The organism is Acrocarpospora phusangensis (assembly GCF_016862995.1).
Classification (GTDB): Bacteria; Actinomycetota; Actinomycetes; order Streptosporangiales; family Streptosporangiaceae; genus Acrocarpospora; species Acrocarpospora phusangensis.
Genome location: NZ_BOOA01000006.1, coordinates 1 through 57235, shown reverse-complemented (window position 1 = coordinate 57235; position 57235 = coordinate 1). Strand labels below are relative to the sequence as shown.

Annotated in this window: 51 protein-coding genes and 1 pseudogene (1 of these 52 cut by a window edge); 28 read left to right on the top strand and 24 right to left on the bottom strand. The window is 70.5% G+C overall.

The genetic code is table 11. The features are described 5' to 3' along the window. The 3 genes in view from Aph01nite_RS05265 to Aph01nite_RS05255 are tightly spaced (each overlapping or abutting the next) and all read right to left on the bottom strand, a layout consistent with a single transcriptional unit that may run on beyond the window. Positions 1-184: the 5' portion of a DUF4387 domain-containing protein gene (locus Aph01nite_RS05265; RefSeq protein WP_204039595.1), read on the bottom strand. 140 nt of this gene lie to the left of the window's left edge; 184 of the gene's 324 nt are visible here — the first part of the coding sequence; its start codon is at positions 182-184; its stop codon lies beyond the left edge, outside the window. Next, the gene (locus tag Aph01nite_RS05260) at positions 177-2570 is read right to left on the bottom strand and encodes an NAD(P)-dependent oxidoreductase (RefSeq protein WP_204039594.1); all 2394 of its coding nucleotides are present in this window, start codon (positions 2568-2570) and stop codon (positions 177-179) included. Before Aph01nite_RS05260 ends, Aph01nite_RS05265 begins: the two co-directional genes overlap by 8 nt. Further along, positions 2567-3859, bottom strand: a complete 1293-nt coding sequence (locus Aph01nite_RS05255; RefSeq protein WP_204039593.1) for an MFS transporter — start codon at positions 3857-3859, stop codon at positions 2567-2569. The genes Aph01nite_RS05260 and Aph01nite_RS05255 overlap by 4 nt, the downstream gene beginning before the upstream one ends. Positions 3860-3957: 98 nt before the next feature. Here Aph01nite_RS05255 and Aph01nite_RS05250 point away from each other — a divergent pair, with 98 nt between their 5' ends. The 3 genes from Aph01nite_RS05250 to Aph01nite_RS05240 all read left to right on the top strand — a co-directional run bounded on the left by Aph01nite_RS05250 (position 3958) and on the right by Aph01nite_RS05240 (position 7497). Beyond that, a complete protein-coding gene (locus Aph01nite_RS05250) occupies positions 3958-4656 on the top strand; it encodes a GntR family transcriptional regulator (protein WP_204039592.1) in 699 nt (232 codons plus the stop codon). Beyond that, the gene (locus Aph01nite_RS05245) at positions 4653-5750 is read left to right on the top strand and encodes a tartrate dehydrogenase (protein WP_204039591.1); all 1098 of its coding nucleotides are present in this window, start codon (positions 4653-4655) and stop codon (positions 5748-5750) included. Before Aph01nite_RS05250 ends, Aph01nite_RS05245 begins: the two co-directional genes overlap by 4 nt. Before the next feature lie 73 nt (positions 5751-5823). Beyond that, positions 5824-7497: an FAD-binding dehydrogenase gene (locus Aph01nite_RS05240; protein WP_204039590.1), complete on the top strand. Its 1674-nt coding sequence runs from the start codon at positions 5824-5826 to the stop codon at positions 7495-7497. A 45-nt stretch (positions 7498-7542) separates the two neighbouring features. Here Aph01nite_RS05240 and Aph01nite_RS05235 read toward each other — a convergent pair whose 3' ends face one another. Beyond that, a complete protein-coding gene (locus Aph01nite_RS05235; RefSeq protein ID WP_204039589.1) occupies positions 7543-8490 on the bottom strand; it encodes a hypothetical protein in 948 nt (315 codons plus the stop codon). Continuing rightward, on the bottom strand, positions 8480-8830 hold the full coding sequence (locus tag Aph01nite_RS05230; protein WP_204039588.1) for a PadR family transcriptional regulator: 351 nt from the start codon (positions 8828-8830) through the stop codon (positions 8480-8482). Before Aph01nite_RS05230 ends, Aph01nite_RS05235 begins: the two co-directional genes overlap by 11 nt. A 93-nt stretch (positions 8831-8923) precedes the next feature. On the opposite strand from Aph01nite_RS05230, the gene Aph01nite_RS05225 reads away from it, so the two are divergent. Beyond that, positions 8924-10096 carry a serine hydrolase domain-containing protein gene (locus tag Aph01nite_RS05225; RefSeq protein ID WP_204039691.1) on the top strand — a complete coding sequence of 391 codons (1173 nt, stop codon included), beginning with the start codon at positions 8924-8926 and terminating at the stop codon, positions 10094-10096. A 63-nt stretch (positions 10097-10159) separates the two neighbouring features. Here the strand turns inward: Aph01nite_RS05225 and Aph01nite_RS05220 are convergent, their stop codons facing one another. Beyond that, positions 10160-10579: an SPW repeat protein gene (locus Aph01nite_RS05220; protein WP_204039587.1), complete on the bottom strand. Its 420-nt coding sequence runs from the start codon at positions 10577-10579 to the stop codon at positions 10160-10162. Between the two features lie 105 nt (positions 10580-10684). Between Aph01nite_RS05220 and Aph01nite_RS05215 the strand changes: the two genes are divergently transcribed. From Aph01nite_RS05215 to Aph01nite_RS05195, 5 genes are all read left to right on the top strand, one after another. Next, entirely contained in the window at positions 10685-11128 is a 444-nt protein-coding gene (locus Aph01nite_RS05215) for a MarR family winged helix-turn-helix transcriptional regulator (RefSeq protein WP_204039586.1), read from the top strand. 15 nt (positions 11129-11143) lie between these two features. Then, a complete protein-coding gene (locus Aph01nite_RS05210; RefSeq protein WP_204039585.1) occupies positions 11144-11512 on the top strand; it encodes a hypothetical protein in 369 nt (122 codons plus the stop codon). A 20-nt stretch (positions 11513-11532) separates the two neighbouring features. Further along, entirely contained in the window at positions 11533-12552 is a 1020-nt protein-coding gene (locus Aph01nite_RS05205; protein ID WP_204039584.1) for an SDR family oxidoreductase, read from the top strand. A 385-nt stretch (positions 12553-12937) separates the two neighbouring features. Beyond that, on the top strand, positions 12938-13930 hold the full coding sequence (locus Aph01nite_RS05200; RefSeq protein ID WP_204039583.1) for an alpha/beta hydrolase: 993 nt from the start codon (positions 12938-12940) through the stop codon (positions 13928-13930). A 285-nt stretch (positions 13931-14215) separates the two neighbouring features. Next, the gene (locus tag Aph01nite_RS05195) at positions 14216-14743 is read left to right on the top strand and encodes a ferredoxin (RefSeq protein WP_204039582.1); all 528 of its coding nucleotides are present in this window, start codon (positions 14216-14218) and stop codon (positions 14741-14743) included. Between the two features lie 217 nt (positions 14744-14960). Here the strand turns inward: Aph01nite_RS05195 and Aph01nite_RS05190 are convergent, their stop codons facing one another. Next, positions 14961-15512, bottom strand: a complete 552-nt coding sequence (locus Aph01nite_RS05190; RefSeq protein ID WP_204039581.1) for a radical SAM protein — start codon at positions 15510-15512, stop codon at positions 14961-14963. Continuing rightward, positions 15482-16384: a B12-binding domain-containing radical SAM protein gene (locus tag Aph01nite_RS05185; protein WP_204039580.1), complete on the bottom strand. Its 903-nt coding sequence runs from the start codon at positions 16382-16384 to the stop codon at positions 15482-15484. The genes Aph01nite_RS05190 and Aph01nite_RS05185 overlap by 31 nt, the downstream gene beginning before the upstream one ends. A 282-nt stretch (positions 16385-16666) precedes the next feature. Between Aph01nite_RS05185 and Aph01nite_RS05180 the strand changes: the two genes are divergently transcribed. From Aph01nite_RS05180 to Aph01nite_RS42040, 3 genes are all read left to right on the top strand, one after another. Then, entirely contained in the window at positions 16667-17155 is a 489-nt protein-coding gene (locus Aph01nite_RS05180; protein WP_204039579.1) for a hypothetical protein, read from the top strand. A gap of 88 nt (positions 17156-17243) precedes the next feature. Next, entirely contained in the window at positions 17244-19400 is a 2157-nt protein-coding gene (locus tag Aph01nite_RS05175) for a hypothetical protein (protein ID WP_204039578.1), read from the top strand. 340 nt (positions 19401-19740) lie between these two features. Continuing rightward, complete coding sequence (locus tag Aph01nite_RS42040; RefSeq protein ID WP_204039577.1) at positions 19741-26556, top strand: polymorphic toxin-type HINT domain-containing protein; 6816 nt, start codon at positions 19741-19743, stop codon at positions 26554-26556. Positions 26557-26588: 32 nt separating this feature from the next. On the opposite strand, the gene Aph01nite_RS05165 is transcribed toward Aph01nite_RS42040, so the two are convergent. The 3 genes from Aph01nite_RS05165 to Aph01nite_RS05155 all read right to left on the bottom strand — a co-directional run bounded on the left by Aph01nite_RS05165 (position 26589) and on the right by Aph01nite_RS05155 (position 29319). Continuing rightward, a complete protein-coding gene (locus Aph01nite_RS05165; RefSeq protein ID WP_204039576.1) occupies positions 26589-26984 on the bottom strand; it encodes a hypothetical protein in 396 nt (131 codons plus the stop codon). Between the two features lie 141 nt (positions 26985-27125). Then, on the bottom strand, positions 27126-28937 hold the full coding sequence (locus Aph01nite_RS05160; RefSeq protein ID WP_204039575.1) for a caspase, EACC1-associated type: 1812 nt from the start codon (positions 28935-28937) through the stop codon (positions 27126-27128). Then, a complete protein-coding gene (locus Aph01nite_RS05155) occupies positions 28927-29319 on the bottom strand; it encodes an effector-associated constant component EACC1 (RefSeq protein ID WP_204039574.1) in 393 nt (130 codons plus the stop codon). The genes Aph01nite_RS05160 and Aph01nite_RS05155 overlap by 11 nt, the downstream gene beginning before the upstream one ends. 534 nt (positions 29320-29853) lie before the next feature. Here Aph01nite_RS05155 and Aph01nite_RS05150 point away from each other — a divergent pair. From Aph01nite_RS05150 to Aph01nite_RS05140, 3 genes are all read left to right on the top strand, one after another. Further along, entirely contained in the window at positions 29854-30243 is a 390-nt protein-coding gene (locus tag Aph01nite_RS05150) for a VOC family protein (protein ID WP_204039573.1), read from the top strand. Between the two features lie 148 nt (positions 30244-30391). After that, the gene (locus tag Aph01nite_RS05145; protein ID WP_204039572.1) at positions 30392-31030 is read left to right on the top strand and encodes a hypothetical protein; all 639 of its coding nucleotides are present in this window, start codon (positions 30392-30394) and stop codon (positions 31028-31030) included. A gap of 2 nt (positions 31031-31032) precedes the next feature. Next, positions 31033-31545 carry a ClpX C4-type zinc finger protein gene (locus Aph01nite_RS05140; RefSeq protein ID WP_204039571.1) on the top strand — a complete coding sequence of 171 codons (513 nt, stop codon included), beginning with the start codon at positions 31033-31035 and terminating at the stop codon, positions 31543-31545. 21 nt (positions 31546-31566) lie between these two features. On the opposite strand, the gene Aph01nite_RS05135 is transcribed toward Aph01nite_RS05140, so the two are convergent. From Aph01nite_RS05135 to Aph01nite_RS05085, 11 genes are all read right to left on the bottom strand, one after another. Continuing rightward, the gene (locus Aph01nite_RS05135) at positions 31567-31788 is read right to left on the bottom strand and encodes a hypothetical protein (RefSeq protein ID WP_204039570.1); all 222 of its coding nucleotides are present in this window, start codon (positions 31786-31788) and stop codon (positions 31567-31569) included. 108 nt (positions 31789-31896) lie between these two features. Beyond that, positions 31897-33471 carry a bifunctional AfsR/SARP family transcriptional regulator/alpha/beta hydrolase gene (locus Aph01nite_RS05130; RefSeq protein ID WP_204039569.1) on the bottom strand — a complete coding sequence of 525 codons (1575 nt, stop codon included), beginning with the start codon at positions 33469-33471 and terminating at the stop codon, positions 31897-31899. A gap of 64 nt (positions 33472-33535) precedes the next feature. Further along, positions 33536-34165, bottom strand: coding sequence for a class I SAM-dependent methyltransferase (locus tag Aph01nite_RS05125; RefSeq protein WP_204039568.1), 630 nt, complete (start codon positions 34163-34165; stop codon positions 33536-33538). Then, complete coding sequence (locus Aph01nite_RS05120; RefSeq protein ID WP_204039567.1) at positions 34162-34326, bottom strand: hypothetical protein; 165 nt, start codon at positions 34324-34326, stop codon at positions 34162-34164. Before Aph01nite_RS05120 ends, Aph01nite_RS05125 begins: the two co-directional genes overlap by 4 nt. Positions 34327-34405: 79 nt before the next feature. Next, entirely contained in the window at positions 34406-35692 is a 1287-nt protein-coding gene (locus Aph01nite_RS05115; RefSeq protein ID WP_204039566.1) for a hypothetical protein, read from the bottom strand. Continuing rightward, positions 35692-36222 (bottom strand): SigE family RNA polymerase sigma factor, encoded by a 531-nt coding sequence (locus tag Aph01nite_RS05110; protein ID WP_204039565.1) that lies wholly within the window; start codon positions 36220-36222, stop codon positions 35692-35694. The genes Aph01nite_RS05115 and Aph01nite_RS05110 overlap by 1 nt, the downstream gene beginning before the upstream one ends. A 174-nt stretch (positions 36223-36396) precedes the next feature. Next, complete coding sequence (locus Aph01nite_RS05105; RefSeq protein WP_204039564.1) at positions 36397-37524, bottom strand: ABC transporter permease; 1128 nt, start codon at positions 37522-37524, stop codon at positions 36397-36399. Next, the gene (locus Aph01nite_RS05100) at positions 37517-38260 is read right to left on the bottom strand and encodes an ABC transporter ATP-binding protein (protein WP_204039563.1); all 744 of its coding nucleotides are present in this window, start codon (positions 38258-38260) and stop codon (positions 37517-37519) included. Before Aph01nite_RS05100 ends, Aph01nite_RS05105 begins: the two co-directional genes overlap by 8 nt. After that, entirely contained in the window at positions 38191-38526 is a 336-nt protein-coding gene (locus Aph01nite_RS05095) for a hypothetical protein (protein WP_204039562.1), read from the bottom strand. The genes Aph01nite_RS05100 and Aph01nite_RS05095 overlap by 70 nt, the downstream gene beginning before the upstream one ends. After that, positions 38505-39413, bottom strand: a complete 909-nt coding sequence (locus Aph01nite_RS05090) for a hypothetical protein (protein ID WP_204039561.1) — start codon at positions 39411-39413, stop codon at positions 38505-38507. The genes Aph01nite_RS05095 and Aph01nite_RS05090 overlap by 22 nt, the downstream gene beginning before the upstream one ends. 52 nt (positions 39414-39465) lie before the next feature. Next, the gene (locus Aph01nite_RS05085) at positions 39466-39864 is read right to left on the bottom strand and encodes a peptidase inhibitor family I36 protein (protein WP_204039560.1); all 399 of its coding nucleotides are present in this window, start codon (positions 39862-39864) and stop codon (positions 39466-39468) included. A 144-nt stretch (positions 39865-40008) separates the two neighbouring features. On the opposite strand from Aph01nite_RS05085, the gene Aph01nite_RS42035 reads away from it, so the two are divergent. The 11 genes from Aph01nite_RS42035 to Aph01nite_RS05030 all read left to right on the top strand — a co-directional run bounded on the left by Aph01nite_RS42035 (position 40009) and on the right by Aph01nite_RS05030 (position 53426). Continuing rightward, entirely contained in the window at positions 40009-42318 is a 2310-nt protein-coding gene (locus Aph01nite_RS42035; protein ID WP_204039559.1) for an ATP-binding protein, read from the top strand. 12 nt (positions 42319-42330) lie between these two features. Beyond that, positions 42331-43077 carry an MBL fold metallo-hydrolase gene (locus Aph01nite_RS05075; RefSeq protein ID WP_239161405.1) on the top strand — a complete coding sequence of 249 codons (747 nt, stop codon included), beginning with the start codon at positions 42331-42333 and terminating at the stop codon, positions 43075-43077. A 91-nt stretch (positions 43078-43168) separates the two neighbouring features. Then, positions 43169-45748: an ATP-binding protein gene (locus tag Aph01nite_RS05070; protein WP_204039558.1), complete on the top strand. Its 2580-nt coding sequence runs from the start codon at positions 43169-43171 to the stop codon at positions 45746-45748. Between the two features lie 149 nt (positions 45749-45897). Continuing rightward, positions 45898-46452, top strand: coding sequence for a hypothetical protein (locus Aph01nite_RS05065; protein ID WP_204039557.1), 555 nt, complete (start codon positions 45898-45900; stop codon positions 46450-46452). 150 nt (positions 46453-46602) lie between these two features. Further along, positions 46603-48201, top strand: a complete 1599-nt coding sequence (locus tag Aph01nite_RS05060) for an ABC transporter substrate-binding protein (RefSeq protein ID WP_204039556.1) — start codon at positions 46603-46605, stop codon at positions 48199-48201. Further along, positions 48198-49181, top strand: a complete 984-nt coding sequence (locus Aph01nite_RS05055) for an ABC transporter permease (RefSeq protein WP_204039555.1) — start codon at positions 48198-48200, stop codon at positions 49179-49181. The genes Aph01nite_RS05060 and Aph01nite_RS05055 overlap by 4 nt, the downstream gene beginning before the upstream one ends. Further along, complete coding sequence (locus Aph01nite_RS05050) at positions 49181-50047, top strand: ABC transporter permease (protein WP_204039554.1); 867 nt, start codon at positions 49181-49183, stop codon at positions 50045-50047. The genes Aph01nite_RS05055 and Aph01nite_RS05050 overlap by 1 nt, the downstream gene beginning before the upstream one ends. Then, positions 50044-51012, top strand: a complete 969-nt coding sequence (locus Aph01nite_RS05045) for an ABC transporter ATP-binding protein (RefSeq protein ID WP_239161404.1) — start codon at positions 50044-50046, stop codon at positions 51010-51012. The genes Aph01nite_RS05050 and Aph01nite_RS05045 overlap by 4 nt, the downstream gene beginning before the upstream one ends. After that, positions 50999-51643, top strand: a complete 645-nt coding sequence (locus tag Aph01nite_RS05040; RefSeq protein ID WP_204039553.1) for an ABC transporter ATP-binding protein — start codon at positions 50999-51001, stop codon at positions 51641-51643. Before Aph01nite_RS05045 ends, Aph01nite_RS05040 begins: the two co-directional genes overlap by 14 nt. A gap of 335 nt (positions 51644-51978) precedes the next feature. Next, complete coding sequence (locus tag Aph01nite_RS05035) at positions 51979-52623, top strand: hypothetical protein (protein WP_204039552.1); 645 nt, start codon at positions 51979-51981, stop codon at positions 52621-52623. Further along, a complete protein-coding gene (locus Aph01nite_RS05030; protein WP_204039551.1) occupies positions 52620-53426 on the top strand; it encodes a HoxN/HupN/NixA family nickel/cobalt transporter in 807 nt (268 codons plus the stop codon). Before Aph01nite_RS05035 ends, Aph01nite_RS05030 begins: the two co-directional genes overlap by 4 nt. Here the strand turns inward: Aph01nite_RS05030 and Aph01nite_RS05025 are convergent. Both Aph01nite_RS05025 and Aph01nite_RS05020 read right to left on the bottom strand, forming a co-directional pair. Next, complete coding sequence (locus Aph01nite_RS05025; protein WP_204039550.1) at positions 53416-53922, bottom strand: GNAT family N-acetyltransferase; 507 nt, start codon at positions 53920-53922, stop codon at positions 53416-53418. The two genes, Aph01nite_RS05030 and Aph01nite_RS05025, sit on opposite strands and share 11 nt — an antisense overlap. A 20-nt stretch (positions 53923-53942) precedes the next feature. Then, positions 53943-54542 (bottom strand): superoxide dismutase, encoded by a 600-nt coding sequence (locus Aph01nite_RS05020; protein WP_204039549.1) that lies wholly within the window; start codon positions 54540-54542, stop codon positions 53943-53945. Between the two features lie 319 nt (positions 54543-54861). Here Aph01nite_RS05020 and Aph01nite_RS05015 point away from each other — a divergent pair, with 319 nt between their 5' ends. Together Aph01nite_RS05015 and Aph01nite_RS05010 are read left to right on the top strand one after the other, a co-directional pair. Further along, positions 54862-56841, top strand: coding sequence for an LLM class F420-dependent oxidoreductase (locus tag Aph01nite_RS05015; RefSeq protein WP_204039548.1), 1980 nt, complete (start codon positions 54862-54864; stop codon positions 56839-56841). Beyond that, a pseudogene (locus Aph01nite_RS05010) lies at positions 56838-57235 on the top strand (hypothetical protein); the annotation flags it as partial. The gene Aph01nite_RS05015 and the pseudogene Aph01nite_RS05010, both read left to right, overlap by 4 nt.

The window sequence follows — 57235 nt, the reverse complement described above, 5'->3', positions numbered from 1 at the left end:
CCGCCGGGTCGAGGTCGTACAGCCGCGCGATGACCTGCTCGTTGATGAAGTCCTCGTCGGCGACGGTCCCGTAGTCCTCCGCGGTACGCATGAAGAGTTCCATGGTGACCCAGAACGGGCCGGCGTTCTTCGAACGGACCTCCAGGGCCAGTTCGCCCAGCGTGGGCCTGCGGTCGTCAGTCACGGGAGTCACCCTCGGGGATTTCGATGCGGAACATGCCGGTGGGCTCGTCGGCGTCCACGACGTGGTTGAGCACGAACTGGTAGGCGGGACCGCGCTCGCTCTCGGCCGGTGAGGTGGCGAAGGCCAGGCTCGGCAGATAGTCCATGTCGGGGGTCGGGAGATGGAGCATCAGCGGATTCGCGATCTTGGCGATCGCGGTGGCCGTGGCCTGGTCCGGGGCGTTGACCAGCATCATCACACCGACCTCCCGGGGCGGCCCGGCCGCCGGATCGATGCTCCCCAGCACGGCGTTGTACCCGTACGGGCGGATGTCCACGGCGTAGCCGGAGGGTTCGAGGTCCAGCGTCTGCCGTACGCGCCCGGCGAGGATCTCGTGCATCAACGCGACCCACTCCTCGATCCGGGGGAGGATGTGCGGGTCCCGGATGGCGGTGAAGGACATGGTCTCGTAGCCCGTGATCCGGGCTCCTTCCAGTTTGATCGTGTACTGGTCGGCGGGTTCGAAGCGGGATCCTTCGACGCGTACCCGGCGGTCGTCCAGCGCGGTGTAGGTCGCGTCGGCGACCATCAGCGTGCCCGCCGGCTCGCGCATCTGGAACGGGTTGACCGTCTCGTAGAGCATGTGCGCCGCCACCGACGTCGTCGTGCACGCGGCGGCCGGGTCCAGGGGTTCGATGGTGAAGCCGCCCTGGTCGATGGTGGCGAGGACACCGCCCGCGCGCGGATTGGTGGTGCACTGCCCGCCACATTCAATGATCTTGGACGCGTGCCAGGTGGGTCCCGCCGGCATGCCCTTCATCAGCGGGTACGCGGCGGCGACGGCGGTGTCGGTGGCCCGGCCCGCGAGCACCACCTGGGCTCCGGCCTCCAGGGCCGCCACGATGGGTTCATGGCCCATCATGCCGACGATGTGGGTGCAGTCGTCCAGCGTGGCGGCGTCCAGGTCGCCCATCGGCGGCAGCGGGTGGACCCGCCCCTCGTTGAGCCTCTCCTTTAGCGCGGCGGCCGTCTGCTCGCTGTAGATCCGGGCGACCCTCAGGCCCAGGTTCTCCTCCCGCAGGATTCCGCCGGCGATCCCGGCGACCCAGTCCACGCCGGAGTCGGTGCCGCTCGTGCCGCACGAGCCGACGATCAGCGGGATGCCGGCGTCGGCCGAGGCCCGCAGCAGGATCCGCAGGTCCCGGGCGACGGCCGCGGCGGACGTCTTCGCCGTCCCCGAGCCCAGATAGTACGGACCTGAGTCGGTGGAACCACCGTCGACGGCGATCACGTCGGCCCCGAGCGCGATCCCCCGATCGATGGTCTCCGGCGGGAACCCCGCCCCGAGCATTCCGCTGGGAACCAGGACCCTGACCGTCTCCTCCGGTACGGGATCCTCGGTCGCGGGCGTACTCGTCAATGTCGGCCTCATCTCGCTAGTGATCATTGTGTGCGCGTTGAGCGAGGACCGGGGACGTCCCCGCAGGGCGGCCACCAGTTCACGGGCGCCCTCGAGGCCGGCGGCGCGCCGGGCCTCCGCGGTCTGCCCCGCCAGATGGGAGTAGACCGTGATGCCGGGGACGTCGCGCAGCGGACTGTCCGCCGGGAGCGGTTCGGTGCCGGTGACGTCGAGGGCGGCTCCGGCGAGCCGGCCCGCGCGTACCGCGGCGGCCAGCGCCGTCTCGTCGACGAGGGCGCCGCGGGCCGTGTTGATCAGGTGCGCCGTCGGTTTCATCCGCGCGAGCGCGGACGCGTCGATCAGGTGCCGGGTGGCCGGGGTGAGCGCCGTGTGCAGGGAGAGGAAGTCCGCCGTGGCCAGCAGTTCGGCAAGGTCCACGAACTGGACGGAGGCGTCGTGGCGTTGGCCCTCCGGCACACCGGTCGTGCAGCGTACGGACAGCCCGAAGGCCTGGGCGAGCGGCACCACGGCCCGGGCCGTGGCCCCGTACCCGAGGAGCCCGAGCGTCCTGCCGCGAAGCTCGTGACCGTCCTCGCGCGGCCAGCGGCCGGCCTGGACACCGGCGGCGACCGGGACCAGCCGGCGCGCCTGGGCCAGCAGCAGGGCCATCGTGTACTCGGCGACGGCGTTGGCGTTGACGCCGGGCAGATTGCTCACCGAGACGCCCGCGCGGGTCGCGGCCGCGACGTCGACGGAGTCGTAGCCCACGCCGGTGCGTACCACCGCACGGAGGGCCGGGGCCCGCGCGAACACCTCGGCCGTCATCGGCTCGTTGGCGATCAGCGCGCCCTCGCACCCGTCCAGGATCGCGATCAGTTCGTCCTGCTCGCGGGTCCCCCGGAGCGGGCGGTGCCGGGTGGTGAAGCCGGCGTCGCGGAGGAGGTCGTCCACCTCGTCGCCGGGCACCAGGTAGTCGGTGGTGATGAGGACGGTGGGCGGGGTACTCACCGGACGCCCTCCGTGGAGGCGCTCGCGCGCCGGAGCCGGTCGATCCGGACGACCAGCAGAACGGCGACGACGGTCAGCACGGTGATGTGCAGGAGCATCAGACGCCATCCCGTGATGTCGACCGCCAGGCCGACGACGGCGGGCCCGGCGAACCCTCCGCCGGCCCATCCGACCGTGTACAGACCGGTGTAAGTCCCCAGGACGCGGCTCGACGGAGCCAGGTTCCACAGCACGACGACCGCGTTGATCACGAACCCGGCGGCGCCGGCCGCCGCGAGGCACAACGCCACGACGGTGACCGCCGGGGTCGGGACGACGGCCCCGAGGAGCGCGCCCGCGCCGAAGACCGTCATCCCGGCGGCCATGACCCGCAGCCGCCCGAAACGCTCGGCGAACAACGCGGCCGGTAAGGCGGCGAGGATGAAGGCGATCCCGCTCGGCAGCGTCAGCCCGCCCGCGTCGCCGTCGGACAGGCCGAGGACCTGCACGCCGTACGGGGTCATCAGCGAACGCGAGGCGAACCACGCTCCCGCGAAGACGAAGACGGCGACGATCAGCAGCAGCCGGCTCCGGTCGGGATCGAGCACCAGGTCACCGACGATGGTCCTTATCCTGACCTTGACGTCCGGGCCGCGCGACCCGGACGCCGCCGCTGCCTCGTCCTCCGCGAGGGCGGCCTGGTAGGCCGGTGAACGGCTGTCCCGTACGCGCCAGACGAGCACCGCCGCCGCCACCAGCATGAGGCCGGCGGGAACGGCGAAGGCCAGCTTCGGGTGGTCGTCGACCAGCAGCAGGCTGACCAGCGCGGCCACGATGGTGGTCAGCGCTGAGGCGATCTTCACGACGGCGTTCGCCCGGCTCCGGCGCGCGGGCTCGATGAAGTCGGGCATGAGCGATTCGCTGACGGGCCTGAAGCTGTTCATCACCAGCGCGTACAGGAAGAGAACCAGGATCAGCCAGGCCAGTGACGTCGCGTGCGGGATGAGCAGGAACAGCGCGGCGCCCACCGGCATCATGACCGCCAGGTACGGGATCCGGCGCCCCCACGCGGTCCGGGTGTTGTCCGACCGGTTCCCCATGTACGGCTGGATGAAGATCCCCAGGAGGTTGTCCATGCCCATGAGCAGGCCGATCACGGCGGCGCTGGCGACGTGGTCCCGCAGCAGTTCGGGCACCCGGTTGTCGTAGAAGTTCCAGGTCGACTCCTGGGCGAACACCGCCAGGGCCACGTAGAACGTGATCCTCCCGGTGCCGGCCGAACGGCTGTCGGCTCGCGTCGCGCTGGCCATGGCGTCCTCCTCGTGTGACAGCAGTCACAGTAATTGCCATAGCAAAAATGTCAACACATAGCATCCAACTACGCCATCGCAGCTGTTATCGTGATCGCATGATGGTCAAGCCGACGACGGAGACCCGGGCCGATCTCGCCTACCAGACCCTCCGGGAGGCGATCGGGACCGGCACGCTGCGCCCCGGCCAGAAGGTGACCGAGCGAGGACTGGCCGAGCAGCTCAGCGTCAGCCCGACGCCGGTGCGCGAGGCACTGCTCCGGCTCGAACACGACGGGCTCATCCAGCGCACGGGACCCCGGACGGTCGTCGTGGCCGACATCGCCGAGCGCGCCATCGACGACCTCGCCGAGGTCGAGATCGGTCTGCGGGGCCTGGTGGCGCGGTTCGCGGCCCGGAACGCCGCACCGGAGCAGCTGGACGTGCTCGACGCGATCCTCGACGCCGCCGACGACCTGCTCATCGTCATCGTCACGAGGCACCGGAACGGCGAGAACGTCGACCGGCAGATCGACGCGCTGCTCGACCGGATGCAGGAGTTCAACGACGCGGTGAACGCGTGCGCGGCCAACCCGATGCTGATCCGGCTCCTCGAACAGTCCCAGGTCTTCTCCCGGCCCGAACGCCGGGCCCTGCGCCTTGAGAAGATCGCCGAGGACGAGCGGTTCGGGCTGGACCGCTACGCCAGTCACCGCGCCCTCGTGCGCGCCCTCCGGCAGGGCGACTCGGCGACCGCGGAACGGCTGGTCATCGAGGACGCCCAGGGCGGGCTCGCGGCACTGCGGGGGAACCGATGACGGCGCCCTCGTACCGGATCGCGGTGATCCCCGGCGACGGGATCGGGACGGAGGTCGTCCCCCAAGGGCTCGCGGCGCTGGAGGCGACCGCCGGCGTGTTCGGTCTCGACCTGCGATTCGACCATTTCGGCTTCGCCAGTGCCGCGTACTGGCAGCGCCACGGGACGATGCTGCCGCCCGACTGGCAGGAGATCCTCCGCCCGTACGACGCCATCTTCTTCGGGGCCGTGGGCTGGCCGGCGGTCGTCCCCGACCACGTCTCGCTGTGGGGCAGCCTCCTGCAGTTCCGGCGCACGTTCGACCAGTACGTCAACCTGCGTCCCTGCCGCCTGATGCCGGGTGTCCGCAGCCCCCTGGCGGGACGCGAGCCCGGCGACGTCGACTTCGTCGTCGTACGGGAGAACACCGAGGGCGAGTACTCCAGCATCGGCGGCCGGATCTTCGAGGGCACCGAGCGCGAGACGGTCCTGCAGGAGACGGTGATGACCCGCGTGGGCGTCGACCGGGTGCTGCGGTACGCGTTCGAACTCGCCGAACGGCGCCCGGCCCGGCACCTCACCTCGGCGACGAAGAGCAACGGCATCTCGATCTCGATGCCGTACTGGGACGAACGGGCCGAGGCGATGGCGGAACGGTTCCCCGAGGTCACGTACGACAAGTGCCACATCGACGCGCTGGCGGCGAACTTCGTCCTGCACCCGGACCGGTTCGACGTCGTGGTGGCCAGTAACCTCTTCGGCGACATCCTCTCCGACCTGGGCCCCGCCTGCACCGGCACGATCGGCATCGCCCCGAGCGCGAACATCAACCCGGACCGGACCCACCCGAGTCTCTTCGAACCCGTCCACGGCTCCGCACCCGACATCGCCGGCCGTGGCATCGCCAACCCGATCGGGCAGATCTGGTGCGCCTCGATGCTGCTCGACCACCTCGGGCACCCCGACGCCGGCGCACACCTGCTGGGCGCGATCGAGGACGTCCTCGCGGCCGGCCCGGACGAGGCCCCGCTCACCCCCGACCTCCACGGACGGGGCAGCACTCAGGAACTGGGGCAGGCGATCGCCGCCCGGGTCAAGCAGGGCGGGCGGCGGTAGCGCGGCTCAGCGGCTTCGCCAGGTTTGTCAGACTGATCACTTCACCGGGGTGCTTGAGCAAGGGAGTACCGCTATGGACGCGGACGTCATCATCGTGGGTGCGGGCTTGTCCGGACTGGTCGCGGCGGAGCAGCTGACCAGCCAGGGCCGGAAGGTGGCGCTGGTGGATCAGGAGAGCGCCGCCAACCTGGGCGGGCAGGCGTACTGGTCGTTCGGCGGGCTGTTCCTCGTGAACTCGCCCGAGCAGCGCCGCCTGCGGGTGAAGGACTCCTTCGAGCTGGCCTGGAGCGACTGGCAGGCGAGTGCCGGGTTCGACCGTCTGGAGGACGAGGACAGCTGGGCGGTGCGCTGGGCCCGCGCGTACGTCGAGTTCGCCGCGGGCGAGAAGCGGTCCTGGATAGACGCGCGGGGCATCAAGCTGACACCGGTGGTCGGCTGGGCGGAGCGCGGCGCCCTGCGCGCCGACGGTCACGGCAACTCCGTGCCCCGCTTCCACGTGGCCTGGGGCACGGGAACGGGCGTGGTGGGCCCGTTCGTGCGCAGCGCCGAGCGGGCGGCCGACGCCGGGCTGCTGCGGTTCTACCACCGTCACCAGGTCGATGAACTGATCGTCCAGGACGGCGCGGTCACGGGGGTGCGGGGGAGTGTCCTGAAGGACGACCCCTCGCCGCGGGGCGTGGCCTCCAACCGCGAGACCACGGGCTCCTTCGAGCTGACCGCGCAGGCGGTCATCGTCACCAGCGGCGGGATCGGCGCCGATCACGACCTGGTGCGCCAGTACTGGCCCCCGCGGCTGGGCACGCCCCCGCAGAACATGATCACGGGTGTGCCGGCCCACGTGGACGGGCGCATGCTGGCCATCAGCGCCGCGGCGGGCGCCCGGATCGTCAACCGGGACCGCATGTGGCACTACACCGAAGGGGTGCGGAACTGGGACCCCGTCTGGCCCGGGCACGCGATCCGGATCCTGCCGGGGCCGTCGTCGATGTGGTTCGACGCGCTGGGCCGCCGCCTGCCGGACGCGTGCCTGCCCGGCTACGACACCCTCGGCACCCTCAAGTATCTGCGCACCACCCCCGACATCGCCGGATACGACCACTCATGGTTCGTCCTCACGCAGAAGATCCTCGAGAAGGAGTTCGCGCTGTCGGGCTCGGAGCAGAACCCCGACATCACCAGCGGAAGCCGGAAGGCGGTCCTGCGGAACCGCATCTTCGGCAAGGGCGCGCCCGCTCCGGTGGAGGCGTTCAAACGGCACGGCGCGGACTTCGTCGTCGCCGCCACGCTGGACGACCTGGTGGCGAAGATGAACGGCCTGACCGACGAACCACTGCTCGACGTCGGCGAGCTGCGCCGCCAGATCGTGGCCCGCGACCTGCAGGTCGACAATCCGTACAGCAAGGACGCGCAGGTGCAGGGCATCCACAACTCACGACGCTTCCTCGGCGACCGCCTGAGCCGCACCGCCACCCCGCACCGCATCCTGGACCCGCAGGCCGGCCCGCTGATCGGGGTCAAGCTCCACATCCTGACCCGCAAGAGCCTCGGCGGCATCCAGACCGACCTCGACTCCCGCGTCCTCGGCACCGGCGGCCAACCCATCAGCGGCCTGTACGCGGCGGGCGAGGCGGCCGGATTCGGCGGCGGCGGCGTGCACGGCTACAACGCCCTCGAAGGCACCTTCCTCGGCGGCTGCCTGTTCTCCGGCCGCCAGGCCGGCCGCGCCGCCGCCCAGGCGGTCTCGTAGGACCGGCCCCTGATCACCGAGGACGGCCTCCGCTATGAGGCGGGATCACATGGAGGGGAGGTAGGTGGCGCGTCGCAGTTCGCGGTGGAGTTTGAGGCCCGCGTCGAACAGGGCGCCGATGACGATCAGCACGATCACGGCTTTCACGGTCTGGTCGGTCGGCTCGGCCGCGAAGATGTCGCCCGCGGGCAGGAACCAGGTGAGGACGCCGCAGATCACGAGGGCCAGCCCGATGTCGATCCGCCGTGTCGCCGGCTGCCAGCGCCCGCGCACGATCAGGACCGCGTAGAGCGCGAGCTGCAGGACCATCAGGGCCAGCAGCCAGGGCGCGCGGGAGCGGACGAAGTCCTCGTCGAGGGCCAGCGCCTGGTAGGCGGCGGGGGCGGCGTGGCCGTCGAAGAGGTAGTCGAGCAGCAGTCCGCCGTTGAACAGGACGAACAGGCCGCAGACGGCGGCGGCGACGCCGGCCAGGTAGCCGAAGCGGTTGATCCGGTCGCGGTCCTCGCGGCGCGGTTTCCACCCGGCCCGCTCCGGCCGGGTGCGGCGAACCCAGGCGGCCGCGGCGAAGCAGACCACGAGCACCCCCGGCCACCACAGGGCCGGTACGGCGACACCGGTCCACCACATCCCGAGCGCTCCGAGCAGGTCGCCCGCCGAGCCGATCGGGTGCCGCAGCAGGGTGTCGACCAGGCCGAGCACCCAGATGACGGCGATGCCGATCACGGTCAGGCGGAGGAATCTGCGGGAGTCCGCCGGGTCGATGACGGTCAGGGCCGGGTGGTAGCGGGCGGCCGCCTCGGCCGGGCGGCCGAAGGCGAGCACCAGTTCGTGGGCCATCGCCTCGTCGGCGGGACGGCCGCTCTCGGCGGCCTTGGCCGCGAGTTCGTCGGTCAGGAGCGTACGCAGCTCGTACGCGACGTCGCGCCGCTGCCCGCGAGGCAGCAGGCGGGCCACGTCGTCCACGTAGCTCTGGATGAGATCGTCAGGGTTCATGGCGTTCTCCGCCTTTCAGGAGAAGATCCATGGTGTCGTTGAGGCCGTGCCAGGCGTTCGTGAGCCGCTCGTACAGTTCGCGGCCGTCGGCGCTGAGCACGTAGTAGCGGCGCGGCGGGCCGCCGTCGGTGCGCCATTCGCTGGTCAGCACGCCCTGGGTCTCCAGCCGCCGGAGCAGGGGATACAGGGTTCCCTCCTCGATCGGCATGCCGTTCTCGGTCAGGGACTGGCGCAGCTCGTAGCCGTAGCGCGCGGTGTGCAGCTGGGACAGCGCGGCGAGCACGACGACGCCGCGCCGCAACTCCAGTTCGAGCTTGTCGTACGCGCCTCCGGTCACCATGTGGCACACAGTACTATGCGCCACACAGCTCGTCAAAGCCGAATCTTGTTAGGCTCCGGTACCAAGCAAGCGCTTACTTTCATAGGAGTGGCCATGGTGGTTGGCGGGCACTGCGATCCCCGCTTCTTCCGGGTTCGCGAGGTGTTCGAGCGGCACTTCGCCGAAGGTCTGGAACTCGGCGCGGCGTTCGCCGTCTTCCTGGACGGCCAACGCGTGGTGGACCTGTGGGGTGGAGTCGCCGACCGGAAGACCGGCCGGCCCTGGGAGGCGCACACTCCTGTTCTCGCCTTCTCCTGCGCGAAGGCGGTCACGGCGACCGCGCTGCTGCTCCTGGCCGAGCGCGGCCTGGTCGACCTGGCGGCTCCGGTTCGCGCGTACTGGCCGGAGTTCGCGGCGGAGGGCGTGACGGTCGAGCACGTGCTCACCCACCAGTCCGGGCTGCCGGCCATCGAGGAGCCCGTGCCCGTGGAGATGTTCGAGGACCTGCCGGCCATCGCGGCCATGATCGCGTCGCAGACGCCGCTGTGGGAGCCGGGCACCGCGCACGGGTACCACGCCGTGACCTACGGCTTCCTGGTCGGGGAGATCATCCGCCGGGTGACCGGGAAGTCCGCGGGAGACGTGGTGGCCGCCGAGATCGCCGGGCCGCGCGGGCTGGAGCTGTGGCTGGGCACCCCGCCCGACGTCATCGAGCGCACGGCACGGCTGTCGGCCGGCGAGCGCGTCATCCCGGCCGGCCTGGCGGAGCAGGGCGTTCCACCGGACCCGTCCGATCCGATGGCGGCGGTGGCCGCGGCCGCGCTCGACCGCGACAGCCTGATGAACCGGGCACTGGGGAATCCGCTGGTGCACCTGCTGCCCGGGGGCTCCAACAACCCGGTGATCCTGCGGGCCGGCTGGCCCGCGATGGGCATGGTCGCCACCGCCCGGGGCCTCGCCGCCTTCTACCGCGACCTGGTGGCAGGCGAGATCCTGCGCCCCGACACCCTCTCCGACGCGGTACGGCCTCGCGTGACGGGACCCGATCGTGTCCTCTACCTCGACAGTTCCTTCGGTCTCGGCTACATGCGGCCCGCGGTCACCTTCCTCACGCCGGCCAGGGGCGTACGATCCGCGTTCGGGCACACCGGGATGGGCGGGTCGGTCGGTCTGGGGGATCTGGAGCACGGCCTCGGCGTCGCGTACACGATGAACAAGATGGCCGAGGGGATGGCCGGCGCAACCCGGGCTTTCCGCCTGCTGGAGGCCACCTACGACAGTCTCTGAGCCGGCGGGCTCAAGCGGAGGCCGGGCTGTTCGGTCCGGCCTCCGCCCGCGAAGAACCGCGGGTCATCGGATTCGGCCTTGGCCGGGGAACATGGCGCCCAGCCCCAGCAGCAGGATGACCGCGCCGGTCACCACGTTGTTCCAGATCGTCGCCGTGGTGGCGACGTCGCCGCTGATGACCCAGGGCGAGATGATCGTCCAGATGCCGATGAGCGGCGCGACCCAGGCGAGGCCGTGCGTCCGGCCGTAGGCCGAGGCGAATCCCAGGGCGAGCATCGCCACGGCGATCCCGACGATCAGGTTGTTCCCGGTCAGGCTCGTGAACCCGGAGAATCCGACTACGAACGGAGAGATCGCGAGATAGAGGCCGGCCAGGAAGATGAGACCGGCGACCGCCTTGCCGGCGGGTGTCTCCGCAGCTCGTTCGTACTTCGCCCGCAGTTCCTGAATGTCGGGGTGTGTTCTCATGGTCTGCTCGGCCATACCTCTCACCACCTTCTCGGAACGCCGTACGTCCGTGGCTTTCGAGTAAGGCGACCCAATGCCACCTCACTCATATATCATGCTGTGATAATATCACATTAGGAGATGAAGATCATGGTGCCACCGCCCGCCCCCCTCGACGACCAGGAGTACGCGAGGTTGCTCGCGGTTCGGGTGGGGGTGCGCCGCTTCCTGCGGTGGAGCGAGAAGAAGGCGGCCGAGGTGGGCCTGACGGCCACCCAGCACCAGCTGCTCCTGGCGATCCGCGGCCACGACGACCTGCGCGGGCCCACCATCGGCGAACTCGCCGAGTACCTGTGCACCCGGCATCACAGCACCGTGCAGCTGATCGACCGCGTCGAACAGCTCGGCCTCATCACCCGCAACCGCGGCGAGGGCAGAGACCGCCGGGTCGTACGGCTGAAACTCACCGGAGCCGGCCTCGGCAAACTGGCCCTGCTCAGTTCCACCCACCTGGAAGAGCTCCGGCGGCTGGCTCCTCTGGTCAACGCCCTGGTCGAGTCGGCGGCCGTACCGGAGACGCCGTAGGGGAGGCAGGCCAGCTTGGAGTGGACCCACTCCCGCGGGCGCAGCTCCCAGATGCCCGCGTCAGGCTGTGTCCCGCTGCGCAGGCTGCGCGAGTCCACCCCGCGGGAGGCGGTGCTCGCCGACGGGTTCAGTTGCCGTACCCAGATCCATCGGCTCGACAGCGGTGGCCGGGAAGGCATGCACCTGGCCGAGCTGATCGCGGCCGGGTCGCGCCGGGACTCCCGGCCGCCCGGCGTCCCGCCCGAACGCACCTGCGCGCCCAGGCCCGCGCCGCCGGGTGTGCCGGCCCGCGCGGCGGCGGTCGCCGGGGCCTGCTGCGCCGTCCTCGGGGTGTTGGCGGCCATTGCCCGGGTACTGCGGCGGAAGTCAGTGGTGTACCGCTGAACCACGGAACGGGAGAGATCATGGGAGACAAGGACCAGTCGCCTCAGGTCGTGGTCGTCACCGGGGCCAGCGGCGGCGTCGGCCGCGCGGTGGCCACCGCGTACGGCGAGCGCCACGCGAAGGTCGCCCTGCTCGCCCGGGGCGTCAAAGGTCTGGCCGCCGCGGCCGGCCAGGTGCGCCAGGGCGGCGGCACGGCCCTGGAGATACCGGTCGACGTGGCGGACTTCGCGCAGGTCGACGCCGCCGCCGAACAGGTGGAGGCCGAACTTGGCCCCATCGACGTCTGGGTGAACGTGGCGTTCACCTCGGTGTTCGCCCGCTTCACCGATATCCGCCCGGAGGAGTACCGCCGCGTCACCGAGGTGAGTTACCTCGGTTACGTCCACGGCACCATGGCCGCGCTGAAACGCATGCGGCCTAGAAACCGGGGCACCATCGTCCAGGTCGGTTCCGCTCTGGCCTACCGGGGGATCCCCCTGCAGAGCGCGTACTGCGGGGCCAAACACGCCATTCAGGGCTTCAACGAGGCGCTCCGCTGTGAACTGCTTCACGATCACAGCGGCATCCGTGTGACCATGCCGCAACTGCCCGCGGTCAACACGCCCCAGTTCTCGTGGGTGCTGTCCCGGCTGCCCCGCCAGGCGCAGCCCGTACCCCCGATCTACCAGCCCGAGGTCGCGGCGCGCGCCATCCTGTACGCCGCCGACCACCCGGGACGCCGCGAATACTGGGTCGGCGCCAGCACCATGGCGACCCTGCTCGCCAACGCGGTCGCGCCCGGCCTGCTCGACCGCTACCTGGCCAGAACAGGCTTCACCGTCCAGCAGACCGACAAACCCAAGCCCCCGGGCCAGGCGGCCAACCTGTGGGAGCCCGCCGACGGCCCGGAAGGCCACGACTACGGCGCGCACGGCGCGTTCGACCAGCGATCCTCCGGGAGGAGCCCGCAGTCGTGGGCCAGCATGCACCACGCGCTGGTGGCTTGCCTCGGCGGCGCGCTGGTCGCAGCGGGGGTCGTCCTGCGCAAACGCTCACGATGAACGCCTGACAGGGCAGCTTGCCGTCGGCCACTCGGCTGAACCAGGCGGTCAGGCTCACGCCGTCGAATCTCGCGGTCACGACCTCACTGATCGCGGGCATCCCCATTCTCTTGGTCTCGGCCAGATCCTCCGCACTGATCGAGAACGTGGCTTCCGTCGTCGAGGCTTCGGCGGAGGCGCCAATGGTGTCGGCCGTGGTGGCCGCTCGGTTCGCCATCAGGGTTCATCGCCCTTAGGAGTCCGCCACGAGGCTGTCCGGGTCTTGATCCGTCGTCGGCCGCCGGAGAGTCCGGCAACGGGTCAGGGGCAGTCGGGGTATGACCAAGGGCACAGGCCGGGGCCGTACCCGATGTCGGGCCCAGCGCGGACGGCCACGCTGGTCGCCATGGTTCGCATCACACGAATTCTGGGATCCCGCCGCGGACGCGGGACACTCTCGGCCCTCCTCGCGGCCCTGCTCGCACTGGGCGCCACCGTCACGCCGGCTGCGGCTGCGGCACCGACCATGGCGCGCGTCGTCGAGAAGCAGCGGGTACGCCCCCGCGTCGTCGACCTGACCATCGACTCACCCGCCCTCGGCACGACCGCGAAAGTCCGATTACTCACCCCCGACGGCTGGGAGCGGCGCGGCCTCCGCGACCGCTGGCCGGTCCTGTACCTTCTGCACGGCCTGGGCGACTCCCACGAAATGTGGACACGAGACAGCGACATCGAGCGGCTCGCCGACCTGCGCGACGTCCTGGTCGTGATGCCCGACGCCGGCTACGGCTACTACACCGACTGGTGGAACAACGGAACCTACGGGCCGCCGGCGTGGGAGACCTTCCACCTCGACGAGGTACGCCCCATCCTGGAACGCCACTACGGCGCAGGTACGCGACGGGCGGTCGCCGGCCTCTCCATGGGCGGCTACGGCGCCCTGCTCTACACCGCCCGGCATCCCGGCCTGTTCCGGGCCGCAGCCAGCTACAGCGGACCCGTTCACCTGCTCCATCCCGAGCACGTCCGCAGATGGCTGACGGCCTTCGAGGAAGCACCGGAGTTCGAGTTCCACAAACTCTGGGGTGACCCGGTCGCCCAGCGCACGATCTGGCAACGCCACGATCCGTACGCCCTGGCTCCGCGACTACGATCCGTACCGGTCTACCTCTCCTGCGGCGACGGCCGCCCCGGCCCGCTGGACCCGCCCGGCACGGCATTCGATGAGATCGAGGCATTCCTGGCAACGCTTAACCACTCGCTCGCGGACCGTCTACGCGACGCCGGAGCACAGCTGACCACCGACTTCTACGGGCCCGGCACGCATTCCCCGGCCTACTGGGAGCAAAGCCTGCATCGGTCCCTGCCTATGCTGCTCACCGCACTGAAACGGGGATAGGCCGGACTGCTCGAAACCACCTAAGGCTGCGACCCATAGCCAGCAGGTCCGAGCCCCGGCAGAACCGGGGCTCGGAATCCTGAACGACACACCCGATCAGACGGGATCCCGTCAACCACCGAGCGCACCAGGGCACCGCAAATCTACATTGTAAAGGCGAAGCCTCGAGGTCGTATGACTTACAAGAGACCTCGACGATTGCTGCCATCTTCAGGCTCTCCAAATGGAGACGACACCGTCGACGCCGCCCAGCGAGTCCGTCCGGACCCTCGCTACTGTTCTGCTGTGGGACTCTACTTCGATCCGGTGCCGCTGCTCGTTGACGCGCACGAGTCGTTCCGCGGGCAGTGGACGGACCGGAAGTGGCTCAACGTGCCGGGCCCTTTCTACGGGGCCGTGACCGACAACTGCGGTACGGGTCGGATTCACGCACCAGACCTGGTGCTCTACGAAGGCGAATACTTCAGCGAGTACGTCTACCGCCAGCCCCGGACGGCGGAGGAACTCCAGCAGCTGGTCGACGCTGCCGATGCCGACCCCTGGGCGGGCTACGGCTGCGACGGTGACGAGCACTGGACGCTGGCAGCGGTCCGGGAATGGTGGCGTGACCGAGGCCGGGTCCGGGAGTATCTGGTGGACCGGCGCGGCGAGTGGGAGGCCGACGACGAGAAGTCGGGGCAGGGGACGGCCGCCGCCGCCCTCGATTATGCCTCCTACCTCGACGGTGAGCTGGCCTCACACCTGAGGATCTATCTCTATTGGCTGGACGAGCGGCGCTCTCCGACGCCGACGGACCGGCTACCGGAGCTGTAGCTTTGCCCGTGGCTCCCGCAACAACACCTACCTGGGCACCATCACACAGACCGGCATCGGCCATCCAGCACGACCGCGGGATCGGTGTTTACCTGGCCAGTCACGTCATCGCGCACTTCGCTTGCTGCGGTGTACAGGTCTTCGCCAGATTATCTCCGCGCTGGAGCTGAAAGATTCGCGGGCGCGCTGCGGCGCGGCGGTGACCCGGATTCGTTGATCAGACCACGGGTGCCGACCGATCGCCTGCGCGGTCGCGGGATGTCTCCTGGTTGGGGTGGCGGGCGCCGAAGCTGGTCAGCAGGGTTTCCAGGAGAGGTAGCGCGCGGGTCACCTGGCGTGCCCGGATGGCCAGGTCCCACAGGGGTTCGAACTTCTTCCAGCCGCCGGAGTAGGTGAGGTGGCGGAGGCGGTCGCCCAGGAGGGGCTTGGTGGCGGCGCCGCGCCAGATCGCGCTCCAGCGGTAGAAGTCGCGGTAGGCCCGCCAGTATCCGTCCTCCAGTTGGCGGGGGGTCATTCCCACTGGTTGGTAGACGACGTGGCGGGTGTCGTACAGGTCCCAGTTCTGGTGGAGCATTCTGCCGTCGGCGGCCATGCGCTGGTGCAGCGCCGTACCGGGATAGGGGGTCATGATGTGGAAGGTGGCCGTCTCGATGCCCTGGTCGACCGCCCATTCGACGGTACGGTCGAAGACGTCGGGCCCGTCTCCGTCCATCCCGAAGACGAAACTGGCGTTCACCATCACGCCCTGGTCGTGCAGGCGGCGGACCACCGCGGCGTAGTCGCGGCCGATGTTCTGCCGCTTGCGCTGCAGGGCCAGGTTGCCGCCGTTGATGGTCTCGAAGCCGACGAACAGGCTGCGCAGCCCCGCGCCGACCGCCTGCTCCAGCAGTCCGGGGCGAGTACGGAGTCGACCGTGCCGGCCGCCTGCCAGAGCCGGCGCATCCCGGCCATGCCGGCGAAGAGCGCCTCGGTGAAGCGCCGGTTGCCCAGCAGGTGGTCGTCGAGGAAGTACAGGTGCCGTCCGGGCAGCCGGTCGATCTCGGCCAGCGCGGCGTCCACCGTCTGGGTGTAGAACGACCGGCCACCGGCGAAGAAGGCGTCCTTGTAACAGAAGTCGCAGTGATGGGGGCATCCCCGGGAGACCACGATCGAGTTGGGCACCAGATAGCGGCGACGATCGATCAGATCCCGCCTTATGGGCGGAAGGCCGGTCAGCGTCCGCTGCGTGGAGTGGTAACGCGGCCGGGGACGGCCACGGCGGAAGTCGGCCAGGAACTCGGGCCAGACGTCCTCGCCCGGCCCGGTGATGACGGTGTCCGCGTGCGCGGCGGCCTCGTCGGGCAGCGAGGTGACGTGCAGCCCGCCCATCACCACGTGCACGCCTCGCGACCGGTACGCGTCGGCCAGCTCGTACGCCCGCCGCGCCGACGTGATGTACGGCTGGATCACCGCCAGGTCGGGGCGGTCGTCGTCGAGGCGCAGCCGCTGGACGTGCTCGTCCCAGATCCGTACCTCGTCGTCGTCGCGCAGGTAGCCGGCCAGGGTGGCGAGCCCCAGCGGGGGGAACAGCGCGTACTTGACCGGCCGGAACAGCGGGCTGGTCGCCTCGGTCAGCGCCGGGAGCACCATCGTGACACGCATGCCCCGGATGTTAGAGAGCAGATGTGAAAGCACCGCTCAGGTCGTGTGCCTGTTTTGTGCAGAACTGGATCGTCCTCGTCGGGGCTCGATGTCACTGTCACCGGCTATTTAGGTCGATCGACCGATGTCTCACGGACAGCAGAAGGCGAAGCTGGCCAAAGCAAGGCGTCAAGCGGCCCGTCTTCAGGGTGAGCCGCGAATTTTCAAGGTCGTGAACAGGCTGGAGCCCTTGGCGAACGCCTGTCGGATTCGGCCTGCTGACAATCGAAGGAAAAGAAACCGATGAATAGACTCGTATTCCGGATCGGGCGGGTGGCCGTGTTCGGTGCGGTACTCACCGCGCTGAGCCTCGCGGCCACGCCCGCGAATGCCATGGTCCCCACGTCCGCCACCTTGAAGAACGGTGGCATCGTCGCCGGAACCTACTCGTACAGGTTCCACGTGGATGCCGTCTTCGGCATGAGCCAGACAGAGGCCCGGAGGTTGCAGGATCGCGGCCACAAGCTCCAGATCCGGCTGTGGGGCGACGACCAATTCACCGACGATCTCCTGTGGGGGCCCTTCATCGGGAACATCACCCCCACCCCGAACGGAGCCGAATTCCATACGAAAATGCTCGTGCCGGAGTACCTCCTCAATGAGGACGCGGAGCTTGAGATAGATCGGGACGACGAAATGTATGTGGGTATCCGGCTCATCGACGCGGCGGGCAAGACCGTGCGGTCCGTCAGGACCAACACGATCACTCTTCCCGGTGATCGAAAGAGGTAGGCCAGTCGTCGAGCGGCCGGTCACCGGAAGATCAACTGTGGGGGTACATTAGGCGGTTTCGCCCCAGTTCGACTTCCGGGAAGTACGCGTGCGACGTTACCGTTTCGGCATCCCCGCCCTGCTGATCGCCGTCCTCTATGCGGCGGTCGTCGGCGCGTTCGGCGTCATCGCTCTCGTGACGGGCGACAGCGCACCCGTCGTCCGGATCGTCTTCCGGGAGGACTTCGACGAACCGGACGACGAAGCGTGGGGGCTGATCGTCGGTCTCATCCTGGTCGGATGCGTCCAGGGCTGGGCGTTGTGGCAGATCCTGCGCGGCCGGGTGACCGGTCAGGGCGAGCCGGCGCCCAGGGATCGGGCGGTTCGCTGGTTGCGGGTGACGCTCTATCTCTGGGTGGGGCTGAACCTGGTCCAACTGCTCCCGATCCGCCTGCCTTGGTGGACGGATGCCGTCGACGGCCTGATCCTCCTCGCCCTGGCCCCGCTGTTCTTCCGGGTCCTGAACCGGGCCCCGCGGGTGCTGCGGATCACCGCGCTCGTGGCCGGGCTGATCACTGGGATCTCCTGGGTCGGAACCGTGGTCGCGGACGAGATCGACGCGCATGTCGCCGAGGAGGTCTTCGAGTTCGCCGGGGCGAGCGGAATCCCCTGGCCGCTGTGGCTGGTGCTCACCCTGGTGGCTCAGGCCCGCGACGGCAGATGGGGGAGGACCACCATCTGGGCGGGAGCCGTCCGCACCGCGTCGCCGTACGTCCTGACACCGTGGCTCTTCGCTCTTGGGAGCAGTTACAGCCTGTTAATTGTCTCCGCAGTCGTGGGGCCGCTGCTGATCGTGTGGCAGGCCCGCTCGGCCCACGACCTGGCGAGTCCGCCCGCACGGCTTCCGTCGGCCCGGCCGGTCCCGGTCCGGGCGCCGGCCCGCTGGTGGCCGCTCGCGGCGGCGGCGGTGGCTCTCCCGCTGCTCCCGGCCCTTCCGGCGCTGGTGCGCGGCCGGCCGGTCTGGCTGGGACCCGAGGGGCCGATCGAGTACGTCCTGTCGTCCGGCCCGCAGACGGCGATGCTCTGGGCCGCCGTCAACGTGTTCGTCGGAGCGGGCGGCCTGGCCGTCCTGGTCCTGGTCGCGGTCGTCCGCAGGACCCGCCGCCTGGTACGGACGACGACCGCGGCGCTGGCTCTGGCCGCCGCGTCGGGCGTGGCGCACGTGACGGCCACCGAGGTGGCCGGGTACACGTTCGACCCCATGTTCTCGCTCACCCTGACCGGCGAGGCCGGCGTGTCCCCGCTGTGGTCCAGCGCCGCCTTCGCCGCTTCCGCGATCCTGCTGCGCCTGCTGTACGGCGGTCCGCCCCGCCGCACCCGCCTCCATCTCGCCACGGCGGCGATCGCGCCGGTCGGCGGCCTCCTCTTCCTCCCCGTGGGCGACCAGTGGCGTGGCGGCACCACGGCACAGGAGGACTGTTTTCGCGGAGCACGCTCCACCTTCCTCTGTCAGGTACGCACCACCGACGTGCTCACCTCGGTGAAGCACGACCCCGACCGGTACGTCCTCGCGTACGGCGAGCGCCTGTGCGGCGTCTACACCCGGAACGACCCGCACGAACTGGCCCGCGTGCAGCGGACCGACGGCGTCCGGGTCGCGGACCTCGAATACACCCTGGCCGACATCTGCCCCCGCGCCGCCGCGATCGTCACCGCGGCCGCCGCCGAGGAGGAACGCGAGATGCTCGCCCTGGAGGCCGCGGAACGCCGCAAATGCCGGGAAGCTCCCCGCCACCGGCCTCCCATCGAACCGGTCCAGGTGGTCGCCCAGCGGGAACCCATGTTCACGGACTACGGCCAGCTGATGGCGTACGAGGAGGAAATCGCCGAACACGACCCGTACGACGGCGCTCTCCCCTTCGAGAGCGAACGCGTGGGCGTCGGACCCGGCCAGCTCAACATCTACGTCCATCCCGACATCACCCTGTGCGTCACGACCGCGAGTTACCTCCGCCGCCCGCCGATCGAGACCAAGGGCTGGGACCACGTCGTCGAGTTCGGCCACCAGACGGTCAGCGGTGAGATCGCGATCGCCGACGCGATGGGCGGCACGCCGCTCCCCAACCTGGCCGCGCGCGGCGCGGGCCACTACCGGATCCGCGTCCACTACGACCTGGTCCCCGGCAAGGGGGACGACTGGGGCGCTCAGCGCCTGCTGATCATGTCCTACCCGGGACGGAGCGAGAAGGTCGTCGTCCATCGATGACCTTCTGCTTTCACAGTGCACGGAGGTAGACGGCAACGGCTGACGTGTCCGAAGGCTCGGCGACAAGTCCGACATGCCCGTCCGGCCGGATGAGGACTAAGGCGTCCGTGCCGTAGGTGCTCGCGAGATGTCCCTCCTCATCGAGCAGGCCCCCCCTCGAGCTGGGGCTGTCCGAGATCAGCCGTATCTTCTGCCTCGGCGATCCATCTTTTGGACGCCTGTCGCAGTGACCCCGAGTGCCTGTTTCCTTACATATTTCATCTCTTGTCACTGGTAATGAGAAAAGTGATGATCCCCGTGACTGCCTCAATCGTGTGCCACGGAATGCGTGGGGGTACGCATGGGAACGGTACGGGGAAGGGTCGGGCTCGTCGGGGGAAGTATCGGCACGGCGGTGGCCGTGTTCCTGTCGGGTGGAGGAGTACCACCAGGGCTGGTCGAAGCCGCAGCCGCGGCCGCACCGCCCACGAATCCGGAAATATCAGTCGCGTCGGTCCCGGTCGCCCAGGCCACACCGCCGCCCGGACGGGAGGATCTTCCCGCGGCTGCCACACCGGCCCCGGTCTGGCCGGAAGCCGGGCAGGCCGACGTCGTGGTGCGGCCGGGTGAACTCGTCGCCGCCGGGAACCTGGGCGTACGGGTCGGCCAGGCCAGACCGGAGCCGGTGCGCGAGAACGCCCCCAAGGCGGAACGGGAGGCGGCGGAACGCGCTGCCCTGCCGCCCGGACGGGTACGGGTACGCAGCCTCGGCAGTGAGACCGCCCGCCGGCTGGGCGGGGTGGGCATGGCCGTCACCCTGACCCGCGCCGACGCGGTCGCCACGCCGGGGCGCGTCGGACTGAGCATTGACTACGGCCCCTTCCGCGACGCTCATCCAGCCGGGTTCGCGTCCCGGCTCGGGCTGGTGGAACTGCCCGCATGCGCGCTGGACCCGGTTCCCGCCGCGGGCTGCCGCGGTGGAGCCCGGCGGCTCCGCGTCACCAACGATCTGGCCGGCAACCGGATCAGGGCCGACATCGCCACCGCGCCCGAGAACGGCTCGGTAGTGCTGCTGGCGTCCTTCGCCGAACCGCCGGATCCGACCTCGGCCACCGGGAGTTTCGCGGCCACCGACCTCAAGCCGTCCGGCACCTGGCAGTCGGGGAACTCGGGCGGGGACTTCTCCTACACCGTTCCGATCCCGCTGCCGCCCTCGGTGTCGGGGCTCGGGCCCGAACTGGCGCTGGCGTACTCGTCCTCGTCGGTGGACTCGCTGACCGGATACAGCAACAACCAGGCTCCGTGGGTGGGGATGGGGTGGGGGCTGTCGGACGCGTACATCGAGCGGCGTTTCCGGTCGTGCGCGTCGGACGCCTTCTTCTCCGTGATCGCGCCCGAACTGAGTAAGAACATCAACCAGCACAGCTGGAAACACTGGTGCTGGGAGTCGCCGGACGAGAACGACGAGGATTCGGCGACCATCGATCGCGGCAACTCCCACCTCGTGCTCTCCTTGGAGGGCCGGTCCTCGGCGATTGTGAAGGATCGCACGTCAGGGGCGTACAAGACGGTGGAGGACTTCGGCTGGAAGATCGAGCAGATCGCCAGCGGGGCCGAGAGCCAGCAGCCCTACTGGCGGGTGACCACCCAGGACGGCACCGTCTACCGGTTCGGGTTCCGGCGGGACGCGTCACTGCAGGCGCCCTACCTGGGTGACGATCCCGGCGAGCCGTGCCACAGCCAGTATCCCAAGCACAACTTCACCACCGGCCAGAGCCCGGCCCTGGGAGCGGGATCGTTCTGCCGGGCGCCCTGGCGGTGGTACCTCGACCAGGAGGTCGACGCCAAGGCGAACGTGGTCGACTACTTCTACACCCGGGAGGAGAACGGCTACTGCGGCGGCTGCGGGCTGGGCGGCGCCATCCGCTACGACCGGGGTGGATATCTGGCACGCGTCGAATACGGTCACAACTCCGGGGTGGCGGGGTCCGTCCCGGCGGCGCAGGTGGTCTTCAACGCGGTCAACCGGGGCACCCCGCCACCCGGCCACGGAGGACCCTGGTTCGACGACACCCCCGGCGACCTGAACTGCGTGCCCGGCTCGACCAACTGCCAGAACGACAGCACCGCGTTCTACATCACCAAACGGCTGGACTCCATCGTCACCTCGGCGCGGCTGGGCTCCGGGCCGTGGGACGAGGTCGCCCGGTACGAGTTCGGCTACCGCTGGGTGGCCTCCCATCCGGTCACCCCGGGCGGCAACGTCAACCAGCTCCTCTGGCTGGACACGATCAAAACCGTCGGCCTGGCCGGAGACGGCCCCGACGTGGTCCTGCCGGTCATGGACTTCGACTCCACCCTGCTGGACAACCGGGCCGACCACGGCCGCCTGGTCGAGGGCGAGCGGACCGCCCGGCTCAGCTTCCCGCGTGTCTCCGCCGTCGCCAACGGCCTCGGCGGCCGGATCGAGGTGAGCTACGGCCAGCCGAAGGGCTGCAACTGGACCAGCTCCCCGACCGGGTGGGACACCCGGGTGGCCGACTGCTACTACGACTACATCGACACCTACGAGAACGCGCTCGGCGGCGTCATCACCGTCTTCGCCGTCTACAACAAGTGGCTCACCACCCAGGTGAGCGAGCGCGACATGGTGGCCGGATCCCCGAACATGGCCACCCGCTACGAGTACGTGGGCAACCCCGGCTGGGCCAAACCGTTCTCCTACATCGACACCAAGACCGAACTCTGCGTGATCACCTTCCCGTTCCCGGAGGCGTGCGTGTTCCGGGAGGAGGACTGGGACCAGTTCCGCGGCTACCAGCAGGTCCGCACCATCGTCGGCGCGGGCGCCGACCCGGCCGGATACTCGGTCTCGCTGGCGACCTTCTACCGCGGCATGTACGACGACGTCCTGGCCGGCGGCGGCACCCGCAACACCACCATCACCGACTTCGAGAACACCGCCCGTCAGGATCGACGCCCGCTGGCGGGGCGGGTGCTGCAACAGCAGACGTACCGGGCGACCGCCGCCACCGCGAGCGGCCCCACCGCGTACGAGGAGATGGGCGGCACCCGGACCGAACACACCCGCGTGTCCACCGGAAACGGACCCGGCGTCTACGATCCGGTCCGCGTCGACGCCACCAAGGAGGTCTCCCGCGACAAGGTCACCGCGGGCTGGCGCTACGTCGACACCACCACCGCCTACAACGCCGACGGCCTGCCCAGCACGATCAACGAGGCCGGGCAGCGCGGCCTGGCCACCGACAACGCGTGCGCCAGCGTCACCTACGCCCGCAACACGGCGCTGTGGATGCTGAACCTGCCGATGACCGAGGAACGCCGCGCCGGCGACACCTGCACCAGCGGCACACTCCTGGGCAGGACCGTCACCCTGTACGACGGCGCGACCAGCACCACCGCCACCCCCACCAAGGGCAACCCGACCGAGGTCCGTACCAATCTCAACGCCACCGACGTGGCCACGGTGAAGACCACCTACGACGGGTACGGCCGCCAGCTCACCCAGGCCAACCCGCTCGGAAAGGTCAGCTCCACCACCTTCAGCCCCGCCGTCGGCTGGCCCGGCAACGGGGTCGCCCACACCGACCAGCTCGGCCACACGCTCACCAGCTGGCCGGATCACCGCCACGGCAAGGTGGTCACGTCAAGGGACGCCGACGGCCATGAGCGCGGCATCGACTACGACGCGCTGGGCCGGACCCTGCGCCTGTGGACTCCCGAACGTCCCCGATCGGGTGACACCCCCGCCGCGAGCGTGGCGTACACGATCCCGGTGGACGGCGCCGGGCTGGTGACCGGCCCTGCCCGGACCACGGTCAGCCGGTCGTTGTCCGGTAGCGGCGCGCAGACGGTGTGGACTGATTCGCACACCTACGTCGACGGGCTCGGACGGCAGCGGGAAGTGCAGACGCCCTCCCCGGCGGGCGGCAGGATCGTCCAGGTCACCACCTATGACGCCCGGGGCCTCCAGGCGGCCCGGTCGGCCCCGGCGCACAACGCCGCCGGCCCGGGCAGCGGCCTGCTCAACCCGGCGCTCAGCACGCTGCCGCGCTGGACCGCCCAGACCTACGACGGTCTCGCCAGGCCGACGGCCGTCGCCGACATGGCGGGAGCGGCCGAGTTCCGCCGGACCACCACCAGCTATCCCTTCGCCGACGTCCGGCAGGTTCAGCCACCCACCGGCGGCAAAACCGTTCACGTCAGCGACGTGGCCGACCAGGTCACGAAGATCGAGGAATGGAAGGACGCGACCACCCACCACGACACCGTCTTCGAGTTCGACCTCAACGGCAACCTGACCAGACAGACCGACGCCAAGGGCAACATCCGCACGTTCGGCTACGACCTGCTGGGGCGTCGTACCGGCGGGCACGACCCCGACGCGGGAGACACCACCCAGGCGCACGACGCCGCCGGCAACCTGCTCTGGACGATCAACGGCAAGGGCCAGAAAGTCTCCTACAGCTACGACGACCTGGGCCGCAAGACCGCGCAGTGGTCAGGCGAGGCGGGCACCGGCGTCAAACTCGCCGAATTGGCGTACGACACCCTGTCCAAGGGACGGCCGACCTCCTCCACCAGGTACTACGGCGCGAACGCGTACACCGAGACGGTCACCGGCTACGACCCGATGGGCCGCCCCACCGGGTCCACGGTGACCGTGCCCGCCGTCGAAGGGCTGCTGGCCGGGTCGTACACGTTCACCAGCTCCTACACCCTCGGCGGCGCGATCGCCACGCTGGGCATGCCGGCGGCCGGCGGGCTGCCCGCCGAGACGATCACCTCCGGCTACACCGGCCTCGGCCTGCCCAAGACCCTCACCTCCGACCTGGGCGGCGGCGTCACCTACGTCAAGGACACCGCCTACACGCCCACCGGCCTGATGTCCGACCGCTGGTACGGCCCGACCGGAAAGATCAGACGAACCCTGGCCTGGAACGCCGGCACCGGATGGCTGGACCGGGTGACGACCGCCACCGGCGCCGACGCCACGCCGCAGACCGTGCAGGACGACCGCTACAGCTACGACCTGTCCGGTGAGATCACCAGGATCCTGGACGCCTCCTCCGCCGTGGGCGGCAGCCCCGGCCAGTCGGAGTGTTTCGGCTACGACGGGCTGCACCGCCTGTCGACCGCCTTCACCACCACGGCGGCCACCTGCCAGGGGGGAGCGGACAGTCTCGGGATCGACCCCTACAGTCAGGCGTTCGGCTACGACGCGGTGGGCAACATCGTCAGCTCCACCGAGGGCGGGCAGACCGCCACGCACAACTATCCCGCCTCCGGCCCCACGTCGGTCCGGCCCAACGCCGTCAGCTCGATCAGCCGTCCCGGCGGCACCGACTCCTACGGGTACGACGCCGCCGGTCAGATGACCTCCCGCACCGTCGGCGGCACCGGCGCCACCTTCGAGTGGGACCCGCTCGGCCAGCTCACCACGGCGACGGTCGGCGGCGACCAGACCACGATGGTGTACGACGCGGCCGGGGAGCGGCTGATCCGCCGCGAGCCGGGCAAGACCGTGCTCTACCTGGGCGCGATGGAGCTGACGCTGGCGGGCGGCGTGGTCACCGGGTCGCGCTACTACACCACCCCCGACGGCTCGACGGTCGCCATGCGGGCCACCGGCGGGCTGAAGTGGCTGACCGCCGGCCTGCACGGATCGACGCAACTGGCGATCGACGACGGCACCGGCCAGGTCTCCCGGGAACGCTACCTGCCCTACGGGAAACGCCGCGGCATCGACGACCTGCCGTTCACCGACCACGGGTTCCTCGGCCTGGTGGAGGACGACTCGACCGGCCTGGACTATTTGTCCGCGCGCTACTACGACCCCTCGATCGGCCGTTTCGTCTCCACCGACCCGCTCCTGGACCTGCGCAAGCCCCAATGGGCCAACCCCTACGCGTACGCGGGGGACAACCCGATCGGCCTGTCGGACCGGACCGGCCTGTCGGTCTGCGTACGCAAGGACTTCGAGAAGGACCACCAGTACCAGGCCTGCCTGGACTACGAGCGGAATTACAAGAAGTTCTGCAAGAACACCAGTTCGCAGAAGTGCAAGAACTGGAAGGCCGCCTCGTCGTTCGCCGAGAAGCTCAAGGACATGGACGACCGGCTCCAGAACATGTTCGCGTGTGGCTGCTGGACGGTCCAGCAACTGGAGAAGCTCGTCGGCTTCGACATCCCCGAGGAGCTCAAAGGCAAGATCAAATCCATCCTCGGCTACCTGATGAACATGCTGATCGAGGACGCGGAGAACTGCGCGAAGGGCGACTTCGTGGCCTGCGCGATGTTCGCGGTCGGCTTCATTCCCGGCTCCAGGATCGCCACCGTGGTGCAACGGCTCGGCGTCAAGTCCGCGTGGGTGGAGAAGGCGGCCAACAGCCTGGCCGGCAGAGCAGGGCGGGTCGGCGCCCTCTGCGTGGTGCGCAGCAGCTTCGCCCCAGGCACGCCGGTGCTGATGGCGGACGGCTCCTACCGGCCGATCGAGCAGGTGAAGGCCGGCGACCTGGTGATGGCGGCCGACCCGCGGACGGGTGAGGCGCGGCCGCGGCCAGTGGTGGCGCTGCTCGGCAGTGACGGGCTGAAATCCATGGTCGCGATCACGGTCCGCGGCGACGCCGAACCGCTGGTGGCGACGGACACGCATCCCTTCTGGGAGCCGGATCTCGGCAGCTGGGTGGAGGCCGGGCGGCTGAAGGCGGGCTCCTGGCTGCGGACCTCGGCGGGCACCTGGATCCAGGTCGACTCGGTCCGCCACTGGGCGGAGCGCGTCCAGGTGCACAACCTGACAGTGGCCGGCGAGCACACCTACTTTGTGGCGGCCGGCGGCGCGTCCGCGCTCGTGCACAACGCGCCGTGCGGGGTGACCGTCATCGGGCACTTCCCGGAATACCTCGACCACGCCAAGGCGATCGGGGCGAACTACTTCTACGTGGACCCCAAGGTCTTCGACAAACTCACCCCAACCGAACAGTGGGCGCTGAACGAGGCCTTCCTGGATCGCGCGATCGCCGACGGGCACGTCTTCGTGCGCGCCACCAAGGACGCCCGGCCGGGATCGGCGTACGCGCGGGAGATCGCCTACCTCAAGTCCAAGGGATATGTGCTGTCGCCGGACGGCGCCGCTTATGTTCCCCCGCCCTCCTGACGCCCTCCCGATGCCCTGCTGATCCCGGCGGGTCAGCGGAAGTAATGGAACTTGCCCCCTGCGGCCTCGATCTCCGGCAGCGATGTCGGATAGAGGCCCAGGGTGGCCACTCCCTCCTCGGGGAAATGGACCCGGCGCAGCAGAACCTGCACGTGAGCCAGGTACCTGGCCGTTTCGGCCGGCTCCCGGACCTGGTCGGACTCCGCCGTCGTGGCGAAGATCAACCAAACCGCGATGTCCTCCACGCGGCCGTCGAAATGCGGGAGCACGTGGAAGTCGACCGGCAGACAGGGCAACCCTTCGAACTCGTCGTCCCGCAGGACGCGCAACACCGTGAGCCCGGCCCAGAACTTCTCCTCCCGAGCCCGCTGCTCCTCTTCCCCGCGTCGTCTTCTCCGCTCGTACGCGTTCCGAGGCTCCTCGCTCATGACCCTTCATCCTCGGCGATGGCGACGGCCGCGGCAAACTCTTCGCCCGCGGTGCGCAGGTCAACGAATCGGTTTGTGCGGGTCGTGGAGTCGTTTGCCGTCAGTGAGAGTGGCCTCCAGTTCGGGCGGTTATGAGCCCGGTTATGCAGGAGGATCGGAGTGGATCGTCTGTGACCACAGGCGCACGGTCTTGTCCCAGCCGGCGGTGGCGAGCAAGCGGCCTCCGGGGTGGAAGGCCAGCCCGAAGACGCTACGGCTGTGGCCGGTGAGGGGGTTGCCGACCGGCTGACCATTGGCGGGGTCCCACATGCGGACCGTGCCGTCGCCGCTCGCGGTGGCGAGCAGGTGCCCGTCAGGGTGGAAGGCAACAGCCAAGACGGAGTCGGTGTGGCCGATCGGAGGAGCATTGATGGGCTGACCTGTGGCCGGGTCCCATAAGCGGACCGTGCCGTCGCTGCCCGCGGTGGCGAGCAGGTGCCCGTCTGGGTGGAAGGCAACACCCCTGACGGAGTCGGTGTGGCCGGTCAGCGGGGGACCGACGGGTTCGTTCTTGGTGGGGTCCCACAAGCGCGCAGTGCCGTCGCGGCCCGCGGTGGCGAGCAGGTGCCCGTCAGGGCGGAATGCCACACCCAGAACCGGACCGGTATGGCCGGTCAGCGGGGGACCGATGGCTTGGTTCTTGGCTGGATCCCACAAGCGCACCATGCCGTCACCGCCCGCGGCGGCGAGCAGGTGCCCGTCCGGGTGAAAGGCAACCGCCAGGACAGCGTCGGCGTAACTCCTGAGCGCGGTGCTTTCCGGCTGCTGGTCGGCTGGTCTATCGGTGGTCGCATCCCAGAGGCGTACCGTCTTGTCGCGGCTGGCCGTGGCGAGCAGGTGCCCGCCTGGGTGGAAGGCCACACCCAGAACCGGACCGGTGTGGCCGGTCAGAGGGGGACCGATGGGCTGGCCGGTAGCGGGGTCCCACAGGCGTACAGTCTTGTCTTCGCTGGCGGTGGCGAGCAGGTGGCCGTCCGGATGGAAGGCAGCCCCCCGAACGCTTTCGATGTGACCGTTCAGCCTGTGCGCGCGGTTCCACGTCTGTGGTCGTGCGCTGTACCGCGGCTGCGGTCGCGGGGCCGGCGTCGGCTCCGCCGGTGGAGCGGAATCGGTGGGCGGGGCCGGTTCGGCACGCTCCCGACGCGGGGGGCCGGCTTCTCGTGGCGCGGACGCTGAGGCGGTGTTACGGGTGAACGGCAGGTCGTTGGCGGTGTCGGTGCCGCGCTGGTTGGGCTCGGGCAAGCCGCGGACGTGCAGGCGACGGCGGAGCTCGGGGTAGAGGGTCCCCAGAGTGAGCGGGTCCGGGCGGCCGGGCATACCGGTACGGATCAGGTCGAGTAGTTCACCGGTGAAGCTGGTGGGCCTGCCGGTGTCGCCGGCGGAGGTATGGGCGGTCAGGTCGGCGGCGGTGAGGGTGTAGGTGCCGCGGACCTCGCTCTGGTCGGCGAGCAGGTTGGCGTTGCCGGCCAGGGTTTCGGTCTGGATGGCGCGGCCGGAGTAGCAGCAATCCAGGATGACGGCCTTCACCCGGGCCGGACTCGTGTCGAAGGCTTGGCGGATACGCGCGTATTCGATGCCGGTCACATCGGGCGCGTCGGCGTACGTGTCGGTGAGGGTCAGGCACAGTTCTCCGCGCGGAGTGAGTGTGCCGTGGCCGACGTAGTACAGCAGCAGGGTTCCGCTGGTCTGCTGCGCCAGCCGGCGGATCAGCCGGACCACGATCCGGTTGTCGGCGGGATCGGGCAGGACGGTGACCAGCTCGTGCGGCCACCCGCCCAGCCTCGGATCGGTCAGCACCTGGTGCATGGCCGTCAGGCTGTGGCCGGCTGCGGCCCGGTCCGGAAGCCCCTCATCCTGGTAGCGGGCGACGCCGATGAGAATCGCGCGAGAGCCCGCCCAACTCTCAGGAGTCATCGCCGCCCTCAAGCTCGGGCCGCGGCTTGGCAAGCTGGTCGGGTTGCCGTTCGGCCAGGACGCGCTCCAGCAGAGGAAGCGCGTCGGCCACCCGTTTGGCCTCCACGCTCACCGACCCGGTCTCGGTCGTGACGGTGATCGACACATCCGAGTGGCGGTTGGCCAGCCACACCTTAAGCGCCTGGACCAGCGCGATCCCGATGCCCCCCGACCCCAGGGCCACAGTCAGGATGTCGGTGGCAGCGCCCAGCTCCTGTTCCCCGATCGGAGCGCTCTTCTGACGAACCCTGCCTTGCAGAGCGCGCTGACTGTTGAGCCACCCGGTCAGCGCGATCAACTCACCGAGGCTGTCATCGGCGGTGACCCGGATTCGTGCCTCCACGCCAGCTGCTCCTTCACGCATGTTGGAGCGCCCCACCCCGGAAGGGACGCGAACCGACGCATATTCCTTATACGAGCCAAGCTGAAGCTTCAGCAGCTCATGTGACCATTCAATCGGCGAACGATCAATTTTGGGAATCTTTCAAGGAAGTAGCAAGGTGTGCCCCCCGGACAGAGGCGGCGGGCACACGACCTCCGTGGACGCAACCCGAATCCACGTCGTGATGCCAGCTGCCTCAAGCGAAGATCCTTCTGCTCTGGGCCCACTTCGGCGGGGGATCGGGGTGCATGCCAAGAAGACCGGCAAGGGGGATGAGCTGCGCGGATGGCATTGTCGGCAGGGGTAGGACTCGGCCTCGGTTGTGATCGGTCAGGAATGAAGAAGTCATCGCGATGCTCGGCTTCTAGCCTGATTCGTGATCGGCCGGGTTGCTGCAGGAAGGCCGATCTGTCGCGTGGGCCGGGGCGTAGAGGTTCCGGCGTTGGTTTGCGCAGGGGTGAATGTCTTGCGCATTGGAGATTCGAGGAGATCGTTGTGTCGTTGCAGGTGAGTGTCATCATGCTCGGGGTCAAGGACGTGGCCCGTGCCAGGAAGTTCTATGTGGAAGGGCTGGGTTGCGGGATCGATCAGGATTTTCCCGGGTTCGTCAGGTGCAGGCTGGGTGAGGGGTCCTCGATGCTGGCGCTCTATGAATGGGAGGCGGTGGCGCAGGACGCCGGTGTCTCCGCGGAGGGGTCCGGGTTTCGGGGTGTCTCGCTTCACTTCATCGCCGACTCCAGAGATGAGGTGGATGAGGTTATGCGTATGGCGGAGGCTGCGGGCGGGGTTGTGGTCAAGGCGGCTGCTGCTGCCGAGTGGGGTGGGTACTTCGGCTACTTCAGCGACCCGGATGGTTATCTGTGGAAGATCACGACCGCTGCCTGATCGCAGACTTCGCGGAGGGTGCCTCCTGGCGAAGTTCTCACGCCAGTCGCCGCCGATGAGGTGAGGTATTCACCGGCCTTTGCGCCCCACAGGTGGTGCGAGGAATGGGGCTAGACGGATTGCGTTCTGTCTACCTAGGGTAGACGGCATGGATCCCACCAATCCCGTCATCCAGCTGTGTGCTCAAGGTATGCAGGCCGAAGTGGAGGGTCGCGGTAGTGACGCCGCTGACCTGTTTCGGCAGGCGTGGGACAAGGCTGGCGACGACTACGAGGCTTGTATTGCCGCGCACTACCTCGCTCGGCACCAGTCGACGCCCGAGGACATCCTGCGGTGGAATCAGGAATGCCTGGATCGCGCCGATCGGGTGGGTGATGAGCGTGTGCGCGGCTTCTATCCTTCGCTGCACCTGAATCTGGCGCGCGCTCATCAGGATCTCGGCGCTTCCGGTAAGGCGCGGGAGCACTACCTGAGCGCCGCCGAGTGTATCGGCGACGCGGCGGAGGGGCCCTACCGGGACGGTATTCGCTTCGCGGTGGCCGACGGGTTGCGGACGAGGCCGAGCGAGGCCGACCCGCTCGCGGAGCTGCTGGACCGGCTGTGTGCCCGGGCCGCGCTGACCACGCTCGGGCTGTTGCTCCCGCCCTACCTCGGGGATCTCGGTACGGGGGAGGATCGGACGCGATTGCTCACCGCCCTGCACATGGTCCACGCCGGTCGTACGCTGCCGGAGGGGGAGCAGGCACTCTTGCAGGACGCGATCGCGCGGCGAAGCTTGGCGGGCTGACCGTGGCACTCGACGAGGATCTGCTGCGGCAGGCGCGTGAGGCCGGGGCCGGATGGGTTGAGGCGCAGGAGCGGGCCGAGCAGGCCAAGATCGCCTACCATCGGGCCATTCGGCGTCTGCACCTGGCCGGCGCCTCGTTTCGGGAGATCGCCGACGCGCTTGAGCTGAGTCATCAGCGTGTGCACCAGATCATCGAGTCGACCGGTGGCACGGCGAGTTGGAAGCCGCGGAAGAAGGGTCCCGAACCCGTGTGCACGTTCTGTGGTGCGGGCAAGGGGGAGGTCAACAGGCTTATCGCCGGTCCCGGGGTGTTCATCTGTGATGCCTGCGTCGTGCTGGCTTCGCTGGTTGTGTCTACCGGCCAGTCACAGCCGCACATTGACTTGGTGCCCACCGCCAGCGCGTTGACCTGTACGTTCTGCGGAAAGGCAGACGGCAGGATCGCAGCGGGTCCCGGGGTCCGCATCTGTGATCAGTGCCTGCGGATCTGCCGCGAAGTCGTCGACGCGACCTAGGCTCCGCCTATAACCCCTGGGCTAGCGAACCGCTCGGCAGATGATCCCGTCGCCGGGACCCCGGAGCGCGGCCACGATGATGTCGGCGGCGAGATGCTTGCAGGTCATGTAGGGGTCCCCGGTGCCTCGGAAGATCAGTCCGGATGAGCCTGACGGCGTGTAGCACTTGAGTCCGGAAGACTCGTAGAAGCCGATCCAGGCATCGGGGTGGATCTTGGCGGTGCAGTACTCGCCGATCGACAACGGGCCGAACGGGATGTCGACGATGGCGGCTTGTGCCGGGCCGGCGCTGGAGAGGAAGACGGCTGAGGCAAGACAAGCGGTGGCGGTTAGCGGTGGGAAGCCGTCGGCTTAGGTCGTTTGTGGGGTGAGGAAGCTCGTGATGGATTCGACGATGTGGGTGAGGTTGGTCGCGTCGGGGAGGTGGTACGGGCCGTCGAGGGCGATCAGGTGGGCGTCGGGGAGGCCGGTGGTGAGCTGGTGGCTTCCGGCGAAGGGGATGACGCGGTCGCCGGTGTAGTGGAGGACGAGGGAAGGGGCGGTGACGTGGGGGAGTAGCGCGGTGGTGTCGGCTTCGTAGACGGCTTGGAGGTAGCCGGCGGCGACGTCGCGGCCGGCGGAGTCCTTGAGGACCTCGGCCAGGTGTCTGGCCATGGTGTCGGAGCCGCCGGGACGGAACAGGTCGGCGAACAGGCGGGAGGCCATGCCCCAGTGGGCTCTGACCATGTTGACGAGGGTGTTGTTCAGTTCGGTGTGGGTGAAGACTCCGGACGCGGACGCGTACGTCCCGAAGAAGACCAGGCGGTCGACCAGGTCGGGGTGGCGGGCGGCGAAGGCGATGGCGACCGGGCCGGCCTGGGAGATGGCGAGCAGGTTCACGGGGCGGCCGACGCGCCGGGCGATCGCGGCGAGTTCGTCCACGCTGGCGTCCAGGCCGTAGTCGTCGACGTGGCCACGGGAGAGGCCGGTGCCGTACCGGTCGTAGATGGTGAGTTCCACGTGGCCGGCCAGGCGTTGGAGGATCGAGGAGCGCGGGTCGCGGCCGGAGGAGATCACGTCGATGGCCGACACCCAGGCGGGCAGGGCGACCAGGGGCGGGCCTTCGCCCAGGGTTCCGTAGGCGAGCGTACGTCCGCCGGGAGTCGTCGTGTAGCGGACGCGGATGGCGCTGAGCGGGGGTGGGGTCGCGGCCGTGTCCCGGGTGGCGGGGAGGTCGTGGCGGAGGATGCGCAGGTGGAGTTCGGCTATGGCGGCGGACGGTTCGAGGCCGAGTTCGTCGGCGAGGCGGCGACGGTAGTCCTGGTAGCCGCGGAGTGCTTCCGCGTGGCGGCCCAGGGCGTACAGGGCGCGCATGAGCAGGGCGCGGGCCTGTTCGCGGAGGGGGTGTTCGTCGATGCAAGCGTCCAGGGACGGTACCGCTTCCGCCGCGCGACCACACTCCAGCAGCGCCGCGGCACGTGCTTCGACGGCCTCCAGTCGTGCTTGTTCCAGGCGGATGGCATCCAGGCGGGCCGCGTCGGAGTCGGCGAACTCGGCGTAGGCGGGACCACGCCAGAGCGAGAGCGCCTCGTCGAGGAGATCCACGGCGTGTTCGGGCGACGCGTGCCGGGCCGCCCCCGCGAGTTCGCCGAAGCGCAGGGCGTCCACGTCGGCGGCTTCGACGCGCAGGATGTAGCCGGGAGGCTGGGTGCGCAGGTCCGTGCCGTCGAGCAGGCGGCGCAACCGGGACACCTGGGTGTGCAGGGCGTTCTGCGGGTGGGCCGGCTGGCCGTCCCCCCAGATCAGGTCGGCCAGGCGATCCACGGAGACCACCTCGCCGGCGCGGGCGAGCAGCGCGGCCAGCAGCGCCCGCTGCCGATCGCCCAGCGCCAAGGGCTGCCCGTCGGGTCCCGCCGCCTCGATCGTCCCGAGCACCCGGAACCTCATCCGCCTATGGTGACATATCCGGATTCATTGTCAGGGCATGGGCGTCGCGCTGGACGCGCGCGCGTCAGCGTATCGCCACGCCCGCTATCTGCGGATTTATCGGGCCGAAGACGGATTTGAGGGTGTAGCGTTCGAGTTTGATCTCGGTGAAGCCCGCGTCGCGGAGGATGTGTTCCGTGTCGCGGCGTACCTCGCAGCCCTCGAAAAACCAGCGCCACGGACGGGCCAGGCCGCGTTGCAGCCGGGCGTACCCGCCCTCGCCCGCCACATGCTCGACGAAGATCAGCCGGCCGCCGGGGCGGAGGACGCGCAGCGTCTCCCGTACGGCGGCGAGCGGGTCGGGGACGGTACACAGCACCAGCGTGCACACGACCACGTCCACGCTGGCGGACGGCAGGCCGGTGTCCTCGGCCGGGCGGGCACGCAGGTCCACGGCGATTCCGCGCGCGGCGGCATGCGCGGTCAACGCGGAGCGCATGTGCGGGTTCGGCTCTATCGCGATCACCCGGGTGCCGGGGCGGTAGTAGCGGAAGTTCGCGCCGGTTCCGGGGCCGAGTTCGGCGATCGTCTCCGGCAGATCGGCGAAGAGGGCCTGTTTGCGGTCGCCGAGCAGGTGGTGGGCGTACCGGTCGAGGAGCCGGAAGGTCAGGGAGTTGAGCCTGCCGCGCACGGGGTTGGCCTGGTACACGGTCATGCCGGCCCTCGCGCGAAACGGGGCAGGACATCTGCCGAGTGCGTCACCTGAGGGCAGTGACCGGCACCTTCGACGACGACATGCTCGGCCCCCGGGATCTGATCCCGGTCGCCGAGCGTCCGCCCCGTGCCGGTCGCGTCCACCACTCCGATCTCTCGCATCGATCCTCCACAGTCGAAGTCCTCGACCCGAGAATCGCCGCCCCGGCTGTCGTGGCGCTGTCACCCGGATGTCGCGAGCTCACGCGATCGCCTTGAGATTCACCACCCACCACATGCCGGGAACGCCGCCTTCGCCGTAAATGAGCGATCCGCCGGGGGAGTGGCTGGCACCCTGCCGCGCCGGGTCGTCCAGGGAGGCCAGCTGTCCGCTGTGCGGATCGTAGATGCGATCCGCGGACATCGAGACCGCGAACCGGTCCGCCATCAGATCGGCGGTCGGGCTCATGGGCAGGAACTGCAGGCCACTGCCGTCCAGGCGCTGAATGACGGGCCGGTCCCACGGGCCCTCCGCCTCGCTGCCGGAGGCGTGATCGGATGGGGAGGGCGCCACCGGATTGGGCTGGAGCACCCGCCCGACGCACCATTGCGGGCCGCAGTCGAGCATGGCGACACCGGCCGCGGCGCGGATCGGGAAACTCTGCCCGGTGACGATGTTGGTCAGCTTGCCCGACGGGATCGTGCCGTCCGGCCGGACGTCCAGGAAATCGGGGATCTCCTGGAACCACGGCCACTCGCTGAGCGTGCCGTTCGTGACGACGAGGTCACTCGTGCCGATGGGCGTGATTCCGGGAATCTCGCGGGGTTCGCCGCCTGTGAGCGGGACGCTGTGAACGTGTTCGATACCGGTCCACGCCACGCTTCCGCCGCCGACGACGAGGGAGCTGGAGGGACCTTCGTGGTCGCCCTCGGCGAAACTCGCCAGACGACGGGCCGGGCCCGCCGGCCAGGGCGCCGCCCACAGTTCGGTGACCATCTCCGACTCACCGCCGTCGGTGAACGCGTTGGTCACCCAGGCCACGTGCCCGTCGCCGGCGGCGACCGATTCCAGCGTGTAGGACGTCAGTTCGGCGGTGAGGGCGATGGACGTGAGCGTCGTGGCGGTGCCCGTGGTGGTGTCGTAGGTGTCCAGGCGTACCGGGTTGTCATCCCGGTCGGAGGCGATCAGCAGCAGGTGCGTGGCGTCCAGAGCCAGTTTCGGCTGGTAGGCCAGCCCGTCGGAGGAGCGGGCCGGGGCCTGGACGAGCGCCTGCGGCCAGAGCTCCGCGAGGGGCCGGGCCAGCATACTCAGGGTGGGAGCCGGGGAGGGCTCGCCGGAGGCGGGCCGGTCGGGAGCCGGCCGCGGCATCGCGACGGACGTGGCCGCGATCACCGCGATCACCGCCGCCGCGGCCAGCAGGATCTGAACCCGGGTTCGGGTCCGCTGAGCCTTCCTGCGCTGGATGTCCGGCAGGAGACTCCCGTCCGGGACGAGGTCCGCCGCGGCCCGCATCGTACGGGCAAGCCGCTCCTCCACGGTCTCGGCCATCACAAACCCCCCACCTCAGGTACGGCGACAGCGTTTCCGGGCACCGCGGTCGTCTCCCGCAGCCTGGCCAGCCCCCGGGCGGCGAGGCTGCGTACGGTGTTGCGGGAAACCCCGATCCGGACCGCGATGTCCTCGTCGGCCAGGTCCTCGTAGTAGCGGAGCACGAGCACCGCGCGCTGCCGCGGGGACAATGTGGCCAGCAGGCGCCACAGGCCCGCGTCGCCGGATAACCGCTCGATGTCGGCGTCGCTGTAGGCGGCCTCCGGCACATGCGAGACCAGGCGCTCCCGCCGCAGCCGCCGCCACTTGCTGATGTGCAGGCGCACCATGGTGACGCGGACGAATCCCTCCGGATCGTCCTTCGCGCGTACCCTCGGCCAGGCGTCGCTCAACCGGATCAGCGCGTCCTGAACCAGATCGGCGCCGTCGTGCATGCTGCCGGTCAGCACGAACCCGTACCGCCGTAGGGCACCCTCCCGCACCCGGACGAATTCCTCGAAACTCGCCGGCCGCCCGGAGACCTCCTCCACACCGCACCTCCCGTTCCACTACTGGGACGCCTGGCGACGGGTGATCTGTTGCGATCCCGGCCCGTCGACTTTCTCCCGGTGGACGAAACCAGAACTGATCAAAACGCGCGTGGGTTGAGGTTCAGTGGTGGGGGTGGCATCGCCCGCCGATCGGGGCGGCGCTGACGCCCCGACTCAGGTGGCGAGTGCGGTGAGGGGTTCCATGCGGCCGGCCCTGACCGCGGGGTGGAGGCCGGCGGAGAGGCCGACCAGTAGGCCGGTGAGGGGTGCGGCTGCGAGAACCCAGCCGGAGATGGCGGCTGTCCAGCCCTTCGCGAGGGCGACGGCGATGACCACGTCCAGGCCGGCGATGCCGCCGACGATGCCTCCCGCGAGGCCGAGGAGGCCGCTTTCGATGAGGAACTGCGTGAGGATGGCGCCGCGGGTGGCTCCGACGGCGCGGCGCAGGCCGATCTCGTGGCGGCGTTCCAGGACGGCGATCAGCATGGTGTTGGCGACGCTGAGGGCTCCGACGAGGAGGGAGACGGCGGCCATGAGGAGGAACAGGTCGCGGGCGTCGGTTTCCACCTGGGCGCGTAGGTGCCGTGGGTCGGGCGGGATCTCGGCGGGGAGGGTGTCGGGTGCCTGGGGGCGCAGCGCGACCTTGGCCTCGCGGCCGACCTGCTGAGCCGCGCCGAGCCGGGTTTTGATCACCAGCTGGGGTTCGCCGAAGTCGATCCTCTTGGCGGACGCCCAGTCGGGAATGATCGCGGCCAGCGGGGCTTGGGAGTCCAGTTCGGGCGTGGTGACGATGCCGATCAGCCGGTACGTCACACCAGAGATGGAAATTTCGGTATTCGGGTGGTCGATGCCCAGGGACCTGGCGGCAATGTCGCCGAGGAGGGCGACTTGGCGGCCCCTGTCGGTGTCGTCCTGGTACGCGCGTCCGGACACCGGCCGTACGTTCAGGGCACGCAGGGCCGAAGCGGAAGCCGACATGACCACGGTCTCCACGGGCGGTCCGCCGGAGGCGCGTACCGTCGGGAGCTCCCCGGACGCGGCCGACACGACGCCCGCCGCCACGACGCCGTTCAGCCGCTCGACCCTGCCGACCTCGCCGGTTTCGTCCTCCGAGAGGCCGTGCAGGGTGACGGTCGTTGCCTTGAGCGCGTCGAAGCGTGCGGAGAGCTGGGCCGCGGCCGTACCGGTCAGGCCGATGGTGGCCACGAGTGCCGCGATTCCGAGGGCGATGCCCAAGGCGGTGAGCGCGGTACGGGGCCGGGCGCGGACCGCCTCGACGGCCTCGGCGATCAGGTCACCCATCACGGTCCACCTCGCTCAACCGGCCGTCGGCCAGCCACAACATCCGGTCGGCCGACCGGGCGACGGCGGGGTCGTGGGTGACGACCACGACCGCGAGCCCGGCCCTGGCGCGTGCCCGGAGCAGATCCATGATCTTCGCGGTCGCGGCCGAGTCGAGGTTGCCGGTCGGTTCGTCGCACAGCAGCAGGCAGGGGTCCAGGACGGTCGCCCGGGCGATGCCCGCGCGCTGTTTCTCCCCGCCGGACAAGGTACGGGGCAGGGCGTGGAGCCGGTGGGCGAGGCCCACGCCGGTCAGCGCGGACACGGCGGCGGCACGCCGTTCGGCGGGTGGCCGCCGGGCGTAGAGCAGCGGGAGCGTCACGTTGGCCAGGACCGTCTTGTGGGCCAGAAGGTGGAATGCCTGGAAGACGAATCCGATCGAGCGCATGCGTAGTCCGGCGCGCTCGCGGTCGGTCAGCGTGGACGTGTCGGCTCCGGCGAGCGCGTACGTGCCGGTGGTGGGGCGGTCGAGCAGGCCGAGCAGATGGAGCAGCGTGGATTTGCCGGACCCGGACGGACCCATGATCGTCACGACCTCACCGGGGAAGACCGTGAAGGTGGCGTCCACGAGCGCCCACTGCGGACCGGCGGGAGAGTCGTAGGCCCGGCTCAGGCCGTGGGCGCGGATCACCGGGGCCAGACGCGTACCTGGTCGCCCGGTCGTATCGATCCTGGTGGCGCGGATATCGACAACCATCCTTCCGCCTCCTTCACAACGTCGATCTGAATGGGCCCCCGATTCGTGTGAATGCGCGCCCGGTCGCCGGTCGGCTGGAGGGCCGAGACGGGGATCACCGGCCCGGTGCGCTCCCACCGCACCGGCACGGTGATCACTGACGGGGCCGGCGGTTCCGCCTGCGCCGCGAGTGCCTGTGGCGTACGCGCCTGCCCGGCCAGCCACCACGAGCCCGCCGTCCCGGCGACCAGGATCGACCCCGCGATCACGCGCCGCGCGCGGCCCACTCCGACCCCTCCTCCGGCCCGGTCGCGGCGAGGATGTGACGGGCGCGCCGGAGCGCCTGCCGCCCGGTCTCGCGTACGGCGGCGGCCTCGGCCTCGTAGATTCGCATGCCCGCCGTGAAGTAACGATCCTCGAGGGCGCGGCGCCGCGGCGCGTACGTCAGGGTCTGCTCGCAGGTCGCGTCCGCCGTCGCCAGCGCGATCTCCTTGCGCCGGGCGTTCCGGTCATCCTGCTCGTAGTAGTCGGCGGCCAGCGCCCGAGCCTGAGCCGGGTCGCGCAACTCCGGATATCCCCTGCCGGACATGCAGGACGACCAGCGCTGATTGAGTACGGCGAGCCGGGGATCCGTGGCCGCCCGTACCCGTACCCGGTGCTTGAAGTTGTCGCTGAAGAACATGTAGAAGAGCCAGCGTTCGGGCGGGTCGCCGTACAGCGTGGATCTGGCTTGGGCACGGCAGCCTTCGCTGGTCGCCTGAACCGTACCGATCTCGGGCACTTCGACCGTGATCAGGGGCGCCTCAGGACGGCCGGAGAGAGCCAGCCACCATGCGGGCACTTCGGGCTTCTCCTCCGGTTCCGCGGCCGATGTCCGGGGCGTCCGGTAACCGTGCCGCCGGGCTTCGCCGATCGAGATCCCGTACGCGTTCTCGATGGTGGCAGGTCCTTGATCCGCGGGAGCCTTGACGTAACGGAAGCCCTGGGCGGCCATGCAGCGGCGGACCAGTTCCTCCTCCGCCTGATCCAGAACCCCGGAGCCCGCCTGGAGGCCGAGCACCTGGTCGCGAATCCCCGGGTCGGGCCGCGCGGGCAGCTGCCATCCCGTGACGGCCGGCGCCGCCGAGCAGGCACTGAGCGCGACGGTGAGAAGTAGATACCTTGAATGCTTCATCGTCATGTCCTCGGGTCCCGGCCGCCCCGGGTCGGGGCGGCCGGACGTCTGGTCAGCACCTCGTCGTCGAGACGTGGCCTTCGCCGTTGTCGTTGTCCGATCCGGCGAACTTCTTGAAGCCGGCGTCGGGGCGCGTACACACCGTGATGAACCCGCCCAGGGCCGGCTCGGAGTAGATCGCGGCCCGCAGCTTCTTCCACTGGTTGAACGCGGAGCTGTCCTCGTTGACGAGCCTGCGGACCGTGGCCCGCTGTTTGTTCCAGCTCGGGTAGCTGCGCCTGGCCCAGAAGCTGGCCCCGCCGTAGCCGGAGTGCTGGTACACGCAGAAGTTCCGCTCCGGGCAGCGCGCACGCTGGGCGGACTCCGCCGCGGCGGGCCCCGTCAGCGCCGTGACGGCCGTCGCGGAGGCCAGCGCGGCCGTCACCAGCGCGGTCACCGTACGGGTGATCATGGTTTCTCCCTTCCGGAAATCGACCTGTCACCGCCACCCTCCGAATCGCGGCCCACGTCCGGCAAAGATTCCGGAGGACCCCGGACGAATCCGGATTGCCGCCTAGACTCGTACGGGTAGCCATCCGCGATGGGGTGTCCGGTCTTGACCTCAGGAAAGACGGATCCGGCGCGGCCTCCCGATCCGTCCGAAGCAGACGACGTGCAGGGCTTCGTCACCGAGCTCCGCCGCCTGAAATCCTGGGCGGGCAACCCTTCGCTGGACCGGTTACGCCAGACCACCGGAATCGCCCGCAGCACCCTGTCCGACGCCCTCAGCCCGCGCCGTACCCGGCTGCCCGCACTCGACCTGGTGGCGGATTTCGTACGCGCCTGCGGACGCCCCCCAGACGAGGTCGCCGCCTGGGTGGCCGCGTGGCGGAGAATCCACGGCACCGCCCAAACCCTCGCCGAACCCCCCACCGGCCCCATCCCGCGCCAGCTCCCCACCTCGGTACGGCATTTCGTCGGCCGGGACCGCGAACTGGCGGCCCTCGACGAACTGGCCCGGCCCGACGCCGCCACCGTCATGATCATGGCGATCGACGGCGGCCCCGGAGTCGGCAAGACCTCCATCGCGGTCCACTGGGCCCACCGGGCGGCCGCGCGCTTCCCCGACGGCCAGCTCTTCGTCAACCTGCGCGGCTTCGACCCCGACCGCGCCCCGATGCTCCCCGCCGAGGCGATCCGCGGGTTCCTGGACGCCTTCGCCGTCCCCGCCGACCGCATCCCGCGCGAACTGGACGCCCAGGCCGCCCTCTACCGCAGCCTCCTCGCCGATCGCCGCATCCTGGTCGTCCTGGACAACGCCCGCGACGTCGACCACGTACGCCCGCTCCTCCCCGGCAGCCCGGCCTGCGCGGTCGTCGTCACCAGCCGTACCCGCCTCACGGGCCTCGTCGCCGCGGAAGGCGCGCGCTCCGCCACCCTCGACCTGCTCGACGCCGCCGAGTCGGAGCAGCTCCTCCGCCACCACCTGGGCGCGGAACGCGTGGCCGCGGAACCGGTCGCGGTGGCGGCGCTCATCGACCTCTGCGCCCGGCTGCCGCTCGCCCTGACGATCGCCGCGGCCCGCGCGCTGTTCGATCCGGCGACTCCGCTGGCCGCGCTCGCCGCACAGCTGGCCGACGCCAGGGAACGTCTCGATCTCCTCGACACCGGGGACCCGGCCACCGCGCTGCGGGCCGTCTTCTCCTGGTCGTACGACGCGCTCGACGACGAATCGGCCCGCCTGTTCCGGCTCCTGGCCCTGCACCCCGGCCCGGAGATCACGGCGCCGGCCGCCGCGAGCCTCGTCGGTCACCGTGAGGTCCGGCGCGTCCTGGGGGAGCTCACCCGTACGCACCTGATCAACGAGCAGGTTCCCGGCCGGTTCACCCTTCACGATTTACTTCGTGCGTACGCCACCGAACTGGTCGAGACCGACTCCGATCGGTTCGAGGCCCAGCATCGAATCCTCGACCACTACCTGCACACGGCGCATACCGCCAGCCTGCTCCTGCACCCGTACCAGGAACCGCTGCCTCTGCCGCCACCGCGACCCGGCGTCGTACCGGAACAACCCCGCACCCACCAGGACGCCCTGACCTGGTTCTCCGGACGGCACGCCGTGCTCCTGGCGGCGGTGGAACACGCCGCCTCGGCCGGCTTCCCCACCCACGCCTGGCAGCTGGCCGCCACCCTCACCGAATACCTGGACCGCCAGGGGCACTGGCAGGACTGGCTCACCACCCAGCACGCCGCCCTGGACATCGCCCGCCGAAGCGGGGACCCGCGCGGTGAGGCCGTCTCCCAGCGCGGCCTCGCCCGCGCCTCCAACTGGCTGCACCGGCACGAGAACGCCATCGTCCACTTCGGCCGGGCCCTGGAGCTCTACACCCGGCTCGACGACCCCGCCGGCATGGCCCGCGTCCACCGCGGCCTCTCCCACTCCCTGGGGCGGCTCGGCCGCCACGCGGAGGCGCTGGAGCGCGCCCGGCAGGCATTGGACCTGCTCCAGGACGGCGACGACCCCGCCGGCGAGGCGGTCACCCTCAACGCGGTCGGCTGGCATCTCGCCCAGCTGGGCCAGCACCGCGAGGCCTGGCCCTACTGCGACCGCGCCCTCACCCTGCTGTACGAGCTCGGCGACCACTCCGGCCAGGCGTACACCTGGGACACGCTCGGCTACATCCACCACCACCTGGGCGAACACCAGCGTGCCGCGAGCTGCTACCGGCACGCCATCACCCTGTACCAGGAGCTCGGCGTGCGCTACCACGAGGCCGAATCCCTCATCCATCTCGGCGACGTCCAAGCCGCCTCCGACACCGGAGCAGCCCGGGGAACCTGGCGCCGAGCCCTGAGCATCCTCGACGATCTGGGCCATCCCGACGCCGACGGCGTACGCGCCAAACTGGCCGTCCGCGAAAACTGACATCCTGTACGAATGCGACAAGTGACCGTCCTCGGCAGCTGCGGCGCCTTTCCCGAGCCGGGCCGTGCCTGCAGCGGGTACGCGGTGGACTGGGACGGTTACCGGCTCCTGCTCGACCTGGGCTACGCCACGCTGCCCCGGCTGCTCGCCCACTGGCCGGACGGCGCGGTGGACGCCGTCGTCGTCACCCACGAGCACCCCGACCACTGCGTCGACCTGCACGGCTTGTTCCGGATGCGGTTCTACGGCGACCCCGGTGGCCCGAAGCTGCCGTTGTACTGCCCGCCGGGCGTGCTCGACCGGATCGGCGGCCTGGAGCCCGACGCCGACCTCCACGCGGTCTTCGACGTGCGGCCGCTGCCCGGCAGTCACCAGGTGGGACCGTTCGCCCTCACCGGACTGCCGCTGCCGCACTACGTGCCCAACGCGGGCATCCGCATCGAGGCCGACGGGGTCGCCCTGGCCTACACCGGCGACACCGGGCCCACCCCCGCACTCGCCGAACTCGGGCGGGACGCCGACCTGTTCATCGTCGAGGCCACCGACCGCGACGGCGAAACCGACCGGCCCACGCGCAATCTGCTCACATCCACGGAGGCCGGTCACTGGGCCGGCCGCGCGGGCGCACGCCGGCTGATGCTCACCCACTTCTGGCCGGGCAACGACAGGGCCGCCGCCGTGGCCGCCGCCCGGAAGGAGTTCGACGGCGAGGTGCTGGCGGCCGAGGAAGGGCTCACCATCGCGCTCGGGCCGAACTGAGCGGCGGTCGGCTGATCGTGTTCTCTCGCCGCGCTGTACGAGATGAATTCGGGCCGTCTCGTCCACGGGCGCCGGTCGTAGGATGGCGGCGATGGAGCTGTGGGAGCGGTCCGCCGCCCTGGCGTCGCTTGAGGAAGCGCTGCGGGCCAGCGCCGGCGGGGGCCAGGTGGTGCTGGTCGCCGGGGAGGCCGGGATCGGCAAGTCCGCGCTCGTCAACGCCTTCGCCGCACGGTGCGCGGGGCGGGTGCGGGTGCTCTGGGGCGTCTGCGATCCGCTGGTCACGCCTCGGGCGCTGGGGCCGTTGCACGACATCGGCTGGCAGGCGGGCGGCAGGCTCGCGGCCCGGCTGGACGCCGGGGTGGGTCAGGCGGAGCTGTTCGCGGCTCTGATCGAGGAACTCTCGGGGCCCGTACAGCGGCCGCGGCCGGTCGTCGTGGTGGAGGACGCCCACTGGGCTGACGAGGCCACGCTGGATCTGCTGGTGTTCGTGGCCCGGCGGATCGAGCGGCTGGCGGCGCTGCTGGTCGTCACGTACCGGGATGACGAGGTCGGTGCCGAGCATCCGTTGCGGGCGGCGCTGGCGGCGATGCCCCGGCACGTGGTGCGCGAGGTGCCGGTGGCGCCGCTGTCGAGGCGGTGTGTGAGCGAGCGGGCGGCCGGCGCCGGACGTGACCCCGACGAGGTGTATCGGCTGACCGGCGGCAATCCGCTGCTGGTGACCGAGTTGCTGGCCGTCGGTGGCCCTGCGGTGCCCGGGAGCGTACGCGATCTGGTGCTGGCGCGGTTACGCGGGCTGACCGAGCCCGCCCGCGAGGTGGCCCGGCTGGTCGCCGTGATGCCCACACGGGCCGAGCCGCTGATCCTGACCGGCACCGAGGACCTGGCGGAACAGTGCGTCGCGGCGGGTGTGCTGGTGGCGGCCGGTGACGGGGTCGGCTACCGCCACGAGCTGCTGCGGCGTGCCGTGGAGGACTCGCTGCTGCCGTCCCGGCGGGCCGCGCTGCACCGCCGGGCGCTGGAACGGCTGGCCGGGGCGGAGGGCGTCGACGCGGCCCGGCTCATGCACCACGCCCGGCTCGGCGGCGACGCGGACGCGGTCCTGCGGTACGGCCTGGCGGCGGCGGCCGACGCGGCGGCCAAGGGCGCGCACCGGGAGGCGGCGGCTCATTTCCGCGCGGTGGTCCCGCATGCCGGGCGGCTGCCGGCGGGGGAGCGGGCCGGGCTGCTGGAGGCGTACGCGTTCGAGGCGTACCTGGCCGGGGTGTCCGATGAGGCGATGGAGGCACGGCGGGCAGCCCTGGCCGAGCGGGAGCGGCTCGGGGAGCGCGAGCGGGTGGGTGAGAACCTGCGGTGGATCTCGCGGCTGGCCTCGTGGAGCGGCCGGAGGGAGGAGGCCGTCGCCGCGGCTGTCCAGGCGGTCGAGGTGCTGCGGGAGGGCGAGCCGGGCCGCGAGCTGGCCATGGCGTACAGCAACCGGTCGCAGCTGCACATGCTCGCCGACGAACGGGAGCAGACCATCGAGTGGGGGCAGCGGGCGCGGGATCTGGCCGGACGGCTGGGCGACCGGGAGACGGAGATCCACGCCTCGGTCAACGTGGCCACCGCCCGGCTGTGCGACGGGGATCTGACCGCCGCCGCGGCGTTGCGGCAGGCGCACGACGCGGCGTCGGCCGCGGGGCTCGTCGATCATGCTGGCCGGGCGCTGGTGAACCTGGCCAGCTCCCTGGTCGGCATGGCCGAGTACGCCTCGGCCGAGGCGGCGCTGAACCAGGCCCTGCGGTACGCGTCCGAGAACGATCTCGACGGTTACGTCCAGTACCTGCTGGGCATGCGGGCGGGGATCCGGGTGCAGCAGTGCGCGTGGGACGCCGCGCTCGCGGACGCCGAGGAGTCGCTGGCCCGGCCCAGCAGGATCGGGGTGTCGGTGGTGACGGCGCTGGTCGCGCGGGGGCGGATCCTGGCGGCGCGCGGCGATCCGGGTGCGCCGGCGGTGCTGGACCAGGCCGCCGGTCATGCGTCCGGCATCGGGGAACTCCAGTGCATCGCTCCGGTCGCGGCGGCGCGGGCGCAGTACTTCCTGCTGGCAGGGGATGCCGGTCGGGCCGCGGAGGAGGCGCGCGAGGGGCTGGCGCTGGCGGTGGTGAAGGGTCACACGTTCTTCGCCGCGGAACTGGCGTACCGGTTGTGGCGGGCCGGTGAGCCGAGTCCTGTTCCGCCGGAGTCCCTGCCGGTGCCGTACCGGCTGATGGTGGGCGGGGATTGGGCCGGAGCGGCCGCGGAGTGGGCGCGGCGGGGCGGCGAGTACGCGCGCGTCGAGGCGCTGTCGGCGGGGGACCGGCCGGCGGTCAGCGAGGCGCTGCGCATCCTGGACGATCTGGGCGCGGTGGCCGCCGCGCGACGGCTGCGCGCCGAACTGCGCGGGCGTGGCGTCACCGGCGTGCCGCGCGGCCCGCGCCCGTCGACCGCCGCCAACGCGGCCAGCCTGACACCACGCCAGGCGGAAGTGCTCGGACTGCTGGCCGAAGGGCTGAGCAACTCCGACATCGCCCTCCGGCTGACGCTGTCGCCCAAGACGGTCGAACATCACATATCCGCGGTGCTGGACAAGCTCAACGCGGCGACCCGCGGCCAGGCGGTCGCCACGGCACACCGCCTCAACCTGGTGCCCTGAGCGCGCCAACATAGGGGATTCTCCCCAGTCGCGCTGGTCGGTCCCGCCGTAGCGTCACGTCCTGATTCCGGCGCGGAGAGAGCCGATCTCCGTGCTTCCGAACCGCGATGTCGTCCGACGACGCTGCCCGAATCACGGGGAGAGCCCTGATGAGCACCAGCAAGCCCGCATTCCGCATCCTCCGGCGCGCGGCGGCGTCCGCCGCCGCGATCACCCTGCTGGCGGCACCCGCCTCCGCCGAACGCAACGTTTCGGCCACCTTCGACGACCTGCCCACCGGCACCGCCGTCAGCGGCCAGTACGCACCCGCGATCACCTTCGGCGTCAACGTGCTCGGTCACCCGGACGGCGTGTTCCCCGTGGTCACCCGGCTCCGTTCCGGCGAACACGTGGGCCGCGCCACCCCAGAAACCGAACCCTCCCGCCGGGTACGCCCCCGCCCCCCGAGCATCTGGGGCCGCCTCGGCGCCCCGGCGTCAAACCTCTCGGTCCAGGTCGGCACCTTCGGATCCCGCCGCGTACGCGTGACTCTCGACGCCTATGACTCCACCGGAACCCTGGTCGCCCGCGCTACCCGAACCGTCTCCAAGAGGTTGGACAACCAGCTCCGGATAGCGGTCCCGCACGCTGTGATCACGACGTTCCACCTCACCGGCGGCTCACTCGCGCCCCTACGCGTCGACAACCTCCGCACCTCGCGATGACGGGTGACGAGGACCGCTGGTCTGCCACGCTGCCGGCGCACACCGACGCGGGGGAGCGGGCCAATCTGTATGGCATCAGCCAACTGCTTGTCATCTGATGTACTTGCGACTGACTTGCAATAACAAGGCGATCGCTTTACCTTCGCTCCCATGACGCCCTTTCGCGCCAGATTCGCCCCACTTGCCCCTGTCGTCCTAATTGCCGCGCTCGGTCTCACCGCCTGCGCCGCGCCGACGGTGCCCCAAACCTCGTCGCAAGGCTCGCCGGCCGACACGTTCGTCCTCGGGATCAGCTCGGAGCCGGACACCCTCAACCCGGTCCTGGGCTACGCGCCCGACGGCGGCTCGTTGCTGTTCGACGGGCTCGTCAGCCGCAACGCCGACCTCTCGCTCAAGCCCTCACTGGCGGAGAAACTGCCCGAGGCAGACGGCAACACGGTCACCTTCACCCTTCGCAAGGACGTCAAGTTCCACGACGGCACCCCGTTGACCAGCGAGGACGTCGTCTACACCTATCAGGCCGTGCTGGACGGGAAGAACAACTCCAGCATCCGCGGCGACTTCGCGGCGATCGAGTCCGTGCAGGCGCCCGACCCCGCGACCGTGGTGTTCCACCTCAAGTACCCGTACGCGCCGATCCTGCAGCGCGCCACGCTGGGCATCGTGCCGAAGCGGCTGCTCGACGGGCAGAGCCTGGAGAGCGCGGCGTTCAACACCCACCCGGTCGGCACCGGGCCGTTCAGCTTCGTGTCCTGGACACCCGGTGACAAGCTCGTGCTGAAGGCCAACCCGTCGTACTGGGGAGGCACGCCGGCGATCAAGCAGCTGGTGATCGCGTACGCCGCCGACGACAACGTGCGCGCCACCCGGATGGCGGCCGGCGAGTTCGACGCGACCGTGCTGCCGCCGAAGGCCGCCGCGCGGTTCGACGGCCAGCCGGACCTGACCGTGCACCAGGTGCCGAGCGCCGACTACCGCGGCGTGATGTTCCCGTTCGGCGCCCCCGTCACCGGCGACCTGGCGATCCGCAAGGCGGTGAACCTGGCGCTGGACCGCTCCGCGATGGTGGACACCATCCTGGCCGGCGCCGGCGACCCGGCGTTCGGCCCGATCGCGCCCGGCACCACCTGGCACAACCCGGCGGTCACCGGCTCGGCCGCACCCGACCAGACGCAGGCCGCCCAGATCCTGGACCAGGCCGGCTGGCGCACGGGCGAGGACGGCATCCGCGCCAAGGACGGCATCCGCGCGAGTTTCACCCTGATGTACCCGGCCGGCGACTCGCTGCGCAAGGACCTCGCCCTGGCTGTCGCCTCCGACGCCAAGAAGATCGGCGTCGACGTGCGGCTGGCCGGCCTGGACTGGGACGCGATCGAGCCGCGCATGGGCAAGGACGCGCTGGTCATGGGGTACGGCGCGCCGTTCGACCCGGACTACACGAACTACGAGCTGTTCCACTCCGCCTTCGCCGGCCAGGGCTTCTTCAACCCGGGCCACTACCAGGTCCCCGCGGTCGACGCGCTGCTGGAGAAGGGCCGCCAGGAGTCCGACCCGGCCGTACGCAAGCAGGCCTACGACGCCTTCCAGCAGCGCGTCAGCGACGACGCCGCCTGGGCGTACCTGGTGTACCTCAAGCACGTCTACGTGGTGCGCGGCCAGTGGACCGGGATCGCCCCGTCGGTGGAGCCGCACGAGCACGACACCGGCGGCCTGTTCCGCAACATCGCCGAGTGGAAGCCGGCGGCATGACCCGTGCGCTCGCCCGGATGGCGGCCTGGCGGCTGGCGTTCACCGTGCCGTTGCTGCTCGTCGTCACCCTGGGCATGTTCGCGCTGGCCAAGGCCTCCCCGTTCGACCCCGTCCGGCAGTACCTCGGCGACCGTGCGGTCGTCACGAGCCCCGAGGTCATGGCGCAGATCCGGGAGAACTGGGGCCTGGACCGGCCGGTCGCCGAGCAGTACGTGACCTGGCTGGGCAACCTGGTGCAGGGCGACCTCGGCGACTCGCGCAGCATGCACCGGCCGGTCGTCGAGGTGATCGGCGAGCGGCTCGGCTGGACCCTGCTCGCGGTGAGCTGCGCCCTGGTGCTCATGCTGGCGGCCAGCCTCGTGGTCGGCGCACTGGCCGCCTGGCGCCGTGACTCGTGGCTGGACCGGCTGATCACCGGCACCGCGTACGCCAACGAGGCGGCCCCGGTGTTCTGGATCGCGCTGATCGTGATCTGGCTGTTCGCCGTACAGCTGCAGTGGCTGCCACCGGGCGGGCTGACCGACCCGGCCGCCACCACGCTGCAGGCCGGGGACGTGCTGCGGCACATGATCCTGCCGGTGGCGGTGCTGGCGTTCTCACAGTCCTCATGGCTGCTGCTGTACGTTCGCGAGTCGCTGATCACCACCCTGCGCGAGGATTTCGTGCTCGGCGCCCGCGCCCGCGGCCTGCGGGAACGCACCGTGATCGTGCGGCACGCGCTGCGCTCGGCGCTGCTGCCGTTCATCACCCTGCTCGGGGCGCGCATCCCCGAACTGGTCACCGGCGCGATCCTGGTGGAGACCGTCTTCTCCTGGCCGGGGGTGGCGTCGGCGTCCGTGCAGGCCGCGCTCGCCGCCGACTTCCCGCTGCTGGCCGCGCTCACCCTGCTGGCCACGCTCGCGGTGGTGGCCGGCAACCTGCTCGCCGACAGCGCGTACGTGATCGCCGACCCGCGGGTGCGGGTCCTGGGGGTGAGCTGATGACCGCGACGCATCCGACCGCGCGGCGGGCCGCGCCGGAATCGGCCCGCCGCCCGTCCCGGTGGATCGCCGCCGGAGTGCTGGTCGCGCTCGCGCTGGCCGTGCTGGTGGTACCCGCCGTGGTACAGCTCGACCAGCAGCTCGTCGACCTGCGCGCGGCGAACCAGGCGCCGTCCCCCGCGCACCTGTTCGGCACCGACGAGGTGGGGCGCGACGTGCTGCTCCGCGTCATCTACGGGCTGCGCGTCTCGCTGCTCATCGGCCTGGTGGCGGCGCTCGTGTCGATCACCATCGGCACTGTCGCCGGGCTCGCCGCAGGGACGCTCGGCGGGGCCGCGGACCGGGTGATCATGCGGGTGGTGGACGGCTTCAACTCGGTGCCGCATCTGCTGTTCGGCATTTTCATCGTCGCGCTGTTCTCGCCCAGCGCCACCGCGGTGATCGCCTCGGTCGGGCTCACCCACTGGACGACCGCGGCCCGGATCGTGCGCTCGGAGGTGCTCACCCTGCGCGGCAGGCCGTTCGTGGACGCCGCGATCTCCGGCGGATCGAGCCGGTTGCGGATCGTCCGGCGGCACTTCCTGCCGCATCTGATCCCGCACATCGCGCTGGCGTCGGTGCTGATGGTGCCGCACGCCATCTGGCACGAGACCGCGCTCAGCTTCCTCGGCCTCGGCCTGCCGCCGCACCTCGCCTCGCTCGGCAACATGATCAACGATGGGGCGCGGTCGCTGCTCGCCGGCAACTGGTGGGCCTCGCTCTTCCCCGGCCTGTTCATCCTCCTGCCCACGCTGGCGATCTCGGTGCTCGTCCAGTACTGGCGCGACCGCGCCAACCCGCGCTGGCGATCGGAGCTGCAGCTTTGACCTCCTCCCTGACCGTGCAGAACCTGTCCGTACGGTTCCACCTGCCCGGCGCCACCGTCCACGCGGTGAGCGACGCCTCCTTCGAAGTACGCCAGGGCGAGTGCCTCGCCCTGGTCGGCGAGTCCGGCTGCGGCAAGTCGGTGATGGCGCACGCCCTGATGGGGCTGCTGCCCGGCAACGCCACCGTGGCCGGGTCCGCCTGGCTGCGGACCGGCGGCGCGCCGCCCCTCGACCTGATCGCCGCGCCGGAACGGGTGCTCGCCCGCACCGTGCGCGGCCGCCGGATCGGCCTGGTCCCGCAGAGCCCGGCCGCCCACCTCACCCCGGTGCGCACCGCCCGCGCGCAGCTCGCCGAGGCCCTGCGCGAGCTGGGCAACCCGGCCCCCGCCGACGAGCTGGCCGCACGTGCCGGTCTCGCCCCGGAGCAGCTGGACCGGTACCCGCACCAACTGTCCGGCGGCATGGCGCAGCGCGTCGTCAACGCCATCGCCCTGGCCGGCGACCCGTGGCTGATCATCGCCGACGAGCCGACCAGCGGCCTGGACCGGCCGCTCGTCGACGCCACCATGACCGAACTGCGGCGGCTCGCCGACGACGGCCGCGCCGTCCTGCTCATCACGCACGACCTGCGCGCCGCCGAGCAGGTCGCCGACCACATCGCGGTGATGTACGCCAGCCGCGTGGTGTCGCACGCCCCGGCGGCCGAGTTCTTCGCCGGGCCGCGTCACCCGTACGCGGCCGGGCTGCTGGAGGCGCTGCCGTCCCGCGGCTTCACCCCGATCCCCGGCCGGCCCCCGGAACTCACCGACCTGCCCGCGGGCTGCGCGTTCCTGCCGCGCTGCGACCGATCCACCGCCGCCTGCTCGCACCTGCCCGAGGCCGGGACGGAGCCGAGCAGGGTGGCCTGCCATCACCCGCTGGAACGCCCCCTGGAACACCCGCTGGAGCATCATGTTGCGCGCTGACGGCATCACCGTCGCCTACGGCCGGCAGCGCGTGCTGCGCGGGGCCGACCTGGCCGTGGCCCCCGGCGTCGTCACCGGGCTGGCCGGGCCCAGCGGCTGCGGCAAGTCCACTCTGTCGCGGGTGCTCGCCCTGCTGCTCCGGCCCGACGCCGGCCGGCTCACCGTGGACGGGACCGAGGTCCACCGCTGGCGGCACCGGGCCTCCCGCGACCTGCGCACCCGGGTCGCGCTGATCTTCCAGCAGCCCCGGCTCGCCGTCGACCCGCGGCTCACCCTGCGCGAGATCGCCGCCGAGCCGTACCAGGCCACCGGCCGCCCGCCCGGCCCGGCCGACGAACTGGCCGAGGACCTGGGGCTAACCCCCGAGCTGCTGGTCCGCCGCCCGCACGAGGTCTCCGACGGGCAGCTCCAGCGCGCCTGCGTCGCCCGCGCGCTCGCACTGCGGCCCCGCTATGTGATCTGCGATGAGATGACCACCATGCTGGACGCCTCCACCCAGGCCCACCTCGTCGCCCGCCTGGAGGCCTATCGCCGCGAAACCGGCGCCGGAATCCTCGCCATCACCCACGACGAGGAACTGCTCACCCGCTGGACCGAACCGTCCGGTGGCCCCACCGTGCGCATGTCGTGACGCTCACAAATAGTCGGATATGACTACTTTTACAGCAAATCGGACGTTCATGCGCTGGTTGCTCTCTGGTCGCATTGTCGCCGACTGTACCTGGCTGAATATGAGCGCTCGCTCTTCTGCGGCGGCGACTCTCCATGCGGACCGTTCCCCTGACAGGTCCCGTACAGCAGACGAGGCCGGGGGGTCTGGAATCAGCGCCTTACGTCCCCGGTCCCCGTGTGCGAGGCGAGACCTGGGAGCGCCACCCGAAGATCACGAGTCGGTCATCACCGTGACCCAAGAAATGATCTAGCCGGGTTCCGGAGCCACCCGGTCGGCTTCGTGCAGGAGATCGCGTGAACATCCTTACCCGCGCGCTGGCGGCGGCGCTGCTCGTCGCGGCCATGCCGCCGGTCCTGGCAGGCGTCGCCGCGCCCGCCTCCGCACACCCCTTCGGCCCACCGCCGACAGCGCGGATCAGCGCCACCGGATCGCAGGTGACAATCCACTACACCGCGAGCCCCGACGACTGGGTCGCGCTCGGAACCGCCAAGGGCGCCTTCAAAGACCCGGCGCCCCAGCTCACCGGCGAGGAGAAGCTGCAACGCTCGACCGCGGTGCGCGACTACCTGCTCGGCACCATCACCGTGGCGCAGGACGGCAAGCCGTGCCCGGGCCGGCTGGCGTCCCTGGTGGGCGTGACCGACAACGGCGCCCGCTTCAGCTACAACTGCGACCGGCCGGTCGACGAACTCGACGTCACCCTGACGGCCCTGGTCGACCTCGACAGCAACTACCGCAATGTGCTCATCTTCGCCCCGCCGGTGGAGCAGGCGCAGGTGCTCTTCAACTCGCAGATCAGGACCCAGCACGTGAGCTTCTCCGGGTCCACCCGCAATACGGCTGTCATCGGTCTGGCCCTCTGGCTGACGTTCGTGGTGGCCGCCGGGATCGGCGTTCTGTTCACGCTGCGGATGCGGCGCAGGAGGAAGGCGGCATGACGGGTCTGAACAGCCTCGACAGCCGGTTCGTCGCGTTCTTCGACGGCGGCGGGGCATTCTGGCTGGCCCTGGCCATCGCCCTCGGCGTCGGCGCGATGCACGCCGTCGCGCCGGGCCACGGCAAGAGCGTCACCGCCGCCTACCTGGTCGGCACCCACGGCCGCTACCGCGACGCCGTACGCCTGGGCGTCATCGTCGCGGTCATGCACACGTTCTCCGTACTGGTGCTGGCACTGCTCTGGGTCGGCGTCTCCGATCTCGCCGGGCTGGGCACGGAGTCCGTCACCGCCTGGATGCAGGTGGTGGCCGCCGTCGTCGTCATCGGCGTCGGCGTCCACCTCGCCGTACGCCACCTCCGCACCCGCCTCCACCGGCACGGCCACGGGCATGGGCACGGGCATGGGCACGGGCATGGGCACGGGCATGGGCACGGGCACGGGCACGGGCACGGGCACGCTGAGGTGCCCACCGACCCGTGGTCGCGAAAGGGACTGCTCGCGCTCGCCCTGTCCGGCGGCCTCCTGCCATCGCCGTCGGCCTTCATCGTGCTGGTCAGCGGCCTGCTCACCGGGCGGGCGCTCGACGCTGTCGTCCTGGTCCTGGCGTTCGGGGTCGGTATGGCCTGCACGCTGACCGCCGTGGGCGTCGCCACGATCCAGGGCCACAGCCTGCTCACCCGCGGCATGAGAGGCCGCTCGGCGGCCGCCGCCGTGTCCGCGTGGACCCCGGTCGTGGCGGGCGTCGCCGTCTCGATCGCCGGCTGTTTCTACCTGGCCGGCGCCGTCATCGTCCTCACCGCATAGCGAACACCGTTTGCGCGGGGTCGATATGACGGGTCTTGCGCATGATGAGGCGTGACGTGGCGGCCGGCTGAGCGGCGACGGCCTGCCAGCCGCGGCGGCGGTAGAGGCCGAGCGCGGCGGTGGCGGCCGGGTGGGTGGCCAGCCACCAGGGGCCGCCCCCGGAAGCCGACAGCACCCGGTCGTGCAGCGCCGCGCCGATGCCCTGTCCGCGAAAGTCCGGCAGGACGCCGAGTTCCTTGAGGGTGAAGTCGGCCCCGCGGGGGCAACCGGCGGTGACGGCCAGGGCCGAGCAGCGGTGGCCGTAGGCGAAGCCGACGAGCTCCTCCCCGGCCATCGCCACGGCCAGCACGAACCCCGGCCGGGCGGCGTCGGCCCGCAGGCGGGCGGCGACGGCGCGGGCCTGCGCGTACGGCTCCCGCCAGGGTGCCCGGGTGAACACCTGCCCGCCCACGTCGGCCACGGCGGGCAGGAACGCCGCGACCTCCGTTGCGGGCACCAGCGTTACCGGCACAGGCGTCAGGCGCGGGCGGCGTCGAAGCGGGCGATGACGTCGGTCCAGTTGATCAGGCTCCACAGCTTCTCGACGTAGTCGGGGCGCACGTTGCGGTACTGCAGGTAGTACGCGTGCTCCCAGGCGTCGAAGACCAGCAGCGGGGTCGTGTTCATGCCGACGTTGCCGTGGTGGTCGTACACCTGCTCGACGACCAGCCGGCGGCCGAGCGGTTCCCAGGCCAGCACACCCCACCCGGAGCCCTGCACCGTCGCGGTCGCGGTGGTGAGCTGCTTCTGGAACGCCTCGAAGGTCCCGAAGTGCTCGCTGATGGCGTCACCGAGCTCGCCGTCGGGGCGGTCGCCGCCGTCGGGCGACAGGTTCTGCCAGAAGATCGTGTGCAGCACGTGCCCGGACAGGTTGAACGCGAAGGTCTTCTCCAGCCCGACCAGGCCGCCGAACTCACCCTTGTCCCTGGCCTCGGCCAGCCGGTCCAGCGTGTCGTTGGCGCCCTTCACGTACGCGGCGTGGTGCTTGGCGTGGTGCAGCTCCAGGATCTCCCCGGTGATGGCGGGCTCCAGCGCCGCGTAGTCGTAGGGCATGTCCGGCAGCGTGTACGTGCTCACGTGATGCTCCTTATTGCGTGTTAGTTGCAACAACGATATATGTGCATGAGTGTATTGACCCTCTCCGGCACCCCCCTTATGTTGCGAAAGAGTCGCAATAAGCAAATTCTGGCGATTGCGATGCCGCGCAAGCCACCCCCAAGGAGGACTGCCATGGCGCACCCCACGTTCGAGCAGGTAGAAGAGCTGGAAGTCTGCGTACGCGCGCACACGCCCGCCGTGGACGCGGCGTTCGCCTGGAACGAGGACGAATCCGAGTGATCACCCGCGGGAGGCCGGCTCCGGCCTCCCGCACCCAGTCACGGAGACGCAGCCGCACATGACCCGTCTCGCTCCAGGTCACCACCGCTACCCCGGTCCCGACGGCGTCTGGCGGCACTACGCCCCCGATGAGCAGGTCACCCTGGTCCACGCCCCGGACGACCGGTTACGCACGCTCCAGCGGGGTGCGGTCCCGGACGACGCCGAACTCGTGGCGGCGTTGCGGGAGCGGGGCATCCTGGTGGCCGAACCCGCGACGGAGACGACCGCGGCCTCGGTGGTGCACGTCCTGGGAGGGAACCCGGTCGCCGATCTGACCGCGCTGCTGCTCGAACCGCACACCAAGGTCGTCCGCGGCCCGCTGGGCGGAGCGCCCGACATGGTGGTGGCCTGCGCGGGATGGCTGCCCGACCAGGAGTGGCTGGCCGTCGACCGCTGGTGCGGCGAGCGCGGCATCGCCTGGCACCGCTGCCACGCCGAAGGGCTCCGCTTCCACGTCGGCCCCTGCACGGTCCCCTACGCCGAGGTCAGGGCGCGGCGGATCGCCGCCGCCCGGCTGCCCGATGAACTGCTGGCGCACTGGACCTACCTGGAGGAAGGCGAGACCCCGCCGGTGCCCTGGCCGTCGCCGGGCGGGAGCGCGGTCATCGCGGGGCTGATCGTCAACGACGTGCTGGCCGTCCTGGCCGGGCATCCCGCCCCAGGCGCCGGCTGCCAGATCGCCGTCGAGCCCGACGCGAGCGGGGTGACTCGCCATCCGGTGCTGCCGCTCACCGAGGCCGGCGGAACCGGCCTCGTCGACGCCCGGCTCGGCGTCATCACGAAGGTCGTGCGCGAGGCGAGCGCGATTCCCGCGTGCGTGATCTACCGACATCCGCGGCGCCGGCCTGCACGTCGCCCGCGTGATCGTCCCCGGCCTGTACGGCAACGCCCCCGCCGCCTTCCCGCTGCTCGGCGGCACTCGCCTCGGCGAACCCCGCGTCCTGGACCCTCTCCCTCTCGCCTAGGAGCACTCGATATGCGCGTCGGCCTGGCCCTCGGCTACCACGGAGAACCGATGCCGGAGATACTGCCGCTGGTCGAACGCGCCGACCGGGCCGGGGTGGACTCGGTGTGGAGCGTCGAGGAGTACGGCGCCGACGGCGTGACGATCCTGGCGTACCTGGCGGCCAGGACCGAGCGGATCAAACTCGGCACCGGCATCCTGCAACTCGCCGGACGTACCCCCGCCAACACCGCGATGACGGCGCTGACGCTGGACATCCTGTCGGAGGGGCGGCTGCTGCTCGGCCTGGGCGTCTCGGTGCCGTGGATCGTGGAGGGCTGGCACGGCGTCCCGTTCGGCAAGCCGACGAGACGCCTGCGCGAGTACGTCGAGATCCTGCGCAAGGCCATCGCCTGCGACGAGCGGGTCACCTACGACGGCGAGTACTACCGGCTCCCCTACCGAGGGCCTGGCGCGACCGGGCGGGCCCGGCCGGTGAAGGCGCTGCTGGACCCGGTACGGACGAGTATCCCCACCTATCTGGCCGCCATCGGGCCCGCCAACGTCCGGCTGGCGGGGGAGATCGCCGACGGCTGGCTGCCGGGCTTCTACAGCCCCGAGCGTGAGGCGATCATGACCGCGCCGCTGGACGAGGGGCTGCGCAGGTCGGGCCGCGAGTCGATCGACATCACCGTGATCACGCATGCCATCAGGACCGATGACCTCGGCCGGGCACGGGACGAGTTGCGTCCGCTCTACGCGGCCTATATCGGGCCGGATCTTCCCGGGGTCCGTAACACGTACCACGACCTGGCCTGTGGGCTGGGTTTCGAGAAAGAGGCACAGGTGATCCGCGAGCACCACCGTGAGGGCAGGAGGGCCGACGCCGTCGCGGCCGTCCCCGACGCCCTGCTGGACGAAGTCGCCCTGCTGGGGCCTTGGGCGCGTATCCGGGACCGCGTCGAGGTCTGGAAGGAGTCCCGGGTGACCACGCTCGCGTTGATCACCCGGGACGCCGGGCTGCTGGAGGCGGTCTGCGAGGCGGCGGCGTGAGGCGCGCGATCGTCCTGGTGGCGCTGCTCGTCGCGGCATGCGGCCGGGAAGCGCCCGCACCCGGGGCCGCCGCGCCGTCCTCCGCTCCGGCGTACGCGCCGGTCAGCGTGGAGAACTGCGGGCGCACGCTCACCTTCGACCGGCCGCCGGGCAAGGTCGTGACCGGGTACCAGCCCGCCCTGGAGACGTTGCTGGCGCTGGGGGTGCAGGACCGGATCGCGGGCCGTACCAACTTCGCGGAGAACGGGCCGGACGGATTCCTGCCCGGCCAGAAGGCTCTTTACGATGCGATTCCGGAAATATCAGATTCGATCATGCTGCCGCAGAAAGAGGTCATGATCGCGCAGGGGGCGGACTTCGTCCTGGACAACACCATGAGCAGCTTCGACGCGGC

What these genes read in the sequence shown, in the direction of transcription:
- Aph01nite_RS05255 (WP_204039593.1), bottom strand. Translation starts at nt 3,859, where the DNA reads ATGGCCAGCGCGACGCGAGCCGACAGCCGTTCGGCCGGCACCGGGAGG.
- Aph01nite_RS05250 (WP_204039592.1), top strand. Translation starts at nt 3,958, where the DNA reads ATGATGGTCAAGCCGACGACGGAGACCCGGGCCGATCTCGCCTACCAG.
- Aph01nite_RS05245 (WP_204039591.1), top strand. Translation starts at nt 4,653, where the DNA reads ATGACGGCGCCCTCGTACCGGATCGCGGTGATCCCCGGCGACGGGATC.
- Aph01nite_RS05240 (WP_204039590.1), top strand. Translation starts at nt 5,824, where the DNA reads ATGGACGCGGACGTCATCATCGTGGGTGCGGGCTTGTCCGGACTGGTC.
- Aph01nite_RS05235 (WP_204039589.1), bottom strand. Translation starts at nt 8,490, where the DNA reads ATGAACCCTGACGATCTCATCCAGAGCTACGTGGACGACGTGGCCCGC.
- Aph01nite_RS05230 (WP_204039588.1), bottom strand. Translation starts at nt 8,830, where the DNA reads ATGGTGACCGGAGGCGCGTACGACAAGCTCGAACTGGAGTTGCGGCGC.
- Aph01nite_RS05225 (WP_204039691.1), top strand. Translation starts at nt 8,924, where the DNA reads ATGGTGGTTGGCGGGCACTGCGATCCCCGCTTCTTCCGGGTTCGCGAG.
- Aph01nite_RS05220 (WP_204039587.1), bottom strand. Translation starts at nt 10,579, where the DNA reads ATGGCCGAGCAGACCATGAGAACACACCCCGACATTCAGGAACTGCGG.
- Aph01nite_RS05215 (WP_204039586.1), top strand. Translation starts at nt 10,685, where the DNA reads ATGAAGATCATGGTGCCACCGCCCGCCCCCCTCGACGACCAGGAGTAC.
- Aph01nite_RS05205 (WP_204039584.1), top strand. Translation starts at nt 11,533, where the DNA reads ATGGGAGACAAGGACCAGTCGCCTCAGGTCGTGGTCGTCACCGGGGCC.
- Aph01nite_RS05200 (WP_204039583.1), top strand. Translation starts at nt 12,938, where the DNA reads ATGGTTCGCATCACACGAATTCTGGGATCCCGCCGCGGACGCGGGACA.
- Aph01nite_RS05185 (WP_204039580.1), bottom strand. Translation starts at nt 16,384, where the DNA reads ATGCGTGTCACGATGGTGCTCCCGGCGCTGACCGAGGCGACCAGCCCG.
- Aph01nite_RS05180 (WP_204039579.1), top strand. Translation starts at nt 16,667, where the DNA reads ATGAATAGACTCGTATTCCGGATCGGGCGGGTGGCCGTGTTCGGTGCG.
- Aph01nite_RS42040 (WP_204039577.1), top strand. Translation starts at nt 19,741, where the DNA reads ATGGGAACGGTACGGGGAAGGGTCGGGCTCGTCGGGGGAAGTATCGGC.
- Aph01nite_RS05165 (WP_204039576.1), bottom strand. Translation starts at nt 26,984, where the DNA reads ATGAGCGAGGAGCCTCGGAACGCGTACGAGCGGAGAAGACGACGCGGG.
- Aph01nite_RS05160 (WP_204039575.1), bottom strand. Translation starts at nt 28,937, where the DNA reads ATGACTCCTGAGAGTTGGGCGGGCTCTCGCGCGATTCTCATCGGCGTC.
- Aph01nite_RS05145 (WP_204039572.1), top strand. Translation starts at nt 30,392, where the DNA reads ATGGATCCCACCAATCCCGTCATCCAGCTGTGTGCTCAAGGTATGCAG.
- Aph01nite_RS05130 (WP_204039569.1), bottom strand. Translation starts at nt 33,471, where the DNA reads ATGAGGTTCCGGGTGCTCGGGACGATCGAGGCGGCGGGACCCGACGGG.
- Aph01nite_RS05125 (WP_204039568.1), bottom strand. Translation starts at nt 34,165, where the DNA reads ATGACCGTGTACCAGGCCAACCCCGTGCGCGGCAGGCTCAACTCCCTG.
- Aph01nite_RS05120 (WP_204039567.1), bottom strand. Translation starts at nt 34,326, where the DNA reads ATGCGAGAGATCGGAGTGGTGGACGCGACCGGCACGGGGCGGACGCTC.
- Aph01nite_RS05115 (WP_204039566.1), bottom strand. Translation starts at nt 35,692, where the DNA reads ATGGCCGAGACCGTGGAGGAGCGGCTTGCCCGTACGATGCGGGCCGCG.
- Aph01nite_RS05105 (WP_204039564.1), bottom strand. Translation starts at nt 37,524, where the DNA reads ATGGGTGACCTGATCGCCGAGGCCGTCGAGGCGGTCCGCGCCCGGCCC.
- Aph01nite_RS05100 (WP_204039563.1), bottom strand. Translation starts at nt 38,260, where the DNA reads ATGGTTGTCGATATCCGCGCCACCAGGATCGATACGACCGGGCGACCA.
- Aph01nite_RS05090 (WP_204039561.1), bottom strand. Translation starts at nt 39,413, where the DNA reads ATGAAGCATTCAAGGTATCTACTTCTCACCGTCGCGCTCAGTGCCTGC.
- Aph01nite_RS05085 (WP_204039560.1), bottom strand. Translation starts at nt 39,864, where the DNA reads ATGATCACCCGTACGGTGACCGCGCTGGTGACGGCCGCGCTGGCCTCC.
- Aph01nite_RS05075 (WP_239161405.1), top strand. Translation starts at nt 42,331, where the DNA reads ATGCGACAAGTGACCGTCCTCGGCAGCTGCGGCGCCTTTCCCGAGCCG.
- Aph01nite_RS05070 (WP_204039558.1), top strand. Translation starts at nt 43,169, where the DNA reads ATGGAGCTGTGGGAGCGGTCCGCCGCCCTGGCGTCGCTTGAGGAAGCG.
- Aph01nite_RS05065 (WP_204039557.1), top strand. Translation starts at nt 45,898, where the DNA reads ATGAGCACCAGCAAGCCCGCATTCCGCATCCTCCGGCGCGCGGCGGCG.
- Aph01nite_RS05060 (WP_204039556.1), top strand. Translation starts at nt 46,603, where the DNA reads ATGACGCCCTTTCGCGCCAGATTCGCCCCACTTGCCCCTGTCGTCCTA.
- Aph01nite_RS05055 (WP_204039555.1), top strand. Translation starts at nt 48,198, where the DNA reads ATGACCCGTGCGCTCGCCCGGATGGCGGCCTGGCGGCTGGCGTTCACC.
- Aph01nite_RS05050 (WP_204039554.1), top strand. Translation starts at nt 49,181, where the DNA reads ATGACCGCGACGCATCCGACCGCGCGGCGGGCCGCGCCGGAATCGGCC.
- Aph01nite_RS05040 (WP_204039553.1), top strand. Translation starts at nt 50,999, where the DNA reads ATGTTGCGCGCTGACGGCATCACCGTCGCCTACGGCCGGCAGCGCGTG.
- Aph01nite_RS05030 (WP_204039551.1), top strand. Translation starts at nt 52,620, where the DNA reads ATGACGGGTCTGAACAGCCTCGACAGCCGGTTCGTCGCGTTCTTCGAC.
- Aph01nite_RS05015 (WP_204039548.1), top strand. Translation starts at nt 54,862, where the DNA reads ATGACCCGTCTCGCTCCAGGTCACCACCGCTACCCCGGTCCCGACGGC.